The organism is Patescibacteria group bacterium (assembly GCA_041650895.1).
Classification (GTDB): Bacteria; Patescibacteriota; Patescibacteriia; order 2-01-FULL-39-33; family 2-01-FULL-39-33; genus CAISTG01.
Map to the genome: position 1 here is coordinate 57672 of JBAZKF010000002.1, position 57671 is coordinate 115342.

At 43.8% G+C, this 57671-nt stretch carries 56 protein-coding genes, 1 tRNA gene and 1 riboswitch (2 of these 58 cut by a window edge); of the genes, 40 read left to right on the plus strand and 17 right to left on the minus strand.

All coding sequences use genetic code 11. The features are described from left to right. Together murG and murC are read left to right on the plus strand one after the other, a co-directional pair. Window positions 1-554, plus strand: partial view of an undecaprenyldiphospho-muramoylpentapeptide beta-N-acetylglucosaminyltransferase gene (murG, locus tag WC473_05050; GenBank protein MFA5125155.1) — the 3' portion only. It extends 520 nt beyond the left edge of the window; the window shows 554 of its 1074 coding nt (coding positions 521-1074); its start codon lies beyond the left edge, outside the window; it ends in the stop codon at window positions 552-554. Next, on the plus strand, window positions 551-1912 hold the full coding sequence (gene murC, locus WC473_05055) for a UDP-N-acetylmuramate--L-alanine ligase (protein MFA5125156.1): 1362 nt from the start codon (window positions 551-553) through the stop codon (window positions 1910-1912). Before murG ends, murC begins: the two co-directional genes overlap by 4 nt. A 41-nt stretch (window positions 1913-1953) precedes the next feature. Here the strand turns inward: murC and WC473_05060 are convergent, their stop codons facing one another. Beyond that, complete coding sequence (locus WC473_05060) at window positions 1954-2340, minus strand: hypothetical protein (protein MFA5125157.1); 387 nt, start codon at window positions 2338-2340, stop codon at window positions 1954-1956. Continuing rightward, window positions 2316-2567 (minus strand): hypothetical protein, encoded by a 252-nt coding sequence (locus tag WC473_05065; protein ID MFA5125158.1) that lies wholly within the window; start codon window positions 2565-2567, stop codon window positions 2316-2318. The genes WC473_05060 and WC473_05065 overlap by 25 nt, the downstream gene beginning before the upstream one ends. A gap of 102 nt (window positions 2568-2669) precedes the next feature. On the opposite strand from WC473_05065, the gene WC473_05070 reads away from it, so the two are divergent. The 5 genes from WC473_05070 (at window position 2670) to WC473_05090 (ending at window position 7279) form a co-directional block, all read left to right on the plus strand. Further along, window positions 2670-2828: a hypothetical protein gene (locus WC473_05070; protein ID MFA5125159.1), complete on the plus strand. Its 159-nt coding sequence runs from the start codon at window positions 2670-2672 to the stop codon at window positions 2826-2828. Beyond that, window positions 2788-3756 carry a UDP-N-acetylmuramate dehydrogenase gene (gene murB, locus WC473_05075; protein MFA5125160.1) on the plus strand — a complete coding sequence of 323 codons (969 nt, stop codon included), beginning with the start codon at window positions 2788-2790 and terminating at the stop codon, window positions 3754-3756. Before WC473_05070 ends, murB begins: the two co-directional genes overlap by 41 nt. 29 nt (window positions 3757-3785) lie before the next feature. Next, window positions 3786-4088, plus strand: a complete 303-nt coding sequence (gene raiA, locus WC473_05080; GenBank protein ID MFA5125161.1) for a ribosome-associated translation inhibitor RaiA — start codon at window positions 3786-3788, stop codon at window positions 4086-4088. Between the two features lie 103 nt (window positions 4089-4191). Further along, window positions 4192-6933 carry a preprotein translocase subunit SecA gene (gene secA / locus WC473_05085; protein ID MFA5125162.1) on the plus strand — a complete coding sequence of 914 codons (2742 nt, stop codon included), beginning with the start codon at window positions 4192-4194 and terminating at the stop codon, window positions 6931-6933. 28 nt (window positions 6934-6961) lie between these two features. Continuing rightward, window positions 6962-7279 (plus strand): hypothetical protein, encoded by a 318-nt coding sequence (locus WC473_05090; GenBank protein MFA5125163.1) that lies wholly within the window; start codon window positions 6962-6964, stop codon window positions 7277-7279. A gap of 384 nt (window positions 7280-7663) precedes the next feature. Here WC473_05090 and WC473_05095 read toward each other — a convergent pair whose 3' ends face one another. After that, on the minus strand, window positions 7664-8158 hold the full coding sequence (locus WC473_05095) for a hypothetical protein (GenBank protein ID MFA5125164.1): 495 nt from the start codon (window positions 8156-8158) through the stop codon (window positions 7664-7666). Between the two features lie 208 nt (window positions 8159-8366). Here WC473_05095 and WC473_05100 point away from each other — a divergent pair, with 208 nt between their 5' ends. Then, entirely contained in the window at window positions 8367-8834 is a 468-nt protein-coding gene (locus WC473_05100) for an NUDIX hydrolase (GenBank protein MFA5125165.1), read from the plus strand. An 85-nt stretch (window positions 8835-8919) separates the two neighbouring features. Continuing rightward, window positions 8920-9780: a bifunctional DNA-formamidopyrimidine glycosylase/DNA-(apurinic or apyrimidinic site) lyase gene (gene mutM / locus WC473_05105; GenBank protein MFA5125166.1), complete on the plus strand. Its 861-nt coding sequence runs from the start codon at window positions 8920-8922 to the stop codon at window positions 9778-9780. Between the two features lie 42 nt (window positions 9781-9822). Here the strand turns inward: mutM and WC473_05110 are convergent, their stop codons facing one another. The 3 genes from WC473_05110 to WC473_05120 form a co-directional block, all read right to left on the minus strand. Then, window positions 9823-10464: a hypothetical protein gene (locus tag WC473_05110; protein MFA5125167.1), complete on the minus strand. Its 642-nt coding sequence runs from the start codon at window positions 10462-10464 to the stop codon at window positions 9823-9825. 32 nt (window positions 10465-10496) lie between these two features. Continuing rightward, window positions 10497-10784 carry a hypothetical protein gene (locus tag WC473_05115; GenBank protein ID MFA5125168.1) on the minus strand — a complete coding sequence of 96 codons (288 nt, stop codon included), beginning with the start codon at window positions 10782-10784 and terminating at the stop codon, window positions 10497-10499. A gap of 99 nt (window positions 10785-10883) precedes the next feature. Next, complete coding sequence (locus tag WC473_05120; GenBank protein ID MFA5125169.1) at window positions 10884-11315, minus strand: divergent PAP2 family protein; 432 nt, start codon at window positions 11313-11315, stop codon at window positions 10884-10886. A gap of 30 nt (window positions 11316-11345) precedes the next feature. On the opposite strand from WC473_05120, the gene uppP reads away from it, so the two are divergent. Further along, complete coding sequence (gene uppP, locus WC473_05125; GenBank protein MFA5125170.1) at window positions 11346-12164, plus strand: undecaprenyl-diphosphatase UppP; 819 nt, start codon at window positions 11346-11348, stop codon at window positions 12162-12164. Here uppP and WC473_05130 read toward each other — a convergent pair. Continuing rightward, entirely contained in the window at window positions 12064-12936 is an 873-nt protein-coding gene (locus WC473_05130) for a CAP domain-containing protein (GenBank protein MFA5125171.1), read from the minus strand. The two genes, uppP and WC473_05130, sit on opposite strands and share 101 nt — an antisense overlap. Before the next feature lie 100 nt (window positions 12937-13036). Between WC473_05130 and mltG the strand changes: the two genes are divergently transcribed. From mltG to WC473_05160, 6 genes are all read left to right on the plus strand, one after another. Continuing rightward, a complete protein-coding gene (gene mltG, locus WC473_05135; protein MFA5125172.1) occupies window positions 13037-14035 on the plus strand; it encodes an endolytic transglycosylase MltG in 999 nt (332 codons plus the stop codon). 244 nt (window positions 14036-14279) lie between these two features. After that, the gene (locus WC473_05140; protein MFA5125173.1) at window positions 14280-15524 is read left to right on the plus strand and encodes a sigma factor-like helix-turn-helix DNA-binding protein; all 1245 of its coding nucleotides are present in this window, start codon (window positions 14280-14282) and stop codon (window positions 15522-15524) included. 245 nt (window positions 15525-15769) lie between these two features. After that, on the plus strand, window positions 15770-17563 hold the full coding sequence (locus tag WC473_05145; protein ID MFA5125174.1) for a hypothetical protein: 1794 nt from the start codon (window positions 15770-15772) through the stop codon (window positions 17561-17563). Between the two features lie 5 nt (window positions 17564-17568). Continuing rightward, window positions 17569-19650: a CxxC-x17-CxxC domain-containing protein gene (locus WC473_05150; GenBank protein MFA5125175.1), complete on the plus strand. Its 2082-nt coding sequence runs from the start codon at window positions 17569-17571 to the stop codon at window positions 19648-19650. 61 nt (window positions 19651-19711) lie between these two features. After that, complete coding sequence (locus tag WC473_05155) at window positions 19712-20296, plus strand: rubrerythrin family protein (protein MFA5125176.1); 585 nt, start codon at window positions 19712-19714, stop codon at window positions 20294-20296. 135 nt (window positions 20297-20431) lie between these two features. Further along, the gene (locus tag WC473_05160; protein ID MFA5125177.1) at window positions 20432-20812 is read left to right on the plus strand and encodes a desulfoferrodoxin; all 381 of its coding nucleotides are present in this window, start codon (window positions 20432-20434) and stop codon (window positions 20810-20812) included. A gap of 76 nt (window positions 20813-20888) precedes the next feature. On the opposite strand, the gene WC473_05165 is transcribed toward WC473_05160, so the two are convergent. From WC473_05165 to WC473_05175, 3 genes are all read right to left on the minus strand, one after another. Beyond that, a complete protein-coding gene (locus tag WC473_05165) occupies window positions 20889-21548 on the minus strand; it encodes a hypothetical protein (GenBank protein MFA5125178.1) in 660 nt (219 codons plus the stop codon). A gap of 15 nt (window positions 21549-21563) precedes the next feature. After that, on the minus strand, window positions 21564-21983 hold the full coding sequence (locus WC473_05170) for a hypothetical protein (protein MFA5125179.1): 420 nt from the start codon (window positions 21981-21983) through the stop codon (window positions 21564-21566). 65 nt (window positions 21984-22048) lie between these two features. Beyond that, the gene (locus tag WC473_05175) at window positions 22049-22483 is read right to left on the minus strand and encodes a hypothetical protein (protein ID MFA5125180.1); all 435 of its coding nucleotides are present in this window, start codon (window positions 22481-22483) and stop codon (window positions 22049-22051) included. Between the two features lie 202 nt (window positions 22484-22685). Between WC473_05175 and dnaG the strand changes: the two genes are divergently transcribed. Both dnaG and WC473_05185 read left to right on the plus strand, forming a co-directional pair. Further along, complete coding sequence (dnaG, locus tag WC473_05180; protein ID MFA5125181.1) at window positions 22686-24608, plus strand: DNA primase; 1923 nt, start codon at window positions 22686-22688, stop codon at window positions 24606-24608. A gap of 81 nt (window positions 24609-24689) precedes the next feature. Continuing rightward, window positions 24690-25949 carry a sigma-70 family RNA polymerase sigma factor gene (locus WC473_05185; GenBank protein ID MFA5125182.1) on the plus strand — a complete coding sequence of 420 codons (1260 nt, stop codon included), beginning with the start codon at window positions 24690-24692 and terminating at the stop codon, window positions 25947-25949. 46 nt (window positions 25950-25995) lie between these two features. Here the strand turns inward: WC473_05185 and WC473_05190 are convergent, their stop codons facing one another. Beyond that, window positions 25996-26382: a hypothetical protein gene (locus WC473_05190; GenBank protein ID MFA5125183.1), complete on the minus strand. Its 387-nt coding sequence runs from the start codon at window positions 26380-26382 to the stop codon at window positions 25996-25998. Window positions 26383-26579: 197 nt separating this feature from the next. Here WC473_05190 and WC473_05195 point away from each other — a divergent pair. The 9 genes from WC473_05195 to WC473_05235 all read left to right on the plus strand — a co-directional run bounded on the left by WC473_05195 (window position 26580) and on the right by WC473_05235 (window position 34335). After that, window positions 26580-26651 (plus strand) — tRNA-Asn (locus WC473_05195). A 133-nt stretch (window positions 26652-26784) separates the two neighbouring features. Continuing rightward, a complete protein-coding gene (gene purD, locus WC473_05200) occupies window positions 26785-28041 on the plus strand; it encodes a phosphoribosylamine--glycine ligase (GenBank protein ID MFA5125184.1) in 1257 nt (418 codons plus the stop codon). Between the two features lie 24 nt (window positions 28042-28065). Then, the gene (locus WC473_05205; protein MFA5125185.1) at window positions 28066-28629 is read left to right on the plus strand and encodes an alpha/beta hydrolase; all 564 of its coding nucleotides are present in this window, start codon (window positions 28066-28068) and stop codon (window positions 28627-28629) included. Between the two features lies 1 nt (window position 28630). Beyond that, window positions 28631-29173, plus strand: coding sequence for an alpha/beta fold hydrolase (locus WC473_05210; GenBank protein ID MFA5125186.1), 543 nt, complete (start codon window positions 28631-28633; stop codon window positions 29171-29173). Window positions 29174-29536: 363 nt separating this feature from the next. Next, window positions 29537-30913, plus strand: a complete 1377-nt coding sequence (locus tag WC473_05215) for a hypothetical protein (protein ID MFA5125187.1) — start codon at window positions 29537-29539, stop codon at window positions 30911-30913. Further along, entirely contained in the window at window positions 30913-32346 is a 1434-nt protein-coding gene (locus WC473_05220; GenBank protein MFA5125188.1) for a radical SAM protein, read from the plus strand. The genes WC473_05215 and WC473_05220 overlap by 1 nt, the downstream gene beginning before the upstream one ends. Then, a complete protein-coding gene (locus WC473_05225) occupies window positions 32333-33397 on the plus strand; it encodes a tRNA-dihydrouridine synthase (protein ID MFA5125189.1) in 1065 nt (354 codons plus the stop codon). Before WC473_05220 ends, WC473_05225 begins: the two co-directional genes overlap by 14 nt. Window positions 33398-33634: 237 nt before the next feature. Beyond that, a complete protein-coding gene (locus tag WC473_05230) occupies window positions 33635-34126 on the plus strand; it encodes an NUDIX domain-containing protein (protein ID MFA5125190.1) in 492 nt (163 codons plus the stop codon). A 5-nt stretch (window positions 34127-34131) separates the two neighbouring features. Continuing rightward, window positions 34132-34335, plus strand: coding sequence for a hypothetical protein (locus WC473_05235; protein MFA5125191.1), 204 nt, complete (start codon window positions 34132-34134; stop codon window positions 34333-34335). 145 nt (window positions 34336-34480) lie between these two features. Here WC473_05235 and WC473_05240 read toward each other — a convergent pair whose 3' ends face one another. From WC473_05240 to WC473_05250, 3 genes are read right to left on the minus strand one after another with little or no spacing between them, the layout of a single operon-like run. Then, entirely contained in the window at window positions 34481-35455 is a 975-nt protein-coding gene (locus WC473_05240; GenBank protein ID MFA5125192.1) for a hypothetical protein, read from the minus strand. A 12-nt stretch (window positions 35456-35467) separates the two neighbouring features. Beyond that, entirely contained in the window at window positions 35468-36475 is a 1008-nt protein-coding gene (locus WC473_05245) for a hypothetical protein (GenBank protein MFA5125193.1), read from the minus strand. Window positions 36476-36508: 33 nt separating this feature from the next. After that, complete coding sequence (locus WC473_05250; protein ID MFA5125194.1) at window positions 36509-37552, minus strand: protein kinase; 1044 nt, start codon at window positions 37550-37552, stop codon at window positions 36509-36511. 377 nt (window positions 37553-37929) lie between these two features. Between WC473_05250 and WC473_05255 the strand changes: the two genes are divergently transcribed. Genes WC473_05255 through WC473_05265 form a run of 3 tightly spaced genes read left to right on the plus strand, consistent with a single transcriptional unit; the run spans window position 37930 to window position 42726 of the window. Continuing rightward, a complete protein-coding gene (locus tag WC473_05255) occupies window positions 37930-40548 on the plus strand; it encodes a LysM peptidoglycan-binding domain-containing protein (protein ID MFA5125195.1) in 2619 nt (872 codons plus the stop codon). Window positions 40549-40550: 2 nt separating this feature from the next. Beyond that, window positions 40551-41576, plus strand: a complete 1026-nt coding sequence (locus tag WC473_05260; protein MFA5125196.1) for a hypothetical protein — start codon at window positions 40551-40553, stop codon at window positions 41574-41576. Between the two features lie 55 nt (window positions 41577-41631). Beyond that, a complete protein-coding gene (locus WC473_05265; protein ID MFA5125197.1) occupies window positions 41632-42726 on the plus strand; it encodes a YibE/F family protein in 1095 nt (364 codons plus the stop codon). Between the two features lie 198 nt (window positions 42727-42924). Here WC473_05265 and WC473_05270 read toward each other — a convergent pair whose 3' ends face one another. Beyond that, window positions 42925-46050: a hypothetical protein gene (locus tag WC473_05270; GenBank protein ID MFA5125198.1), complete on the minus strand. Its 3126-nt coding sequence runs from the start codon at window positions 46048-46050 to the stop codon at window positions 42925-42927. A gap of 373 nt (window positions 46051-46423) precedes the next feature. Between WC473_05270 and WC473_05275 the strand changes: the two genes are divergently transcribed. The 6 genes from WC473_05275 (at window position 46424) to WC473_05300 (ending at window position 50203) form a co-directional block, all read left to right on the plus strand. Next, window positions 46424-46612 carry a hypothetical protein gene (locus tag WC473_05275; protein ID MFA5125199.1) on the plus strand — a complete coding sequence of 63 codons (189 nt, stop codon included), beginning with the start codon at window positions 46424-46426 and terminating at the stop codon, window positions 46610-46612. 3 nt (window positions 46613-46615) lie between these two features. Beyond that, a complete protein-coding gene (locus WC473_05280; GenBank protein ID MFA5125200.1) occupies window positions 46616-47011 on the plus strand; it encodes a TspO/MBR family protein in 396 nt (131 codons plus the stop codon). Between the two features lies 1 nt (window position 47012). Further along, on the plus strand, window positions 47013-47252 hold the full coding sequence (locus tag WC473_05285) for a hypothetical protein (protein ID MFA5125201.1): 240 nt from the start codon (window positions 47013-47015) through the stop codon (window positions 47250-47252). A gap of 181 nt (window positions 47253-47433) precedes the next feature. Further along, complete coding sequence (locus WC473_05290; GenBank protein ID MFA5125202.1) at window positions 47434-48627, plus strand: methionine adenosyltransferase; 1194 nt, start codon at window positions 47434-47436, stop codon at window positions 48625-48627. A 16-nt stretch (window positions 48628-48643) separates the two neighbouring features. Continuing rightward, window positions 48644-49594, plus strand: coding sequence for a hypothetical protein (locus tag WC473_05295; GenBank protein ID MFA5125203.1), 951 nt, complete (start codon window positions 48644-48646; stop codon window positions 49592-49594). Window positions 49595-49678: 84 nt separating this feature from the next. Beyond that, a complete protein-coding gene (locus tag WC473_05300; GenBank protein MFA5125204.1) occupies window positions 49679-50203 on the plus strand; it encodes an HD domain-containing protein in 525 nt (174 codons plus the stop codon). A 57-nt stretch (window positions 50204-50260) separates the two neighbouring features. On the opposite strand, the gene WC473_05305 is transcribed toward WC473_05300, so the two are convergent. After that, window positions 50261-51136, minus strand: a complete 876-nt coding sequence (locus WC473_05305; GenBank protein MFA5125205.1) for a shikimate dehydrogenase — start codon at window positions 51134-51136, stop codon at window positions 50261-50263. Window positions 51137-51151: 15 nt separating this feature from the next. Beyond that, window positions 51152-52288 (minus strand): glycosyltransferase, encoded by a 1137-nt coding sequence (locus WC473_05310; GenBank protein ID MFA5125206.1) that lies wholly within the window; start codon window positions 52286-52288, stop codon window positions 51152-51154. Window positions 52289-52425: 137 nt separating this feature from the next. Between WC473_05310 and WC473_05315 the strand changes: the two genes are divergently transcribed. From WC473_05315 to WC473_05330, 4 genes are all read left to right on the plus strand, one after another. Next, a complete protein-coding gene (locus WC473_05315; protein ID MFA5125207.1) occupies window positions 52426-55236 on the plus strand; it encodes a hypothetical protein in 2811 nt (936 codons plus the stop codon). Window positions 55237-55240: 4 nt separating this feature from the next. Beyond that, window positions 55241-55621 carry a hypothetical protein gene (locus WC473_05320; protein MFA5125208.1) on the plus strand — a complete coding sequence of 127 codons (381 nt, stop codon included), beginning with the start codon at window positions 55241-55243 and terminating at the stop codon, window positions 55619-55621. A 110-nt stretch (window positions 55622-55731) separates the two neighbouring features. Further along, window positions 55732-55835: riboswitch (SAM riboswitch) on the plus strand. A gap of 58 nt (window positions 55836-55893) precedes the next feature. Then, window positions 55894-57045, plus strand: coding sequence for a methionine adenosyltransferase (gene metK, locus WC473_05325; protein ID MFA5125209.1), 1152 nt, complete (start codon window positions 55894-55896; stop codon window positions 57043-57045). Window positions 57046-57109: 64 nt separating this feature from the next. Then, window positions 57110-57671: the 5' portion of a hypothetical protein gene (locus tag WC473_05330; protein ID MFA5125210.1), read on the plus strand. 110 nt of this gene lie beyond the right edge of the window; 562 of the gene's 672 nt are visible here — the first part of the coding sequence; it begins with the start codon at window positions 57110-57112; the stop codon falls past the right edge of the window.

Genomic DNA, 57671 nt, shown 5'->3' on the forward strand with positions numbered 1-57671 from the left:
ATAAGGATAAGAGCCGTGAGCTGTTCGGTTTAAGAAAAGATGTGCCGACGGTGTTTTTTACCGGTGGCGGTACGGGGGCGATAGCGATTAATGAAGTATTGGACCGAGCCCTGCCTGATCTAATGAAATTTATTCAAGTGATTCATGTTACCGGCAAGGGCAAGAAAATAGATTTTTCTGCTGACAATTATCATCAGTTTGAGTTTATGACGCACGAAATGACCGAAGCATTGTGCGTGGCTGATTTGGTGGTAACGCGCGCCGGCCTGTCTACTTTGTCGGAATTGTCTTATTGCGGCAAACCGGCAATCATCATCCCGATGTATCGGACGCACCAAGAAAACAATGCTAATTATTTCCAGCAACATAACGCCGCTGTGGTTTTATCCGAAGCTTCGCTTAATAAGAAAATGTTGACTGATATTATCAGTGAGCTGATTAAAAGCGACGATAAGTTGGACAACTTGTCAAAAAATATTAAGAAAATGATGCCGCAAACCGGCGCCGGAGCAGTGGCGGATATTTTGTTAAAATTAATCAAAAATAAAAAATGAACTTAGCTAAAATAAAAAAAATCCATTTTATCGGTATTGGTGGCATCGGCATTTCTGCCGCCGCGCGTTTGGCGCAAGCCAGGGGCATAAGGGTTACGGGCAGTGATGCGCAATTAAGTGAAGTGGTTAATGATTTGCGAGTTTCGGGCTTTGATGTAAAAACTCCTCAGCAAGCGGAGAATGTCCCGGCTGATGCCGATCTGATCGTTTATACCGTGGCCGCGCCGGAAGATAATCCGGAAAGAGCGCGCGCTCAAGAATTGGGGATAGAGCAGATGACTTATCCGCAGTTTTTGGGGCTGTTGATGGCTGGTAAATTCGGCATTGGCGTATCCGGCACTAATGGCAAGACCACCACTACCGCCATGGTCGCCAAAATTTTGATTGACGCGGGCAAGGATCCGAGCGTGGTTTTGGGAGCCAAAGCGGATTTCCTGTCCGGCAATGCTCGGGCGGGCCGGAGTGAATATTTCGTGTTTGAAAGCGATGAATATCGCCGAGCTTTTGATAATTATTCTCCGCGCCTGGCCGCTGTCACTTATATCGGCGAGGATCATCTTGATTATTATAAAGACCTGGCCGAAATCAAATCGGCGTTTAAGGATTATTTGTCGCATGTGCCGGCCGAAGGATATGTGGTGCTTAATGCCGATGATCTTAATTCTTTAGAACTGGCGCCGGCGCTTAAAGCGGCTAAAATAACTTTTGGCATAAACAATGAGGCTGATTATAAAGCCAGTCAAATAGAAACGGTTTCCGGCAAACAAGTTTTTTCGGTCGGTGAGTCAGGGCGGTTTTCATTGCTTTTGCCCGGCCATTATAATATCTATAATGCTTTATGCGCCATCACTGTTTGTTGCGCCATAGGGATTGATGTTGAAATTATTAGACAATCTTTGGCCGGCTTTACCGGTACTTGGCGGCGGTTTGAACGGCTGGGACGGTTGGGCCAAGCCGAGGTGATAGCTGATTACGCTCATACGCCCGATGCGATCCATCAAGTGATTGAGGCTACGCAAGAGTTTTATCCGGGCAAAAGGATTCTGACTGTGTTCCAGCCGCATCAGTACGCCCGAACAAAAAATTTGTTCAGTAAGTTCGCGACGGCTTTCGGCTCCGCGGAGCAAGTGATAATTCCCGATATATTCTATGTGGCCGGACGGGAGAAACCCGAGGATTTTGATGTTGATTCCAAAGCGTTGGTTGAAGCGATTGCGGCACAGGGCGTTAAAGCGGTTTATGGCGGTTCGCTTTCCGCAAGCGAAGAGCTGGTTAGAAAGATGGCAAAAGATTTTGATATAGTTTTGGTTTTGGGCGCCGGCGATGTTTATGAGCTGGCGAAAAATTTGGTTAAATGAAAACACCGACGAATTGTCGGTGTTAGCAAAGAACTTTAAAATCAGGAAGGTTTTCTGCCTATTGCGACGTTACATGCAAAAGCAAAACGTTCGGGATGTTCCAGGTAATCATAGAGGAATTGTATTTTATCCCTGATTTTGTCATTGTTCTCCGGGGGAGCGCTGTGGTCAATTTCTAACCAAAGCAAGGAACGGATTTCTGCGATGATTTCCGGCAGTCGGGGAGCGGAGAGGGTTTTACCTTTTTCATATTCAGGGTTGTTGCCCCATAAGAGCGCCATGAGGACAACCATTAAGTCGCCCTCTTCCCTTAAGCTGGCGCGCAGATTAAATACCATAGTTGTTAACTTTAAAAGCAATTCATTGGGAAAGGGCTTCATGGCCGCTTCGCGTTGCTCGGCCGTTAAGGAACAGTGATATTCAGCCATTGTTTCTCCTTTTTGTTTTTTCGTGTCTTTTCTTCAATAAAGCAATCCTCGGATATTTCCTGAAAGGACAAAATAGCTATCCGTGTGTCGCAAAAACAAACATCACTGATTTTTTCTGCTGCCTGACTGATTGGAAAGTAGTCTTTATCAAATGCCAGAAGGATATTGGCGATGCTTGGGTTAAAATGTTCGTTGAACATAGCGTAAGAAACAAACCAGTATTTCATGATTCTTCTCCTTCTCGGTTGGTTAATCCAAAGATTGCCAAATTATTGTTAAAAGAACTCTATTGATTTATGATATTATCATAATAAATAATCAATGTCAATATGCCAGTAGATTTATATAAAATCCAACAAAAAGCCGAACAGCCGCGCAAGCGGAAAAAAGTCAAGAAAGTACCGGGGTTTGCCGCACAGCAACAAGCCTTAGAATTAAGCAAATATTATGTTAGAACAAGCCAGAAAAAATCTCGACAAAAGGTTTAAAGAAAATGAATCATTAGCCAATCACACCACTTTGCGGATCGGCGGACCGGCTAAATTTTTTGCACTTGCAAAAAATACTGAGGAAATTTTAGGGTTGATGCAAGAAGCGGAGATGGCAAGAATAAATTATGCTATTATGGGTGGCGGCAGTAATATTTTGGCCAGTGATGCCGGTTTTGATGGTCTGGTGATAAAAATAAACGGCGGTGAAATAAAAATCAGCGAAGATCAAATAATTATGGATGCCGGTGTGCCCTTGGCCTTGGCGCTTGCTGAATCACTCAAGGCCGGATTAACCGGTTTAGAGTGGGCGACAGGCATTCCCGGAACTGTCGGCGGAGCTATCTGCGGTAATGCCGGAGCCTATGGCGGAGAAATGGCGCAAAACGTGGCTACAGTAAAAGTTCTAAGAGAAAAAGCGATAATAGAATTGAGCAATGGTGATTGCGATTTTAGTTATCGCGCGAGCCGGTTTAAAAATGATGGCAACAAAGATATTATTTTGTCCGCCACTCTGAAATTGAAAGTTGCCGTAACTGATGAAATCGCCGTGGCTAAAGAAAAAATATCAAAGATAATGGCGGAGCGTAGCGTTAAATTCAGCGAAGGGCCGTCGGCCGGCAGTTTTTTCCATAACATCTCGTTGACTCCGGAAGAAACAATTGAACTTAAAAGCCGGCACCCGGAAATCCCCGAACAATTTATCGCTTGGCAAAAGATTCCCGTTGCCTGGCTGATCGATGAATGCGGTTTGCGCGGCCGGCAGATTGGCGGCGCCAAAGTCAGTGATCAACACGCCGGAATAATCATTAATGCCGGTGGCGCGACAGCCAGCGATGTGATAATGTTAGCATCAGTAATCAAGCAAAAAGTCAGAAGCAAGTTCAGTTTGCAATTAATGGAGGAAGTCCAATATTTGGGATTTTAATTTTTAATAATTAATTGTTAATATAATTTATGAACATCTCAATCAAAGGAACAAAAATTGAACTCACGCCGGGCATTGAAGCGGCGGTTAATGAGAAAATCGGCGGACTGTCTAAATATTTTGACAATATCATCGGTTGCGAGGTGGAAGTGGGCAAAACTACCGAACATCACCATAAGGGCGATATTTTTCGGGCCGAGGTTAATTTGGAAGTGCCGAAGAAAGTCATTCGCGCTGAAGCCGAGTCTGACGATTTATACAAATCAATCAATGAAGTCAAAGATAAGATGAAGGTAGAGATTATGAAATATAAGGAAACCCTGCGCGATTAGTTGATTCAGTCGACGCAATCAGCTTTGCCGGCTAGCAACTGGCGCATTGCCAAAAAGAATGAAATGTTGTAAACTAATCCAATCTTGATTTAAACCATAATTTATGTCTTTTTTTACCAGAATATTCGGCGATCCTAATAAAAAAGTATTAGCCGATTTTCAACAAACAATTGATGCCATTAATGCCTTGGAGCCGAAGATCTCGGCTTTATCCGATGAGGATTTAAAGGCTCAGACTACTAAATTGAAAGCTGAACTGGCCAAGGATAAGGCCTTGGATGATATTTTGCCCGAGGCCTTCGCTACTATCCGCGAAGCGGCCAAGCGCGTTATCGGCCAGCGGCATTTTGACGTTCAATTAATGGGCGGTATCGCCTTGCATCAGGGACATATTGCGGAAATGCGGACTGGTGAAGGCAAGACTTTGACTGCCACTGCGCCGATGTATTTGAACGCTTTGGCCGGACGGGGCGCGCATCTGGTTACTGTCAATGATTATTTGGCGCGCATTCATGCTGATTGGATGGGGCAGATTTATGATTTTTTGGGGCTCTCGGTCAGTTGTATCCAACAGCAGAATACTTCTTATAAATTTGATAAACAGCATCAGCGCCAAGAAGGCGACCCGGTTTTGGATGTGCAGAATCTGGTTCCTTGCACCCGTCGTGAAGCTTATGCTTGCGATATCTTATACGGCACCAATAATGAGTTCGGTTTTGATTACTTGCGCGATAACATGGTAACGCGGGCGGAGGACATGGTTCAGCGTGATCTATTCTACGCCATTGTAGATGAGGTGGATTCGATCTTAATCGACGAAGCTCGAACGCCGTTGATTATTTCGGCGCCGGATATGGAATCAACAGACAAGTATTTTCAATTTTCGCAAATTGTTAAGACTCTGGCGGATAAGGATGATTATACTATTGATGAGAAACAGCGCGCCGCCACCTTGACTGAAGCGGGCATTGCTAAGGTAGAAAAATCTTTGGGCGTAGAAAATATTTATACTGATCGTGGCATTGCCGACGTGCATCACATTGAGCAAGCGTTAAAAGCCCAGGCCTTGTTTAAACGCGATAAGGATTATGTGGTTAAGGACGGCGAAATTATTATTATTGACGAGTTCACTGGCCGTATGATGTTTGGCCGCCGCTACAGCGAAGGCTTGCACCAGGCCATTGAAGCCAAGGAAGGCGTTAAAGTCCAAAAGGAAAGCGTCACTTTGGCTACTATTTCTTTTCAGAATTATTTCCGTTTATATACTAAATTGTCCGGTATGACCGGTACGGCCGCTACGGAAGCCGAGGAGTTTTCTAAGATTTATAATTTAGAAGTTACAACCATTCCGACTAACCGTCCGATGGTCAGGAAGGATTTGAATGATCGTATTTATAAAAATGAGCAAGGCAAATACAACGCTTTGATTGAAGAAGTCAGGGTCAGATACAAAAACGGCCAGCCGGTTTTAATCGGTACGGTTTCCATTGAGAAGAATGAGCTGTTGTCCGAGTTGTTTGATCGCGCCGACATTCCGTGCCAAATCCTAAACGCCAAACATCATGAAAAGGAGGCGCATATTATCGCACAAGCCGGTCGGGCCGGTGCTGTGACTATTGCCACTAACATGGCCGGCCGAGGCGTGGATATTATTTTGGGCGGTTATCCTTTTAACCAAGAAGAGTATGAAAAAGTAGTTGCCGCCGGTGGTTTGTGCGTGATCGGCACGGAGCGCCATGAATCCCGCCGCATTGACAACCAGTTACGCGGCCGCGCCGGACGCCAAGGCGACCCCGGTTCCTCGCTGTTTTTCATTTCTATGGACGATGATTTGATGCGCATCTTCGGTTCGGAGCGAATGAAAAAAATGATGACGACTTTGGGTGTGCCGGATGATATGCCGATTGAAAACGGCATGATCAGCAAATCCATTGAACAGGCACAGAAAAAAGTGGAAACGCATAATTTTGACATTCGCAAACATTTAGTGGAATATGACGATGTCATGAACAAACAACGCGAAACTATTTATCGCAAACGCCGGCAGATTTTGGCCGGGGAGGGTACCAAGGAGTCGGCTCTTAGTGCCATTGAGAGGGAAATTGATGCAATTGTGGCGTTGGCTACCCAGGATAATGACGAAAGCCAATGGAAGTTAGAAGAAATTTATGAAGCAGTCAGCTTGATCTTCCGCGTTAAATCGGAGGCGCGTAAAAATTTGGAAGAATTACGGCGGGAAGCGGGGGATAATCAAGAAGACCAGATGTCCCGCGAGATGATTTCCGGTTATTTGAAAAAGTTGGCCGTGGAAGAATATAACGAATTGGAAGCTAAGATCAATATGTTACCGGTGGATGAGGGGCAGTTGCCGGCCATGCGCCAAGTGGAGCGCGGCATGTTTTTGCGCGTTATTGATACTTTATGGATTGAGCATTTGGATACGATGCAATATCTGCGCACCGGCATTGGTTTGCGCGGCTACGGCCAGCGCGATCCCTTAGTGGAATACAAAAAGGAATCCCTGCGTATGTTTAAGGAGTTGATGGCGATGATTGACCACCAGTTGGCTTATAGTATTTATAAAATCGGTTTTGTGTCGCCGGAGGAGATGAATCAAACGGAGAGTCGGCCCAAGAGTGTCCAGCTTAAGGGCGCCAGTGATCAATCGTCCTTGAAGTCACCGATGGAAAATGATTCCGGATTAGCAGAACGTCAAGCTGATAAAATCTTAAAAGACAGCGCCCATTATAATGGCGAGAAAGTCGGCCGTAACGATTCCTGCCCTTGCGGGGCGACTTATCCGGATGGCAAGCCGAAAAAGTATAAGGACTGCCATGGGAAATAAATAATCGTTTATTATTAATCATAATAATATGCCAGAAATATATGGCATCAATTTTGATGGCGAGGTTACGCCGTTAATGGTTAGAGACGCGATGATTCGGTGTTTTTACGACGCCCATTGCGCTGATACGGGCTTAGAGGGGGACCAGGAAAGTAATCGGGTGTATTGTCGGGATACCGTAGTCAAAGCCTTTCATGATGCAGGTGAGGATTTTGATCATCCTACTAAAACCGGAATCATTAAAGCGATGTCTCAGCTTCGGGAGTTTTCCAAAAATTTCCGCGATCCGTCAATAATTGAAAAGCATGCGGCGCAGATTTCTCAATTAGTGGAGCGCATAAAGTAATAATCAAAATTGGCTGGTTAGTGGTTAGAAATTTAAATTATTATGGAAAATGAAAACCGCCACGGTGTAAAACCGGGCGGTTGTTTGTTTGTACGTTTATATTACCATGTTCACGAGTCTCGCCAACCAAACACCGCCAGTCCCGATAATAGCAGTGGTAACACAGGAAATAGCACCATCCAGATTGAATTATGCTGGATATAAAGTGCTGTTAACCCATGGTGTGAAGTAATAAAATTATACCACTTCCATTGGCCTACTATGTCATAGAGCCAAGGATTACACCAGATGTCCAATTTCATGACAGTAAACAATAAGGCCATTAACGCGATCCACGCACCCATCCAAATCTTAATCCGGTTTTTCATTGTTATTCTCCTTCGCTCAATCGTTTTCAGATTTAGAGGTAGCGGGAACTGTGGCTATCTCGGTGTCGCAGGACACAAGGTAGATGAAAATCCATAAAGAACCCAGGTATAGCCAACAATTGTAGATTAGTATTGGGTTACCTAAGTAGCTAATTGACAGCATTTCTAATAGAGCCAATGATGGCACCAACAGTAAAAACAGCCCGGCCATTATTCTCAGATAAAACCAGTCGTCGGCTCTTTTCGGAGGATTAGTGTCATCCGATGAAATTTTGTTCAAAGCTATCCGCTCCATCCAATAAATTTCGGCTATTAGCAGAGAAAAAACCACAATAAAAAATGAAGAGTATAGCTTGTAATCACTGGCATCGACAACCAAAAAAATCATCACAGTCGATAGGAACAGTACAACCCTCGCCCAGAAGTAATTATTTTTTCCTGTTAATCGGGTTAGGGCTTTACTGTTACGCTCAAATAATCCCAGTAACCATTGGTCGACTTTAAAGAACATCGCTTTCTCCCTTGTTTATTTTTCACCTAATTTCAGCAAATTCATATCCGTTATCAAATGATTCATATCATTATAGCACACTTTAATTTTTTTGTCAATCCAATATTTTAATATTATCCAATCGCGGTTATTGACATCGTTTAAAGATTTGTTTAAGATGTTATAATTAATAGAACTTTGGAAAAACAATCATGAGAGGAGATATGCCATGATACTTGAGGATTTGAATGGTTTTCTTAATTTTAGACCAATGTTTAATGTTGTGGGTTGTTATTTGGTGCGGCAAGGCCACATTTTGATGTTGAAAAGGCACCCCGATAAACCTCAAGGCGGATTGTGGTGCGTACCCGGCGGCAAAATAAAACATGCGGAAAGTGTCGGGGAAGCGGCAACTCGCGAATTTAAAGAAGAAACCGGTTGTGATTTGCCACAAGACCTGAACTGTCGGATTTTCTGCTCTTTACCCGAGGCTGTTCGCTATCCGGGTTATGACTTTCTTTATTTCATGCTTAAGGTGGAATTACCCTTAAATTACGATTTAAATCAAATCATCCTTAACCCGGCGGAGCATATTGAGTATAGTTGGGTACCGCTTTGGGATATTATGGGGCAACGGCAAGTTTTGCCGTTAGTGCCGGATGAAGAAGAGTGTTTGCGTCGGTTGTTTAAATGGTAACTCGGTTTTGACATTTATAGTCGCGATTCTCGCGACTTTTATTTTTAACTGAAAGATGCTAAACTGACGATATAAAAATAATTTTATGCCTGAACTGCCAGAGGTGCAAACCATTGTCAGCGAACTGAATGAGAAGATAAAATATAAGACGATTAAAAACGTCCAAGTGTTTAAATATAAATCAGTCCGGCCGATGAACAAAAAATTTGTTCAGTCAATTAAGGGCCGGAAAATTTTGGGCGTGGCTCGTCGCGCCAAAATGATTATAATCAATCTCAGCGGCGATAAGCATCTTTTGATTCATCTCAAGATGACCGGGCAGCTGGTTTTTCGCGATCGTCGCGGTAAGGGTTTGTCTGGCGGCCACCCCATTGCTTTCCAGGGTGAATTGCCGACCAAGTTTACCAGAGCGGCGTTTGAATTCGCTGATAAAAGCCATTTATTTTTTAATGATATCCGCCGTTTTGGCTGGATCAAGTTCGCTGATCGGAAATTATACGAAAATGAAACAGCTAAGTATGGTTTAGAACCGCTGTCTAAGGATTTCACTTTCTCAGCCTTTAAGGAAAAATTAAAACGTTATCCCAACCGCAAAATTAAACAGGTATTAATGGATCAGACGCTGATTGCCGGCGTAGGCAATATTTATGCCGATGAAATTTGTTTTGCAGCTCGCGTCTTACCGGCTCGGCCGACTAATAAGCTGACAGAACAAGAAATTAAGGATTTGTTTAAGGCCATACCTCGCATCCTTAAATTATCCATCAGTAAAAAAGGCACTTCCGCCGATACTTATGTCACCACTTCGGGCGCCGAGGGCGGAATGATGAAATACCTGAAAGTTTATGGACGAGCCGGGGAAAAATGCCGGCGTTGCGGCGGAGCGGTACATAAGATCAAGTTAGGCGGCCGTGGCACTCATTTCTGTCCTATTTGCCAAAAATAAAACACACCCGATAAGGATGTGTTGAGATGTGTGCGATGAGTTTTATTCGTGGCGGTGTTCCAGGTAATACATGATATTTTTTAGTATCAATAGAATCTCATCATAGTTTAAATCCATTATTTTCTCTTTGCTTTTTTCTCCGTTTGTGGCAGTAAAGATTCTTTCAGTCTCTTGATCTAGCAGCGCCAGTGGACAGCCGGCAGATTTAAGTCCGCCGTCTATGCGGGCTCTTAGCAATTCCGTTTCTACAGCCTCAATGAAACCTAGTAATTCCTCGCATTGAATGAGTCGCTTTTGATCCGAATAAAATTTTTCTTTGGTTTGCTCGTGTTCTTTTATGCGGCGCTCTTTAGCCTGTCGCCTTCTTTTTTCTTCTGCCGCAACTTTTTCCGGATTAGCCCCTTCATCCGACGAACCGTCAGTGAATATATTCCCGATCAATCCAGCTTCAATATAGGTAGGCAGTAAATCTGTTTTGTGATTAGAGATGAGAGAATGCAGTAATAGTTTGATCGCCCGATAGATCATGGTGCTTAGCGTGGCGTTTCTATTGATATACGTGGTTAGGCCCATAGCATCATTATCAAGAGTGATCATTAACCTATGTTCAGGCAACTCCGGAGGTGTTGGCACAACCTTGTTGTCCGGCGATTGTTTCGGCTCAGTGCAATGTTCCCGGCTCATTTTCAGGGCTCCTTCCTGTTTTAGGCGAATTCTTAGCAGGTGAATCTTAGCCTGCCTTTTTTTTCGTCTTTTGCTACTCGGCGCAACATCTTTTTTCGGTTTTTTCTGATTTTTTTGGCGCAGGCCTTGCAAACGGCGAAATGTTTGTCTTTCTCGGTAATGGATTTTTTACAAAGCCGGCAATAGCAGAATAGATGTACTGCCAACCTGCCTTTCTTTTTTTTGCTTATTAATTCACAGCAAGTGCCGCAAAGGCCCAATTCGCGATCAGTAATCACTTGGTGCATGCCGCATAAAGCACATTCTCTGACTAAGGCCATGACTTGTCCTCCTTATGGTTTTTCGGTTTTAAAGTCCTATTGATTTGCTTAGCTTATATTAATATGATACCTTAATAATGTCAAGACCGCGGGGTAGAATTAAACTGTAGCGAGCAGGGCATAAAGAATTAGCGCCAAAACAACGCCGAAGATCAAACCGACAGCCGCTTCCAGTACAGTATGTCCGATACGTTCGCGTATTAGTACTTCCGGATTTTCCGGAAAAACTTCTTTGGCCAAGATATTAGTTAGAGTGGCGTTTTTGCCGATTTCCCGTCTGAAGCCGACAGCATCGCGCAACACTACGGCCACTAAGATCAGAGCCACGGCAAAGACAGCGGAATCCAATCCCTCACGGAGCGCTACGACTGTGGCCAGAGCGGAAACAAAGGCCGTGTGGGAAGACGGCATACCGCCGTAATCGGCAAACATATGGCGCCAATTGAGATTATGGTTGATGCCGTCAATGCTTAATTTGACGACTTGCGCGATAAGCGCGGCCAGAACCGGAATGATGATTAGTAAGTACATAGAATTGATAATTATTAAATTTTTTATCTTATGAATTATTTATGGGCGATCTTGGCCGGCTTAGTCCAGGGCGTGGCGGAATTTCTGCCTATCTCCAGCTCCGGCCACTTGGTTATTTTGCATGATATTTTGAGGTTTAATCTGCCGGATAATCTTACTTTTGATATCGTGCTCCATCTGGGGACATTCCTGTCGCTTTTGGTATTTTTTTGGCGTGATATCCTCCGTTTGATCCGGGGATTTTTTTCCAGCTTGGCCAAATGGAATTTTCGCGGCGACAGTAACCAGCGTTTAGCCTGGCTGATTATCATCGGTACGATTCCTGCCGTGCTGGTCGGTTATTTTTTTGATGATTTTATTGAACAAGTATTTCATGAAGGCAGATTCGCCGCCCTGATCGTAGCCATTATGCTGATAGTTGTCGCTATCTTGTTTTGGCTGTTGGAGAAATACGCCAAGCGCTTGCGGACAGCCGAATCGCTTAAGTGGTGGGAGTCGTTGGTTATCGGCGCGGGTCAGGCTATCGCTTTGATTCCCGGCACTTCTCGATCCGGCATTACCATCTGCGCCGGTCTGATGCTGAAACTGACTCGGGAACAGGCGGCTAGGTTTTCTTTTTTATTATCTATGCCTGTTGTTCTGGGCGCCGGGGTTAAATCATTATTACAGATTGAATCGCTAACTGTTGCTGAATGGCCTTTGTTGGCTGTCGGTTTTTTGGCCGCCGCCATCAGCGGTTATTTTGCCATTAAGTTTTTGTTGAAATATTTGATTGATCATTCGCTCGGCGTTTTCGCTTGGTATCGAGTGATTTTGGCCGTCTTGATTTTGCTTTGGTTGTTTTTATAATCGTAACCTTTTTTGCTTTGCTTACCTTTACCTTCGGCTGATTTAATTTGGCTGAAGGTTTTTGGATATTTTTTTTGTTGTTCGACGGCGGTTGTAAAAAAGTTAAAAGCAACAGTACGACAATAATGATAATCAGGCAATTGAGCCACCAGCGACAGAAATTTATCGCGACTAAAACTTGTTCAATAGGCCAACCGCGCGATACGGGAAAATAATTGTCCACGCCTGCGGTATCGGGCAGAGCCAGTTCGTTGGCTCCCATTACGCGCGAGCCGAATAATTGGACAACCACGGAAGTGGGTCGGTCTTTGAATTCGCCCTGCAGGCTGGCTACGCCGATTTCCTGGTATTCCCGGCGTTCCAAGTTTTGGCGATGGCCAGCGCTTTTGAGCCAGGCCTCGAACACGTCTTGGCTGTTATTGAAATCAATCGCTAAGTTTTCACCGACGTAGAAGTATTTGTAGTCAACATCCTTAACCCAGTCGGAGAACTTTCTGCCATCCGGCGAGACATGGCCAAAATATTGCTTGGCCAAAATGTCTTTAGCGCGATCAATGGCCGCCTGGGTTAGGCGAGGATTGACGCTCAGGTCATTAAGCCCTAGACTTTGGCGGTAAGTGTTGGTTAATTGGATTATTTCTTCGGTCGCCGCCGGATTCTCCTCGGCTTGGACGGTTTTGCCCAGCTGTATTATTCCGTTCAAAGCCAAACAGCTAACGCCGATGGTAATCGCCGCTCCAAGCAGGATTAATTGTTTTTTGTTCGCCTTCATTTAAGATAATTATACCATAATCGCCGGTTCAAGACGAAGTCCTTGGACTTGGCTGATTATTTCTGCTACAATATCAGATATTATTAATCAGCTATTTACTATGTTAAAGAGAGTAGTTATCGCTTTTTTAATTGTCAGCGCTTTAGCGGTTTTGTGGTTTTTTTATTCTCTTAATCGCCAGAACGGTTTTACCCAAGTTACAACCGTTAATATTGAATCAGGCATTACCGCCGATAAGATTGCTCAAGCGCTTCGGAGCCGGGGATTGATAACTAATGTTTTTATCTTTAAGCTGTATGCCAAACTGACTAAGGCGGATAGTCGCTTGGTGGCCGGTACGCATCAGATTGAAGCGCGCTCCTCAATTAAATCAATTATTCGCCAACTAACCATCAACACCAACATTGACCGCGAGTTAACCATCACTATTATTGAAGGTTGGAAAATTAAAGATATCGCCGTTTATCTTCAAGAGCGGGGGATTGTTGATGAACAGGAATTTGTTTCTGCCGGCACCATAGATAATTGGCGAGATCAATACGCTTTTTTGCAAGATAAGCGTATTAAATCGCTGGAAGGTTTTTTGTTTCCCGATACTTATCGGATTTTCAGCGATGCCCAGGCGGAGGATATCATTAAGAAGCTGTTGGACAATTTTGATCGCAAAGTTACGGCGCAGATGCGTTTTGATGCGCCCAAAGACAATTCCAGTTTTTATGACGCTTTGATTCTGGCATCTATCGTGGAACGCGAAGCGTTGTATGATGATGATCGCCGAGTTATTGCCGCGATTTTTCTTAATCGTTTAAAACAGGGGATTGGTTTGCAATCCGATGCCACTATTAATTATGTCACTGGCAAAAAATCACCCCGTCCGACTTATGCTGACTTGCAAGTCAATAGTCCTTATAATACTTACAAGTATCGCGGTTTGCCGCCCGGCCCGATTTGTAATCCCGGCTTGACTTCCATTAACGCCGTGATTTATTCTCAGCCCAACCAGTATTATTATTTCCTGACCGACAGCGAAGGCCGCGCTCATTTTGGTCGGACTTATGCTGAACATCAGCAGAATATTATTAAGTATTTAGAGAATTAAATAAAGAAGAGTAGGAATTGTCTAAATATAAATCCCGGAGCCAATTACCGGGGTTTATTTTTTATCTATTGACAATTACCATTTTTTTTGATATAATTAAGGCATAAGAATCAGTTATAGTCAAATTTTAGCTAATTTTAGGTAAAAATAAACGATAAAATTTTTGCTAAAATGGAGTAATTAATCAAATTACCCCCATTGACAATAATTGGCGATTAGTTTAATATTCAATATTAATTATCATATGTCCATCTTGGATCAAGTCAGAAAAAACAAGTTTAAAGACGGTTTATCCGCCTTTAACCCGGTCGATGTGATCAACACCTTATTCAATAACCTGTCCGAAAAGGAACGGGACGTTGTTAGAAAGCGTTTTGGCTTAGGTATTGATAAAAAGCATACTCTGGAAGAAATCGGCCAGGTTTACGGCATTACCCGCGAGCGCGTTAGACAGATTGAAAACCTGTCCATCAAAAAGCTCAAGGATTTGCGCGACCTCAAAGATGAGATTCGCGAAGCCGAAGGTGTGATTTCTCAGCTTTTGGAGCAATACGGTGGTGTCATGGAAGAGGCCTTTTTCTTGGAAAACGTCCTTAACTATTTGGACACCCATCAGGAGAGCGAGAATTCCTTGCTGTTTTTGGCCGAACATATTTTTTCCGATCGCATCAATAAAGTCGGTCAAGATAAGGAATTCAATCACTTATGGCGTTTGGGTTCTTCCGATACCGATTTTTTAAAGCGCGTTATCAGCGAAATGGTCGGCATCATTGAAAAGAATGGCGAACCGGTCAGCTTGGTTGAGCTTTTGAAGCATTTCAAGAATTCCAGCTTTTATAACGAAAACAAAGATCAGATTTTGTCTTTGACCACCATGTTGGAGGCCACTGACGAAGACATTGATAAGATTTTGGAAAGCTATTTGCGCGCCTCTCGTAAGATCCAACAGGACATTTTTGATAATTGGGGTTTGATTTCTTGGGGCATTGTTAAGCCTAAGAAAATAAATGATAAGATTTATTTGACTTTAAAGAAAGCCGGTCGTCCCATGCATTTTACTGAAATCGCTTCGGAAATCAATAAGAATGCTTTTGATGGCAAAATTGCTTATGCTCCGACTGTCCATAATGAATTGATCCTTGACCCGAAATATGTTTTAGTCGGCCGCGGCATTTATGCTTTATCCGAATGGGGCTATCGCCCGGGCAATGTGGCTGATGTCATTATTGATATTTTAAAAGAAGACGGTCCTTTGACCAAAGATCAGATTATTGATAAGGTTTTGGAGCGTCGCAATGTCAAGCGTTCCACCGTTTATCTGGCTTTGATGAACCATGATAAGATTAAGCGCAACGACAAAGGCAGATATTTCTTGGTTGATGAAGGCACGGCCGAAGTCATGGCCGATGAAGCTTTGGAAGAGGTAGTTAAAGAAGTAGTCAAAGAAGCAGTCGAAGAAGTGATTAAAGAAGTAGCCGAACAGGAATAAAGATTGCAGTTTCGGAATAATATAATACAATTAAGGCGTGATGGAAAATCCCTTGGATTCCTGATAAGTTATAGCTTGCGAAAGCTTGCTGTGAATTTTCGAGGATGACAAGAGTCGATAAATTCCTAAATAAAAATAAATACCTGCTTAGGGCGGGTATTTATTTTTTATTTTGATTTGGTGCCGCCGGCTGAATTATGTTATAATTAATTTATATCCGATTGCCATAATCGGACAAACAACACATGCAACCGAATATTTACGACAACATCCTATATTCTTTGGCCAACAACAATCTGTGGGAGAGTTTTTTAATTTGGTTTTTGCAGTTTAGTCAAATGGATCCGATGCAAATTGCCTGGTATTTTTTCTGGCACGGCGGCTGGGTGTTTTTTGTTTTGATGTTCATGTGGCGTTCTTATAAGGATATTTTCTTGGAGAATCAGTCCGGCCGGTTCCAGAGCAAGTGGAAATGGCGTTTATTGGCGGTGGATATCCCCAAAAACAATGAACAGACGCCTAAGGCTGTGGAGAACATCTTTTCTGCCTTGGCCGGCGTTTTTGGCTCTTCTAATTTGATTGACAAATATTGGAATGGCAAGGTGACTGAGAGCTTTTCTTTTGAACTCGTGTCTATTGAGGGTCATACCAGGTTTTTTATCCGTACCCCGGCGCATTTTATGGATTTTATTCAAGCCGCGCTTTATTCGCAATACCCGGATGCGGAAATCACTGAAGTTGACGATTACGTCAATTATGACTCAGAAGATATTGATCCTAAAACCGGTCAGGCCGTCCCGTTTTCTAAGTTGCATTTTCCCAATAAATTATACAACATGTGGGGCGCAGAATTCGTTTTAACCAGAAAATATCCTTTTCCCATCAAGACTTATGAGGAGTTTGAGCATCGCTTGAGCCAAGCCTTCTTGGATCCGATGTCTAATTTATTGGAGAATATGAGCCGGATTGGACCGGGCGAACAGACTTGGATCCAGGTTATTGTTCAACCGCAAGGCGCGCCTTATTGGAAAGCGGAAACAGTAAAGAAAGTTTTGACCGAATTGAAAAAAGAAATTTATAAACCGCCGGAGTCTTTTAATCCCGCCGATATCATTAATAAGCCGTTAGGCGGTGCTCTTGATTGGGGTATGGGGCTAGTCGGGCACGCCGTCGGCATGGAAATTGGCGCGTCCGCCGATAAGAAAAAAGAAGAAGATCAATGGAAGATGTTCAAGATGTCGCCCGGCGAGCGTACGGTTTTGGAAATGGTGGAAAAGAAACTCGCTAAGCATCAGTTTAAAGTCAAATACCGCATGGTTTATTTGGCCAAGAAAGAGGTTTTTGCCAAGGGGCGTGGCGTTACTGGTATTACCGGCGCCATCAATCAGTTCAATACCACTAATGCCAACGGTTTTAAGCCCGGTTCCTATACTAAGACCGCCGCTGACTATTTTTTTGTCAATCATCGTATCGCTCAAAAACAAAATCGCATCTTGCGTTGGTTTTGCAAGCGTCATGCCTGGTACGGCGAAAGCAATGTGGATGAAAAAATCACTTACCTTAATCCTGAAGAGTTGGCCACTATTTGGCACTTTCCGGTAATGACGGTCAAAGCGGCGGAAGTTGGCATGATCCAGAGCAAGAAAGCGGCTCCGCCTACGCGTTTGCCGTATGAACAGCGTGTTGGTCCGGCCAAGAAAGAAGAACGGCCGACTTATACCCAGCCTATCATTCCCTCGGCTCCCACCTCTCCGGGTCAAATGTTTACTGCCCCAGTCGCAGCGCCCGCTTATCAGCCTCCGCCGTCTGAAGATCCCAATTATGAGTCGGCGCCGGGCGTGCCTCCGCTTGCTCCGCCTTTACCTGATCTGGCCGTGCCTTATCCGCCGGCCACAGCACCCGCTTATCCGCCGCAACCGCAGTATCCGCCGCAACCGCAGTATCCGCAGCCGGCTTACGCGCCGCCGCCCGATAATCTGGGCCTAGGGACTGTGCCTTCAAGAAAAGGCGCTCCACCCCCTAACTTACCCTTTGTTTAATTCGTATGCCTGGACTAAATGATAATGTAACAATTTTCGGCGAAACCAACTACCGCAATGCGCGCAGGTCGTTTGGCATTAAACGTGATGATCGTCGCCGTCATATGTATGTCATCGGTAAAACCGGCATGGGAAAAACCACCCTGCTGGAGAATCTTATTATTTCCGATATTCTAAACGGCGAGGGTTGTTGCTATATTGACCCGCATGGTGATACGGCAGAGAAGCTGTTGGATTTTATTCCGCCACATCGCATTAATGACGTGATTTATCTTAATCCGGCCGATGCCGAGTTTCCTATCGCCTTTAATGTGCTGGAAGCGGTGGATGAAATCAATAAGAACTTCGTCGCTTCCGGCCTTATATCCGTTTTCAAGAAACTCTGGGCCGACTCTTGGGGCCCGCGTTTGGAATATATTCTGCGCAATACGATTTTGTCATTGTTGGACTACCCCGGTTCTACGCTTTTGGGTATCATGCGCATTCTGGTGGAAAAAGATTATCGCGAAAAAGTCGTAGTCAAAATCAAGGATCCAGTGGTGCGCAGTTTTTGGGTTAATGAGTATTCCAAATGGAATGAAAAAACTTTACAAGAGGTTATTTCGCCTATCCAGAATAAAGTCGGGCAATTTTTGTCTAATTTTTTGATTCGTAACATCGTCGGCCAGGTGACTTCCACCATTGATTTGCGCGAGATCATGGATAACAAGAAAATTTTGATTTTGAATCTGGCCAAAGGCAAGATCGGCGAAGATACCATGAAGCTTTTGGGTTCCATGATCGTGACCAAGTTATACTTGGCGGCCATGAGCCGAGTGGACATATTAGAGAAGGATCGCCCTGATTTTTATCTTTATGTGGACGAATTTCAGAACTTCGCTACGGAAAGTTTTGCTAATATTTTATCCGAAGCCAGAAAATACCGTCTTAATTTGATTGTAGCGCACCAATATATTGAGCAGTTGCCTGAAGAAGTGGCGGCGGCCGTATTCGGCAACGTGGGCACGTTGATTTGTTTTCGCGTCGGCGCGTCTGATGCCGAGAAGCTGGTATTGGAGTTTGCGCCGTTTTTTACTGAAGAGGACTTGGTCAACTTGCCGGCTTTCGCCGTTTATCTTAAATTGATGATTGACGGCGTCTCTTCCGATCCGTTTTCTGCTGCCACTCTGCCACCGCTATTTGAAGAATACCGCACTAACAATAGTGAGAAAGTGACTTATGTTTCCCGCGAGAGATATGCTAACCCGCGTTCTGTGGTGGAAGACAAGATTAATCGTTGGAGCTCCACTGATTTGAGCACCCGCATGGGCGACATTGCCGCTCATGCCGAAAAGGGCGATTTAAGAATGGGTGAAGTTGTGCCGATGAAGGAGCCGGTTGCCGGCCCGACAATTTCCTTGTCGGCTTTGGGCACCGGCACTTTGCCACCAACTCCGCCTCGGCCGATGGTGTGGCCAAGACGTGATGACCGTCCAATCAGACGTGATGACCGTTCTTTTAGCCGTGATGATAGGCAAGATAGTCGTCCGCCGCGACGTGATGATCGTTCTTTTAGCAGGCGCGACGATAGCTCGCCCAGGCGCGACGATCGCAGTGATCGCAGCTTGAGTGACGATGTCAAAACGGCAAGGTCGGAGAGTCGGCAGGAACAGTCTAATGATCGGCGTGTCAGTGAGTCACGAAACGTTTCTGATCGGCCGGAAAGAAGAGATCAGGGAGAGCGCCGTGAATTCGGCAAGTTTGATGCTAAATGCTCTATGTGTGGCAGTATGTTCAAGTTGAATTTCCAACCGGAGAAGGGCCGGCCGGTATATTGCAATGATTGTTTTAAGAAAGTCAAAGATGAACGGCGCAAGCCGGAGCCGGCGCGCGAACCGGCGATTAAGATGTTGGAGCAATTAGTACGCCATAAGGACGATGATGTTCCGCCTTTGAGCCTGTCTTCGTTGGAACCTCGCAAACCTTTGATTCCCCCGCCGGATTTAAGTGGGGGAGCGGATTCGCTTACTGTCGGCGCCGGTTTGCCGGATAATCCGCCGGCCGATGAAGAGGTGGAAGAAATTTACCAAACCAGACAGCAACGTTAACTAATTTTAATCAGTTATGGATTTTAAGTTGTGAATAAATTAATCATCTAATAATAATTGTATGTCAGAGACCATAAAAAACCTGGCCAAGGCGTTCATCGGCGAGTCGCAGGCTAGAAACCGCTATACCATGTATAGCAAAGTCGCCAAAAAGGAAGGGTTTGAGCAGATCGCTGAAATATTTTTGATTACCGCGGATAATGAACGAGAGCATGCCGCCAAACTGTTTGAGGAAATCCAAAATTTGAAAAAGCATTCCCAAGAGGACTTGGAAGCGATTAAAGTTGAGGCCGAGGCGCCGACAACCTATGGTACGACCGCGGAAAACTTGAAAGCCGCCATTGCCGGCGAGAATTGGGAATATGTTACTATGTATCCGGAGTTTGCCGCCAAGGCTGAGGAGGAAGGTTATGATAAAATCGCGACTCGGTTAAAGGCTATCGCCATCGCTGAAGAACATCATGAGGAAAGATACATTAAACTATTGAAACAAGTGGAGGACGGCACTATATTCAAAAAAGGAGAAGAAGTTTGGTGGGTTTGTCGCGAGTGCGGTTATGTGTATTTCGGCAAAGAAGCGCCCAAGGAATGTCCGTCTTGTAACCATGCTCAGGCATTTTATCAATTAAAATGCGAAGAATACTAGAATAAAAATTAATAATTAAGTATCATCATTAATGATTTGCGATTAAAAGAAATAATTGTCAGGTCGACCGAAGCCGACATAATTGCCGGCGGAGTGGAGAAATCGCTTTAATCGGTTGAGAACTAATTAAAATTTATGGCAGTCAAAAATTTAAACGAAGTTTATAAATGTTCGATTTGCGGCAATATTGTAGAAGTCGTTCATGTCGGCGGGGGAGTGTTGGTTTGTTGCGGTCAAGACATGATTCTGCAGGCGGAAAATTCCGTTGATGCCGCCCAGGAGAAACACGTGCCGGTGGTTGAGAAGACTGAAACAGGAGCAAAAGTCAAAATCGGCGTCGTGCCTCATCCCATGGAGGAGACGCATTATATTGAGTGGATTGAGATTATTATTGACGGTCGGATTGATCGCCAGTATTTGAAGCCGGGCGATGCTCCCGAGGCCGAGTTTAATCGTACCGGAACTAATATCACGGCCCGCGCTTATTGCAATTTGCACGGCTTGTGGAAAAATTAATACAAAGCCAATTAAAATGATAAAAAACAGCCGCCTCCCATGTTGGGTGGCGGCTTTATTGCAAACCGATAAAGTGCTATTTAAGAATGACCCCTCGGCCTTGTTCGGCGGCAGGTTCCGATCCGGAAACCGGTTCAGTTTTTTTGCCGATGCGGATATGAAAGATTTGATAAATCAGGCCTTCATTGGTTAGCGGTTCATTCATTAATTCAATCTCCAACAGGCAACCGATGCTCTGGCAAAGTGCCTCCAGTTTCTGATATTGGGGTAATGCCATGACTTGCTCCCAATTAACCGGAAAAACGTTGGCCAACGTCGTTTTTATGTAGCGAGAGATCATCATGATGTTATTTTGTCGTTTGGGAGTGTAGCCTTCTATTTCTTCTCTCACTTGATACAGGAGAAAAGCGAATCGTTCAAGCGTCTGCGTCTGCAGTCTCGCCTTCTCATCTGCTCCACGGTATTCTTCCAAACGATCAATAATGACTTTTTCGATTTCCGTTGGTTGTCCGGGTGATTCTTCTTCGGCCTTGTCAGCTACAATGATTTGGTCAAAAGTTTTGTCATAAACCCGCTCCAACCAAAAGCCCGCACTGTTGCCGGGGAGGTTGATTTCGTAGCCATGATCTAACATGGTTTTAGTGGCTGTTTCTAAGTCAGTTGCTACAACCGCCACCACTTGGCTCAGAGAGCGGAATTCATAGAGTTTGTATTTGCCCGGTGTTTTTTCGGCCATGATTTTTCCTCCTTTTCAATTCCAAGCAATAATGACATTAATGCAACCGTCACTATCCAATCTTGAATCGAAAGTCAGACCATTGTCTTCGCAGAAAGTCTGGAGCATTCGGCCGGCAGTGGGGTTGAATCTTAAACCATAAGCTTCTCTGAGTAAGTTTGAAATTTGCTCATCAACCCTAAGATTGTTGATTTCATCATTTAGAGGTCCATTCAAACTAAGATATACTATGTATTCAGTTCCACCCTCATCAGCTATTGCTTTTAGTATTCTCGGCAATTCTTTGATCAGGGACTTGGCCCAGTCAACAAACGGTTTCTCTCTTAATCGTTGTTTTTCTTTTGCTTCTTTTTCCAGTCGCGAACGACTGGTTGCGGTTTTTTCTCGCAGTAAATCGCCGAGAGGAATCCTTTTCTTATCTTTGGGAGTCTTCATTTCTTTCTCCTTCTTGCCTGTAGGTTTAATATAACGGCGGCAATTATGATTTGTTATATTTTAACTTAGGCTGATTTTTCTTCCCAATGAATGGTAATTGTAATAAGATCGTTTAGTTTCCAATTTGATCTGAAAACTAGATCATTCTGCTCGCAGAAGTTCTCAAGCATCCTGCCGGCGATTGGCCAAAACCATAACGTATAAGCTTCTTCTAAAAAATCAGCGAGTTGTTTGTTTGTCGGCGGTTGTCGCCACTGCTTTTCATGGCCAAACTTTGCGATCTCAATAGATTCGCTGTATTCAGTTCCACCCTCATCAGCTATTGCTTTTAGTATTCTCGGCAATTCTTTGATCAGGGACTTGGCCCAGTCAACAAACGGTTTCTCTCTTAATCGTTGTTTTTCTTTTGCTTCTTTTTCCAGTCGCGAACGACTGGTTGCGGTTTTTTCTCGCAGTAAATCGCCGAGAGGAATCCTTTTCTTATCTTTGGGAGTCTTCATTTCTTTCTCCTTCTTGCCCGTAGGCGGGTTTCGTTTATACTTTCCTGTTCAGTTGTAAGGAACTTCAATGTCGAATATTATCATTTTTGGCTATCCTTGTCAATATTGCTTAAATAGGCGTATTTATTGTATGATTCATAGCGTATATACGGCAAATAACCTGCCGTACATTATTAATCAGCTATTCATTTAAACCCTTCTCATGCCTTCACCCGAGATAGAACAAATTAAAGCCAAAATAGACGTCGCTGAACTTCTTGGTGAATATTTGAAGTTGGTGCCGGCCGGAGCGGGAGCCTACAAGGCGCTCTGCCCGTTTCATAATGAGAAGACGCCGTCGCTAATGGTCTCGCCGGCTCGCGGCAGCTGGCATTGTTTCGGTTGCGGTGCGGGCGGTGATGTTTTTGAGTTTTTGATGAAGATGGAAAATATTGATTTTCCTGAGGCGTTAAGAATTTTGGCGCAGAAAGCCGGCGTTACTTTGTCGCGCCATCGGCCGGAAGTCGCCAGCAGGAAGAATAATCTGTATGACGTATGCGAGCTGGCCACTCGGTATTGGCAAAAAGTCCTGCAAGAATCTCCGCGGGCGCAAGTGGCGCGAGACTATTTGGCCGGCCGGGGCGTTAGCGAAGAGGCACAGGAAGATTTTAAGATCGGCTACGCTATTGACGACTGGAGCAACCTGTTTGATTTTTTGAGAAAAAAAGGCTTCGCTGAGCAGGAAATATTTTCTGCCGGCTTTACCGTCAGGAAGGATCGGGGGAGCGGGTATTATGATCGTTTTCGGAATCGCGTCATGTTTCCCATTATTGACCATAACGGCCGAGTCTGTGGATTTACCGGCCGGACATTATCCAAAGACGAACCGGCCAAATACGTTAATACGCCTCAGACCGATATCTACAACAAAAGTGCTATCGTCTTTGCTTTGTATCAGGCTAAAAACGAAATCAGAAAACAAGATTACGCCGTAGTGGTGGAGGGCCAAATGGATGCGGTCAGCTGTCATCAGTATGGTTTCAAAAACACCGTCGCTTCTTCGGGCACAGCCTTGACCAAAGAGCAATTGCAATTGCTTAAGCGCTATACCAATAATATTTATTTTGCTTTGGACGCCGATTCGGCCGGCCAGAAAGCCACTGGTCGCGGCGAAGAGTTGATTAGGGATATGGAAAAAGAAGACAGAGTGATTAATTCTTTTGATCGTTTTGGCCGGCTGTCGCAGTTTATTGATCCGGCGCTGAATTATAATTCAAAAGTCATTACCATTCCCTATGGCAAAGATCCTGACGAGTGCTTGAAGAGCAATCCGGCCGATTGGGCTGAAGCGATCAAAGAGGCACAATCGGCAATGGAATATTTTTGGCAATCAGTTATTAAGAACAAAGACTTGAACGACTTGGCAGTAAAAAAACATATAGCTTCTTTTCTTGGTGAAAAGATAGCCAAGATTGATGATCCGGTTGAAAACGGCTATTGGACCCACGAGATCGGCAGTCGCCTTAATATCCGAGAGGATGATTTCAGGGATCGCGTTTCCCAGATCAAAGCCGCTCAAAAAGCCCCGTCCAAGGCCATCGTCAGGCCCCAGGATGCCGCCAGACAGACCGCGCCTCAGAATACGACAAATGACCGGGATTTATTGATATTCATGAGGGTTTTGGCGTTAATTTGGATGTTTCCTGATTTTTTGGCTAAATTAGGTGATTATCTTGATCCGGAGGTTTGGATTGATCCCGTAGCCGAAGATCTTTACAAAAAAATTATTTTATTTTATACTGTAAATAACGAACTGTTTTCCATCAGCGCCGCTCAGCGGGAGGAACAAACCATATTTGACCTGTTTTATGACTGGGTCAAAACCCAAGCCGTTAGCGAGTCCGCGCTTAAAACACTCGAACAATCGTATCTTTTGGCGCAGAAGGACTTTGCCAGCCTGGATGCCAAGGAAGCGAAAAATGAGCTTGATACCCTTATCAGGTTGCTTAAAAGCAACTATCTTAATGTCATGATCTCCCGCCTCAAATTGAAATTGGATGAGGCGGAGAAGACCGGCGACGCCGCGTCAGCCGAAAATGTTTATTTGGAGTTGTCCGAACTGATTAAAAGGAAATCAGCGGTTTAGCTTTTATTTCAGAATAATCAGCAGTCAGCGGAAAAGACTCACCAATTAGAATAAAGTCAAAAGTAAAGTCAAAACATTATCATGTCAAAAATGAAAAAGAAAAAGCCGGCCAAGAAGCCGGCCAAAATCAAAACCAAAAAGAAACCAGCGCATCATCCGGCTAAAGCGCATAAGCCGGCCAAGGCCAAGAAATCGCCCAAGACTAAAGCCCGAACCAGGGAGTCGGTGCATCAGATAGTCATGCCCAATCCTTTGGAGATTGAAGCGGTAATGAAGAAGGGCCGGATCCGCGGTTTTGTGACTGAACAGGAATTAGCCTTGCTTTACCCGGAGATCGAGGAATACGTTGACCAGTATGAAAACATACTGGATGATTTGGACTATACCAACATCACCGTTGTAGAAGCGACGGCGCTTCTGGGCAAACCGCCGACCGGCGTACCGCCTCCGCCACTGACCGTCAAAGAAAAGAAAGCCGCCAAGATTACCTTGGGGGAGAATATTGATTTGGGCGATATCTCCGCCGATTCCATTCAGATGTATCTGCGCGAAATCGGCAAAGTGCCTTTGTTGCACACCGAGGAAGAAATTTCTTTGGCTAAACGGATTGAGCGGGGCGAGGTGGAAGCCAAACAAAAATTAATCAAGGCCAACTTGCGCTTGGTTGTTTCCATCGCCAAAAAATTCACCGGCAAGAATCTGTCGCTATTGGATTTGATTCAGGAAGGCAATATCGGGTTATTCCGCGCCGTGGAAAAATTTGATTATCACAAGGGCTATAAATTCTCCACCTATGCCACTTGGTGGATTCGCCAGGCTATCACCCGTTCGCTCGCCGATCAGTCGCGCACTATCCGCATTCCCGTGCACATGGTAGAGAACATCAATCGCTTCCAACAAGTGGAACGGCGGTTGGTGCAGGATTTGGGACGCGAACCCATGCCCGAGGAGATTGCCGCGGAAATGGGCGAGGAGTTGGAAAAGGTTTTGCATATCCTGAAAATTTCGCAAGAGACGATTTCGCTGGGCACACCTGTGGGCGATGATAGCGAAGATTCGGTGCTGGAGGATTTTATTGAAGACCAGAAGACGCTGACGCCGGATCGCGCCGCCGCTTTGCGTATCTTGAGCGATTATGTCCGGCAGGTGATCAGCGAGTTGACGCCGCGCGAACAGAAAGTGTTGGAAATGCGTTTTGGGTTGCGCGACGGCGTGGCGCATACGCTGGAAGAGGTGGGCAAGGAGTTTGATGTTACCCGCGAACGCATCCGCCAGATTGAAGCCAAGGCGCTGGAGAAGATTGAAAAGATCCAAGGCATAGAAAAACTCAGGGATTACTAAAATAAAACGGCCGTCTGCGTAAGACGGTCGTTGTCGTTTAAGGTTCTTAGATTCCTTTGGTTTGTGCCCGGTTGTCGAACTGTATAGCCAGGCTCATCAACTCTTTCAGCTTTTCAATGAATCCGGCTGGTACTGAACCGGTGGTAAGTGCGCCGGACAAGTAGCCGATCTTGGTGCCGTCAAGAATCTTGGCAATACTCATTCCTCGGGTTTGCAGTCGGCCATGTTGGCTTAGCGGTTGTGACATGACATCGCTGACGAATTCTTGGGGCGGTTGCCAATGGTGATCGACGATATAGTGCAGGATCATGTCGGGCATGACCCAACGGCGGCCATTGGCGAAGGTCAGATTGACTTCGCCGGATGATAGGTAGGGGAAATGATTTTTTTGTTTATCACTGGTGCGGCAGTACTCGCAGATGTGGAAACCCATGGTCTTGCCTCCTTAGCTAAACGGTTTGTTTTACAGAACTACAAATCAATATTTAATTATAACGCATCTCTCAGGGTTTGTCAATAGTCGGCGTTAAACCACCCTAGACGGGTTTTTCCACAGGCTGAATAATCTTGACAGCCACCTGTTTTTTTGCTAATATTATTAACACTGTTACCTTAAAACGAGTTCTAAGCTCAGCGGTAGCTCAATGGTAGAGCAATTGACTGTTAATCAATAGGTTACTGGTTCGAATCCAGTCCGCTGAGCTTTGGACTTGTTTTCCAAGCGACCGACATTCGTCATGAATGCCGGTCGTTTTGGTTCTAGACCGATTGGGGGGTCAGATTTACTTTTAAGTTGGAAAATGCTAAAATAGTGGCATAATTTGATATATAATTCATGAATATTTTAATTATTGGATCTGGCGGACGCGAACATGCTCTCTGCTGGAAATTAAAGCAATCCCCAAGGATTAATAAAATATTTGTAACTCCCGGCAATGCGGGAACTTCTGTGATCGGTGAAAATGTTTTGCTAGATATTCATGATCATCAGCCAATTATAGATTTTTCAAAACAAAATAGCATTGGCTTGGTTGTGGTTGGGCCGGATGATGTCTTGGCATCAGGCATGGTTAATTCTCTTCAAGAAGCGAATATTAGGGTTTTCGGTCCGACTAAAGAGGCATCAGAGATTGAATGGTCAAAGTCATTTGCCAAAGATTTAATGAAACGTCTGAATATACCAACGGCCGACTCTGCTGAATTTACGGAGATAAATTCGGCAAAAGAATATGTTAAAAATCATGCCTATCCGCTGGTAGTAAAGGCAAGCGGACTTGCGCTCGGTAAGGGTGTAATAATTGTCCATGATCAAGAGCAGGCGATTACCGCCCTTGAAGACATAATGCTGAGGAAAGTTTTTGGCCAAGCCGGAGATACGGTTATTATTGAAGAGTATCTTCAAGGCGAGGAAATTTCAGTTCATGCTTTTTGCGACGGAGAAATATGTGCTATGTTTCCGGCGGCGCAGGATCATAAAAGGATATTTGATAATGACCAGGGTCCAAATACCGGTGGTATGGGCACTGTAACGCCAGTTCCCTCGGTATCAATGGATATTTTGAAAGAGATAGAACAGAAAGCGGTTCTACCCGTTCTTAGGGAATTAAAAGTCATAGGTCGGGAATTCAGGGGTGTTTTGTTTCCGGGTATAATGCTGACAAAAAACGGTTTTAAGGTATTGGAATTTAATGCTCGCTTTGGTGATCCAGAAACCCAATCGTATGTACGGATGCTAAAAACAGATTTACTTGAAATTTTATTGGCTTGCGCAGACGGAAAACTTAATGAACAAATAGTAGAATGGGAAGAGAATATGTCGGCATGCTGTGTGGTTCTGGCTTCAGGCGGTTATCCCGGTGAATATCAAAAAGGATTGCCAGTAACTGGAATTATAGAAGCGGAGAGCATGAAAGATATTGTGATTTTTCATGCCGGGACTAAATTTTTAGACGACAATCTGGTTACTAATGGTGGAAGGGTTTTGGGTATAACTGCAACCAGTAATACGCTGCCCGAAGCATTACAGAAAGCTTACATGGCTGTTGATAGGGTTAATTTTGATGGTAAACAGTATCGAAAAGATATTGCTTGATAGACTTAATATGAATTATAATATATGAATTGTATAATCATTCACGGCTGCCCGTCGGATGCGGAAAAAGCCATGAACCCGGAAACCAGAACTTACGACAAGCACTGGCAGCCTTGGGTTAAACAAAAACTGATAGAGCGCGGCATACCGACGGAAACGCCACTAATGCCCGAACCTTGGAAACCCGATTACGAAGAATTCAAAGAGGAGTTTGAAAAGAACCGCATAGACGAGAATACGATATTAATCGGCCATAGCTGTGGTTGTTCTTTTCTGGTACGTTGGCTTGGTGATACTAAAAGAAAAATCAGCCAACTAATTTTGGTAGCTCCTTGGAAAATCGCCGAAGGCGATGATGTTGCCCGGCATGATTTTTATGATTTTCCGATTGACGAGACGATAAAGGATCGGGTTAATAAAATAGTGATGTTCACGGCAGATGATGAGGAAGAGGATGGCAAGAAAGGCTTGGCTATGTTTCATGCCGTTTTAGGCGGGGAAGTGATTGAACTTCTGGGCCGAGGCCATTATACGTTTGGCGATATGAAAACTGTGGAGTTTCCTGAATTACTAAAGGTAATTGAATAATATGAAAAACGCAATAATTTTACATGGCACGGGAGACTCACCTGATTTGTATTGGTTCCCATGGCTAAAGGAAAATTTAGAGAAAAGGGGATATGAGGTTTGGTTGCCCGAACTTCCTAATGCTGGATTACCTAATCGTCAAGAATGGGTTCCGTTCATATTGGAAAATGGGAAAATATCTAATGAGACCATAATGATCGGGCACTCTGCTGGAGCTCAGATTATTTTGAGTGTTCTAGAGAAATTGGAAAAGCCAATTAAGCAAGCTATTTTGGTTTCAGGTTATGCAAAGGCTCTGAGGCAGACGGCAGGGAGCGAAAAAAATGTCGATGACTATGATTGGGAGAAGATAAACGGCAAAGCTGAAGAATTCATTTTTATCAATTCGGACAATGATCCATGGACTTGCGATGATAGACAGGGCAGGATTATGTTTGATAATCTCGGGGGCAAGCAAATAATTTTGCACGAGGGCCATATGGGGTCTGGTTATTTTAACCAGCCTTACAAAGAATTTCCGTTTTTGTTAAGGTTAATTGACTAAATCCATGTACGTAGCATGCTACGTAACAAATAATTTTAAGGCCGTCGCCATTGCGGCATTAGCCGCAACACGAAAAATCGGCGCCGGCCAGCAAAATTTTTGGTTTTGGCGGAAAAATAAAATCAGAGCCGGGGCGGGCGGGCAAAAATTCCTCCCCCCCCAAATCCTCCAGTCATTTTTTGCCCGCATCCGCCCCGGCTTCAAAATTCAGCGTTCGGAAATTTTTGGAAAAAATTTCGTATTTTTTTAAGGAGGGAGAGCTTATAACTCGTTTCAGGTATGGTAAACAAGCCCGAACCCTCCGTTCGGGTTTTGTTTTTAGATAAGTTGGCATTTTTAATTTATATCGAAAAATGGTAAAATATGAACAATATGCTTGATGGCCTACTAAAATTAATTTATTACCTTGGTAGAATGACTGGCCGGTATACTAATTTTATTGCTGACTACCCGGATAACAAACCGCCCACCTTTAGATACCCGCACTTAAAATCAGTCGGCAATTATTTTAATTACAATTCATCAATAGATTGCTTCACGCTTAAGGATAAAGCTGACTCCCGATTGGTCGCCAATAAGATAATGGCTAACGAAATAACCCTATACGAGCTGGTAAATACCAAGGCAAAAAGAATCCACCTCAATGATTTTTTGGGTTATAAGACATCGGGCATGGAAAAACTCTCGGCTTTATTGAGCGTGACTGGCGATTATTATAAGAATAAATGGCTGTTGTCATCGGGTAAAAACAGTTTTGGATTGGATTTTGACTTGGCGCCCATTAGTCGCAAGGATTTCATGATTAGTGACGATTTTCATTCATTAGAGGAATTTCTGGGTAATTTTTCTAAAACCGAGGTTATTTTTGTCAGATTAAAGGGCTTAAAAAGAATATTTCAAATCGGTGTTACTCTCAAAGGCACAAACTTTGTTTTTGTTGACTCTTATTTGTCCACGATGCTTCAGGAGTTATATCATGTTAATTTCCATTTTGCCGAAACAATTAGGGGGTTTAAAAAAGATAACAAAAACATCGTCGAAACTTGGGCTAATGTGCCCTGGCTTTATCTGATGCAGCAGGCCTTCGGTAGGATTGAAAGGCGACTGAGGAAGAATAAAAGCCCTCATGACATTAAGTTTATTGATTATGTTTTCTGGCGCGCTTATCTGGGTCAGGGTTTTCGACTTAAAAGCACCCCTAAACAAAAATTAGCCTATCATGGTATTTATGGTTTGATTGCTCCGACTGCTAATTTGCTTTTCAATTCTCTAAGCAGAGACACACGAGAGAAAAATGATTTGATTATTCGAGCTATTTTTACCGGCGCTGCTCCAACGATTAAGGAACAGCTGAACCGTAGCCTCAAAGGCGATTACTTTGAAAAAATTTACCATAATTTTAATCTATTCAATCGTTTAGGGGTTATAGATGAAATCATTGTTAAGGAAAAATTAGATAGGAATAAGATTTATAAGATTCTATTCAATCCTAAGGAATTGGTGCCTACCTTGCTGGATCATAAGTTAGTTGCCTTGATCTGGCTGAGCGGTAAGATCAATCAGAATAAGAAACTGATTATAAATCTGTTGGAGGATTTTTGCAATGAGCAGCTGATTAATCAGGGCGGCAAAATGACAATCAAGCTTTGGCTTAACTATTTGAATAAAATTAATAAACATTGGGCCGCTGAAGTTGCGACTGAGTACGATAAGAATAAAGAAATAATTAATTCTCTCTGATGAAATTATTACTTTGCTACCCGCCGGTTTCCGATCAATACGAAAAGATAAGGGATTCGGGCTTAGCGCCGCATCTTAGTTTATTGTGTTTGGCGAGCCAGGCCAGATTCAAGTTTAAGGGAATAAAAATAAAAATAATTGATGGGCATCATTTTGATTCGAAAAAAATCAAAGAGCTTATTGACGAGTTCAAGCCGGATTTGGCGGGTTTTAGCGTTGATTTTACCAATTATCAGAGCGCTATCGGCTTAAGCAAATATTGCAAAAGATTCAAAATCAAGGTGCTGCTAGGCAGTAATCATGCTTCGAATCTTTATGAACAGATATTGGCTAATCAGCCATCGGTTGATGCGATCGTCTGCAATGACGGTGAAGACGGGTTAGTTGGCTATATTAACCATCTATTAGGCAAGATGAGTTTGGGCCAAGTGCCTAATCTGGCCTATCGACAGGATGGCAAGGTAGTCAGAAATGCCTTGAAAACATTCGATCTGAAGTTGATGAAGGAGCCAGCCTACGATCTATGCGATATGGAGGAATATTTTAAAAGGCAGCAAAAGGTTTTTGGCAAAAATTTCAGGATGCTGCAGTTCACTAGTCAACGCGGTTGCGTAAATTTTCCGCTTTGTGTCTTTTGCGGCCGTTATCCCGATGGCTATCGCTTGCGGCCGGCCAGGATTGTTGCCCGGGAAGTCCTCAAATACATCAAGAGATATAATCTCAACGAAGTTTGGGATCGCAGCGATAGCTTTATCCAATCCTTGTCTTGGCTGAAAGAATTTCGCGATGAGATTTATTCGCAAAAATATAACCCTTTTAAGGATAAAACCGTAACTTTTAAGACTTATGCCCGAGGCGATCAACTGCTTAAACCGGAAGTAATTGAATTGCTCAAAGATTTAAATTTTCGTATTGTTTTTATCGGTTATGAGGCCGGGGACGATAGGATTTTAAAAAATATCGGCAAGAATAGCAAGGTGGAATCCTACTATCAGGCGACTAAAAATGTTTTGGATGCCGGCATGCAGATTGATGCCAGTTTTATTGTCGGCCTGCCGGGAGAAAATAAAGCAAGCTTGGCCAATCATATCAAATTTGTCAAAAAATTGGTTAAAATGGGACTGCGGAAGATTAGGGTCAATAGATTATTGGTTTTGCCGGGCACGCCGTTATATCGAAAGGTGCTGGAAAAATATCCACAGCTTCGTGATAAAGATATTTATGATATGCAGGAAATCCAGGAAAAGCTTTTCACAACGGATTATTATAATTTGAAAGATTTTGGCGGGAGCGTTAAGAAATTCAAACTGGCTCTTAATGATACAGCCGAAGAAATGACGCATTTGGTCACTGTTGCCGGCGGCGGTGCCGAAGGTTATGGCCATGGGAAAAGCAAGATGATTTTAAGCGGTTCGGAATATGAAAAAAAATGAAGCTGACATCAGCGTCAATCTGAATAATAAGATTGTCCTAAAAAACCCTTTTATCTTGGGTGCTTTTGAGTTGACCGGAGATTTGACTGGACTCGAGATGGCCCATCGGTCTTCAGCTGGAAAGTTCGGCGCGATAGTTATTAAAACAACAACGATTAAAAAACGTAGCGGTTACTCGGAGCCGAAGGTAGCTAATTTCGGTGATGGTTATCTGGTAGCTTCCGGCATGAAAAATCCGGGAATAAAAGCCGTCTGCGGTAATATCAGAATATTCAAAAAATTGCATCCTGAGCAAGTGTTATTTTTAAGTATTGCCCCGATCAATCCCAAGAGCGTCATAAAAGATTTAGTTTATTTAGCGCGAGCCGCCGCCAAGGCGGGAGTGGATGCAGTGGAGCTGAATTTATCCTGCCCGCATAGCGATCAAAAAGAAAAATTTGATACTTGCATTATTGCGCAGAATCCGGCCTTGGTAAGAAGGATTGTTTCCCAATTAAAAGCTCAGCTGGCTGATTTTCCTCGTTTAGCTTTGATACCGAAATTGAGCGGTTGGAATTGTGATTTAACTGCCGTGGCATTAGCGGCTGAGCAGGGCGGAGCTGATGCTGTCGTCATTTCTAATATTTTTCCCGGTACTGGTTTTTTTACTGGGATAAATAAAATCAACAACAATCACCATTATCAGATCGGTCAGCATTTAGTGGGTAATGAAAAGGGCGGATTTACCGGTAAGGCGTTGCATTCTGCGGTGCTACTGATGGTTGAAGATGTCAAAAGGCAAATTAAAATTCCCATTATTGCTACCGGCGGATGCGCTACCGACAGTGATTCAATAATACAAACTTTCTTCGCTGGAGCTTCCGCCATTGAAACAGTTACGCCCTTCTATTTTGAATCAGATCATTACAAAAGTTTTGATAAAAAGATCTCGGGCTATTTGAAAGATTTGTCGGTTTATATGAAAAAAAACGGGCTTAACGATCTTGATAGTTTTTATCATTTGGCGCATAGGAGTTTTTGGCAGGGTTTTAGAATTTGGCGAAAAAAATAAATCAGGGCCGGGGCGAAGGGCAAAAATTCCTCCCCCCCCCAAATCCTCCAGTCATTTTTGCCCTGATTTCCGCCCCGGCTTCAAAAATCGGCATTGGGAAATTTTTGGAAAAAATTTCGTGTTTTCTTAAGGAGGGAGAGCTTTGGACTTGTTTCGCAAGTTTGTTCGCCACCCTCACGGGTGGCGATTTGCGTTTAATAAATAAAAATAATAATATAAAGATATTAATATTTTTATATGCAAATAATTAATAAAGCCGTTATAGGAAGTCGTTCCTGCATAATAGAATACAATGATACTGATGATTTTTCGTCATTACCATATGATTTGTGTACTCAGGTTTATGGTGTTTGTTTTTATGAAGATAAAATTATAGTTGTACATGAAGGTAAAAGAGATATTTGGATGCTGGCGGGTGGAAGTATTGAATCAGGGGAAACATACGAACAGACATTAAGGCGTGAGGTTCAAGAAGAATCAAATATGGAGATTATAACTTGGACTCCTTTGGGTTGGCAAAAAATAGTCTATAATGATAATGGCGAGGCCGTTATTCAATTACGGGCAGTTTGTAGAGTCAAGCCATTAGGTGAATTTATTAAAGACCCGGCCGGTACTGTAGATAAAATGGAATTAATTAACCCTGATGATTACAGGAAATATTTTGATTGGGGTGATATAGGGGAATGGATAATTAATTCAGCTAAACAAAAAGTTAATTTAATATAAAAAATATGCAAAAAATAGCCACCCAAGTATTTATTTATGCGTCAATCGTTTTTGGAATTATTGGAATATTAGTAGTCATAACGGCTTCCGGTCCGGATACGCCGGATTCAAGAATCAGTGAAATTCTTATCAGGCTTATGTTTGCTACGGTTTTTATAATATTGCCTTCATTTGCTTTAAGTGTTGCTGGCAGATATCTAAAAGATTAAGAGTTATTTTTGTTCTGAATTGTTTTTATCTGATTTCATGTAGATCCGGATTGATGCTTTCAAGCCGAATAAGGATAATTATTAATAATAAAAGAGCAGTCGCGATGGCTGCTCTTTAAATAAATACATAAAGTGCGAATTAGAATTACTTATATGCTGATCGGAAGCAATCAAAGGCGTTGACTGCGGCCGTAAGCAAATCCCGCTTCAGGCAAAGCTCGTCACAGAGCATCATTTCGCGATAGCCGATATCATACAGCCAAGCCAGCTCCAAAAAATCGGAGCAAGATGGGACTGGTTCGGCGACTACCGAAAGCATAATGCGGGAACCGACGCAGGCGCCGGGGTCCTTGGCGATGATCAGTTTTAGCGCCGCCATAATTTCATGGGGCCGATCGATTTCAACATACAAATCGCCTCGAGCCGCTATGAGTGACGTCTTGTCGCTTCTTTTGAATTCAGTGGCAACGTATTCCAATCCTTTCTTATCCTCAATTTTCAGCTTGACTTCAGCATCTGGTCCGACTAGTTCTCGGAACTCATCGATATAGCGCTGATTGCTGACATACGAAAGATAATACCTGGTAAAACCCGCCGCTCTGACTTTTTCGATCTTCAGCTTCTCTTCATCCGTGAACATCTCACCCAGAATCCGTAATTGCGGATGTCTGACATGGAGCGATTCTCCGGCTTTGACTAAATACTCTGGACCGCCATTAAAAATTAATCTCCGGCCACCGTCTTCCAGACGGATCAGTTCTGCGCCGTCTGCTCCAGCCTTGAATAGCACTGGTATCGGCGTAGGAACACTGATCGGATGATTGATGACAATATCCAGAAAATGGGGATTGAAGTTGACCTCAGTAATTCTTAACTGACGGCCCTTGATGTCATACCACAGCGGGACGCCAAATAGCGATGATTTGATTTTTTCCAGCTCATGATCCAATTCCGGACAGCTCATCATCGCGCTATTAAGGCGGATGCCGGCAATTCGGTTGTCATTGGCGAACTGATCAAAATGAGGCATGCTCGGCCAAAGCGTTACATGTAAAAATAAATCATCAAGAATTTTCGGGACCACTAGCTGAGGCCTACCTTTCTTAATCCATTTGAACATGGCAAGCCTCCCTTAAAGCAGTTTGCTTCCGGGTTTGACGGCAGTTTTCGAACGACGGCGAGTAACAGATCGTCCGGGAGCAGGCAGCATTTCCTGTGGGTCAGCCGGTTGCGGATCATGGATTGTTTCCAGGGACTTGAAAACAATAGCGATTTTTTTTGGTCCATCATGGTCTTTCAGTTGCCGTTGGGTCACTTCCTCGCGGAAGTAATCAAACTTGCCGGTTTCTTCGCCCAGGATGCCAAAAATGATATCCACAACGCGGTCGGCATTCGGCAGGGTGGTAATATGATCTTCTCCGAGCAAATCAGCCCAGGTCTTGTAGATTTTCTTGTTAGTCGAATCCATTGCATTAGCGTTTCCGCAGTCGCCATAGGGACGCCGGATAAGATAGACTGCCCAATTGTTTTTCAAACTCTCAAAAACGTCTTTGGTCGAAAGCCGGCCTTGGATTTTGATGCCCAACAGATCTTTCGCCTGTTCAGCATTAATGAAAGGGTAGGGCGCTTCATCGCCGATAAAGATCAGAATGCCTTTGCGGATCGTATTCGGCATTTCGGCCAGTCGATCAAAATAGAGGGCGATCAGTTCATATGTTTCCATTACTCCGCTACCGCCATTGCCTTCGATAATCAATTCTTTAAGCGCCTTTTTCATATCCAAGCCCTTGGCCGGCGGTCGGATCTGTACCGGGTAGCTATCGCCATGGGCGTCGCCAGTCGCTCCGAAGCAGATCTCCATATCTTTGCCGAGGTACTCCTGGCCTTCAAGATCCAAGTATCCCAGTTTGGAAAAGAATACTTTCGGATCTTTTCCCATTGAACCGGTAACATCGGAAATGATGGCGAGAGGAATCCGTGACTTAAAAACAACTTTGGGAGCAATCAGATCTTTTTTGCCTTTTCCGGCAGTAACCGCATCCGCATAACTTCTGCCCGCATGGGCATCGTAGGCTTTGCGTGCGCTTTTGAAATCATGGCCTTTCCACGGACCTGGATCGAAATCACTGGATTCTGACATGATTATTCTCCTTTTCGGTTGTAATTTATTAAATTAATCTAAGCCGGGAATTGGTGCAAGATTTGTTGAACTCTTTCCAAAGCATTTCAATCTCACTTCTTTAATCTCATCACATAGATCATTACCGCCCGTGCCCCATTTCGGTCGACTATTTACGTCACGCACAATCAGCCGGCGGATAAAATTACAGAGTTCATCCGGCACATAATTGGGCACTGATCGATGCTTGACGGCTTGGATGTCTCCGCTCAAGGCGTAAATCATGGTCACGCCAAGGCTGTAAAGATCTGATTCCGGAACCAAGACTAACCCCTTCAATTGTTCCGGGGGAGACATAAGCGCAGTATATCCTTTGTTATCAGATCGAGCACCTGGCTTAACCATCGACAGGCCGAAATCAACAATCGAAATCATATGGGTCGGATTTTGGATAATGATATTTTGTGGCTTAATGTCTCCATGGATGACTCCATGGTAATGGATGTATTTGAGAGCGTTAAGAACGCGCTCGGCAATCCAGGCGACATGTTCGGCCGGAATTGGACCGATTTTATTGACGACTTGTTCTAACGTCAGGCCGGGGATATAGCTCATGATAAGTATATATCGTCCGTCATCAAGTTTAATAATGTTTCTGACGGCGGGAATTGAGAAATGGCGTAAATCCCACATAGCGATGGTTTCTTGAAGCAATATCTCATTAAATTCCGGATCGACATTATGACAGTGTTTAAGGCAGACTGGTTGTTTGGTTAAGATGTGCTCGCCCAAATAGGTGGTGCCGAAGCCGCCCTCAGCGATTTCCCTAAGCAATCGATAATCGCCAATAATTTTTCCGGTCAGATTATTCCGCCCCGCATCGTAGGAACGACGCTTAGCGGTATCAGACAGGATTTCATGCGCTTCATTTAGTTGTCTGGCCATTCGTCCGGCGGTGTCTTTCATATCTGGATGATGTTTTTTCATTAGTGCCAGATAAGCGGCGTGAATTACCTCTGGCGAAGCCATTGGGTTCACCTGAAGCAAACTGTAATAATCGGGGATTGGTCCGCTGGGATCTCGCGGCTTTTTAAACATGGCGCGTCTCCTTATCTTGTTGTATCTCACAAAACTTATTGTAGAATGATTAATTTTTCCGTTTTTTCTCGCCTTTTTTAACAATATTGTGTCTAAATTGTCAATGTTCATTTGATAGAATAGCATATCATATTATACAAGTATTGTCGAATTTTATGATTTTTCGAATTTTTATATAGGGAAATGGGTCAATTGATAAACGGGTGTATTTTGGTAATTTATCTCTGTGCTAACTTAGGGGATATTTATTGGTATTGATTTGTTCTGAAATATACTTTTAAAAACTGTCTATAATTATAAATAGGCAGTTTTTTTATTTTTGACAAAAAGTTGTTTAAAATTGTATAATTTAAGCATTATTTTATTTAAAAGTAGTTATGAATTCAAAAGCACTTGTTAGTTCTAAGTTATTTTTGGGCGTAGTGGCAATAGTAGTTATTGCCGGCGCCTATTTTTTTGTGAGCGCTAAATTTAATAATAAGCCAACTTCAACTCTGGGTCAGGTTAGTATTATCTCCTTAAAACAAGGTGGCGTTTATCCGGTTAATACCGCCATTCCAGTTAAGGCAACCTTTCCTAAAATTGGGGATTATAGCAGTTTTCGTTTGTTAGTTGACGGCAAGAAGGTGGAGGAGAAAAAGATTGGCGATGTGGGTGTAAAAGCCAGTACCATAGAATTTTTTTGGCAACCAGACAGTAAGGGCAATCATTCGGTAGAGATTCAGGCGTTAGATAAAAATAATCATAAAATCAGTTCACCAAAAATAAAAATAAAAACGGAATTGGAAACTTCCGCTTCAATCTTTTATTCAACTGATCAGGGAGACACGATTGAATCTATTGCTACCAAACTTAGAATAAACCCCGAAGAAATTATTAGGCTTAATCCAGTCATGGAAAAGAACGGAACTCTTAAGGCTGGGCAAAACTTACAGATGCCAATTAATTTACCTAAGTTTTCCCAAGATAATAAAGAATCAGTTAGTGGTTTGACTGAAACGCAAGCGGGAATAAAAGTTGTGGCTGATAAGATTATTTTCCCCAGAAAAGTTTCGGTGGCTTATTTTTACTATACTTTAGATAAGCAGAACTGGCTGCGTGCTCCGGCTGATAAAAATGTTTTTATTCAAGTTCCTAATGGCGAGATTGATGTTAAGTCACTAGTGGCAATTGCTAATGTGCCGCAAGGCAATAAAATTAGACAAGTTGAGGGCTGGGGTTGGAATAAGGGCGAGTTAGTTAATTTGGGCAAGTTTGATTTTGATGCCGAGCCGATACTGGCCCAGCTATTTGCCTGCAGTCCAGCTGGCGGTTGTAGCGGTGATTTTGGCTGGCAGAGAAAGGAAGTAGATGTCGCCAAAGGTGGTAATAACGAAAAAGTAAAATTCAGTTGGAACGCTTCCAAAGAGACTGATGGGGGACTAGTGCAAATTTCGCAGTTTCCGTTTAGCAGTTCCTCAGTAGCTAATTACAAAAGCCGGGCTGTGCCGAATTATAATTTTTATATTGATTTTCAAAATCCTTTGGCTCAAAGTTATCAGCTGACTTCTATGCAAGTGGAGAGCTCTTTGAAACTAATTGCCCAGAAAAGATACAAGTCAGTCAATACTTTAAAGGATATTTATAATAACTCAGCCCAAGCCAATCCTAATTTATCTTTGGATCATTTGTCTGACCTGCAGTTAGCCACTAGTTCGAACAATAATTTTGTTCAGGCTAATTTAAGTAATATTCCACTGAGTTCCAACACTTATTACACTCGTCTGTTTCCAATAAAGTATGGAGAGATTGCTGGTCCAGCTTCAGAAAGCGTCAAGATAAATCGGATAGAATCACAAGGGACAATTAATCCAGAATTTCATTCTCCAGAGGCGATTTATGATGTGAAAATAAAGAATTTCAAACCTTTGCGTGGTCCGATGCCTGGTATTTGCAATCACGCTATGATTTTGGATACTGATTGGCCGATTTATGATGCTTTTCATCATTTAATACAAACCATTCCGGCCGGTAGTCGGCTTTGTCCCGAGTCATATCAGGGTATAGGCGAACAATCTTGGTATGAATCGTTGTGGAATTTTGTCTCAAGTGGTATCAGTTGGGCGGCCGAATTATATAATTCAATTAAAAGCGCTATTGTTAATGCGGTCGGCGGATTTTTATGTGCCGGTGATGCCGACTGTATGGCTTTTGTGGCGACTGGAATTGATATTGGATTAGTGGCCTTAGGTATTCCGCCGGAGTTGCCGAATTTTGATCAATTAATGAATCAAGGTTTTGATTACTTAGCTTCAGAGATTGCTAGACAAGCCGGTTGTCCTGATGTAGCTTGCAAAGAATTAATTAAAGCGGGACTGCACGAGGCGATTGATTCTTTTAAAAATACTAACCCGTCTTGCGGTGATGAAGAGGCGATGCATAATTTAGGTATTGAACCACTGTGTTTGCCAGCTGGCGTGACTGCTCATCTTGATCCATTAGGGACTTATCGCAATGCTGAAGTGACTATTGAGGTGACCAGAAATAACAAACCGATTACCGATCCGATTGCTTATGGTATGTATAAAAATAAGTACGCTATGCAACTCCATGCTTTGGCTTATAATGATAAAGTTATTGGGCATAAGATTATTAATATTGAACCTTATGGCAAAAGCTTGACCATTACCGAGCCGTTAGAAGGTTTATTGTTTAACTCAGCTTTTGTTTCTATTCCGCCATTGGAAAATCCTGGTGATAAGTATGAGTTACCGATTCAGTTTGTGGCTCAGGAATATTGGGTACCGGGGCATAAGGATTTGATGGGTGGTTGGACGACAGTTGTTTATAAAGATGGTTGGCCACAATACCAATATGACGATTGGTGGTTGCTTTATTATGGAGCAGATTTAACATTAAACGCTTCTATTGTCGCTTGTGATCCATATACTAATTCTGCTTGTGTTTCTAGCCAGCAAACCCAATATCATCAAATACCAAATACCTTAAATCCTTAATTATGAAAATAGCCTTAATTTCAAAAATTATCATTCCTATTGTAGTGGTCGCGACAGTCAGTGGCGTATTTGTTTATGATTTTATTAATTCTAATGATACGCCGGATGCTTGGATTGACGCTCCACTTAACAATAGCACTCTGCCCATGAGTGAACAGACGATTATTTATCATGTCGGTAATCCTAAAGCACTTAAAGAAGTGCAATTAAAAGTTGATGATCAACTGCTAGTTTCTCATAAAGGCTTTAAGACTAGCTTGGATAGTTTTTCTGATATTTGGTTACCCGAGACAGAGGGTGAACATGTCTTAGCTGTTTATGGTAAAAGGGGAAGTAATTGGATTGAATATGCTAGCGCGACCGTAAATATTTTGCTTTTAAAAGATCAAACGATACCTAATGTTCCATCAACTACTCAATCAGAAAAGACTGCGGAAAAATTAATAACCGATAATCAACTTACAGAAGCACCAGCTAATAATGTTGCACCAGGCAATTCTTCTCAACCAGCAGGATCAACATCTCAACCGGGATCAAGCCAAGAGACTCCGCCTGTTGTGGATCAGCCACTAGTCGATACATCAACAATTCGACTGACTCCGCCAGTCTTTAGTAATGTCAGTGCCGACCCCTCAACTTTTTATTATCGCGGAGACGGTTGTGGTAGTAAGCAAATAAAACTTAGCGCTAATATTTTTAGTTCCAGTGTTATTACCGGCGCCAAAGTTTATTTTAGATTAAAGAATAAAGAAACTGGTGCGACAACTGCTTGGAGTTCACTAGCATTATTACATGATGGAAATTGGTTTAAAACACTTAATTCCGAAACGGATATTCCTGGCTTTACTAGTTATCCTAGAGCTTGGTTGGAGTTTTATTTTACAGCGCAGAATGCTGATAAATTGAGTGCTACTAGCCAGCAATACACAACTCTAGCGACATTGTCTATTTGTAATGAGTCTGCAACGACAATTCCTATTAAAACAATTACTCCAATTACTGTTCCGACTTTGAATTTATTAAGGTAGTTTTAAAAAGTTTACTAAGTTATTAAAATAATTTTTATGTTTTTATTAAACGCTTATGTTTAAAAAAATAATTTTTTTATTTTTAATTTTATCTTTTTTTAATTTATTTACTCCAATTGTCAAAGCAGCAACTGAGGCGTCTTATTTTAAAGCTCGGGTAATCAAGATTTTACAAGAGAACAAAAAAGTCAGTGATAATCGGGAGTTTACCCAGCAGAATCTTTTATTGGAAGCCTTAACTGGTGAATTAAAGGGCCAACAAATTGAATATCGGGGAATCTCAGATATTGAGGTGGTGGATGTGGTAGCTTACAAAGCGGGGGAATTAGTCTGGGTCAGCGAAAGTACAGGAGCTAATGATGAAAAAATATTTACCATTACCGATTCAGTCAGAAGCGGAAAATTGTTATGGCTGACCTTGTTTTTCTGTTTGTTAGTGGTAATAATCGGCGGTTTCAAGGGATTCAAATCGCTGTTAAGTTTGCTTTTGAGTTTTATTGTGATTATTAAATTATTGATTCCTAATATTTTGGCTGGCGGCAATCCGGTGTTTTGGGGTGTCGTGGGGGCCTTCCTAATAATGCTTGCCATTATTTATTTGACTGACGGCTTTAACCGCCGATCTCATTTGGCAGTTTTAAGCATCACGATTGTTTTGGTAATTATTTATAGTCTGTCTTTTGTTTTTTCTGATTGGTTAAGGCTGTCCGGCTTGGCCGAGGAAGCTTCTTTTTTAATCGCTTTAGGATTAGGCAATATTGATTTTCGGGGCTTGTTACTGGCCGGTTTTGTAATTGGTGCAGTCGGAGTTCTGGATGATATAGTGGTTGGACAGATTGAATCAGTCCGGCAATTAAAGCTGACCGATAAGACTACGCCCAAATATCAATTATTTACTTCCGCTTATCAAGTCGGCAAAGCTCATTTGGGCGCTATCATTAATACTTTATTTTTGACTTATGCCGGATCTTCTCTTTTACTGCTGATACTTTTTAGCGTGGGGCAGGAGCCTTTCCTAAGTTTTTCCCGAGTTATTGATAACGAGATGATCGCTACTGAAATCGCTCGAACCTTAGTGGGCAGTATCGGTGTGGTATTATCCTTGCCAATTGCCACTGGCCTAGCCGTATTTCTACTGAAAGAAAAATAATCTTTAATTAAGAAACCCCTGTCGAAAACTTTCGACAGGGGTTTGTTTTATAAGTTTCAATTACATTCAAGTCTTCCGAGAGAGTAAGGGGCAGTGAAATATGTTAAATATCTTCTTAAAATAAAAAAACGGTTAAGGGCATCCTTGTCCTTAACCGTTTTGGTACTAATTAATGAGCTATATTACTTTTGACGGTACTTATTTTTGGGATGTGGGCACTTCGCCCTCTCCCGGTTTGCGAGGCGAAAGAGCATCCATAATACTTTCCAACCGCGTGCCTTCGACGAGTTTCTTGACGGCTTCAATGCCACCAAGACCAGTCAGAAGACCGAGCGAACCTCCGGCTTCGGGCAGGTGTTCGGCCAAAGCGGTCGCTAGTTGTTTGTCGCCGAGGGCCTGAAGGGCTTCGACGAGTTTGGGCTGGATAGCTTCGAGTCGAGTCTTATCGGCGTCGGCGGTTTCCTTGGTGATCAGGTTGTCGATTCCAGCCAGCGCCTTTCGGAATTCAACCAGTAAGATGTTCTTTTCTTTGGTACGATCCAACTCGGCTTGCGCCTTAGTATTGGCCTGATTCAGAATCAGCATGGCAACTTTATTGTCGCCATCTTGCCTGGCTTCCTTGCAGGCTTGTTCGTTAATAATCGATGCCAACTTGAGTTCTTGCTCGACGCGCTGGACTTCATTGTCCTGTTGCAATCTGGCCGCAGCCCTTTCCAAGGCCAGCATCAAATTGCGTTTCATTTCGGTTCTACTGATTTCAACTTGTTGTGCGGCCGCTTCATCGGCAATCTTGGCAAGTTCTAATTCTTGTTTAGCCCCGCGTTCCTTTCTGGTTTTGTCTATTTCGGCCTGCTGACGTGCGGCTTCCTCGTTTATCCTAATAATCTCGAGTTCTTTTGCCGCTTCGCGTTGTGCCCTGGCTTTGTCAATCTCATCCTGTTTTACGGCTGCTTCGTCGGCAATCCCGGCGAGTTCCAGCCTTAGATTGGCTTCGAGTCTGTTTTTTTCCGTATTTAAACCCGCTTCCTCTTCGGCGATCAGCGCTTGTTTCCGTTTGGACTGAAGCGCCACGCCTGCTGCCATGTCGTCAAGTTGTTGGCTGACTATGGAGGTGTTGATTTTTAAGAGCTTAGCGGCTACTTCCTTGTCGGGAATATTAATCGCCAGAACTTCAACTTCCAACACCCTCATGTCATTTTCTTTGAACGTCATACCTGGTCGATGTTGGCCTTCGCCCTCGGGTTTCTTGCCGAGAACCGTATCGCGTACGAACTCCGCCACGTCTTTATAGAGATCGTCCAGAGTCACTTGGCGCGCGGCCGCACGTAAACGGCTACGAAGGTGTTCACAGAAGAAGAGTACGTAATCCTGGTGATTGAACCATTTGAGACGTTCTTCCTCGTTGTCACTAACAAATTCCACGCCATAGCAGACCTCTACATTCACGCTGACGAAATCTTCGGTTACAAGCTCTATCGCATCTGTGACGCGGTTGCCACGGATACGCAGAAAGCAGGTTGCTAAAGATTTTTCATCGTTTTTCGGCCGACCCGTAGATAGTTTCAGGACTTCCGGCACTTCTTCAAATTCAAAGAGTTCGGTTTTGGGTCCTACGACGACGCGACGGCTGTTCTTACCCGTAACGAGAATAGCGGTATTGTTGGGAATAGGCACAGACATCGCCCAAGGCGTCTCCACCATCTGGAGGGGATCAACCTTTTTATGTGGTTCGCCTTCGCCGATCACAAGGTTCCACAGCCAGCCGGGAATGCGGCGTTTGATGTGGCGTTGTTTGCGCGGGTCGGGGAGAACCTTCTTTTCACCGCGGATTAACTCCACGTTGCCGGTTTCCACATTGGCAACATAGATTCCGCTTTTTTGGTCTACGCCGATTGATAGTACGTAGACTTCGGAATGATCATTACCCGTGTGCGGTTGACGCGTGACCGGATGGATTACTTGGAATGCCCGTGTGGGCACTACGTAGGCGTCCATTCCGCCCACAAAGACTTCGTCGCCCTTGCGATATGTTTCTTTCTCCAGGCTACAGTCAATCGGCAACATCGCCGCCAGTTCAGTTTTGGAGATCGAAGTTGCGGTCGTGCGGATAAGGATTCCACGGTCGGGTCGAATGTGATAAGCGTCGTAAATGCCGTTTCGCGATTCAGTGGTCATGAATCTGTCGTAAGGACCGGGGAAGGCGCGCCCTGGACCCGGACGGGTGTCGGGGTTGCCTTCTTTGTCGATGATTACACAGAATTCAGTGGGACCAGGTACCAACGCTTCACATACGGCGGTATCTCGCTCTGCCGGAGTGATTGGGCAAAAATCATTTTGTTTCATGCCACACAATTCCATGGCTAAAGATGACATTTCCGACCCATTCAAAATTTGTGTGAGCACCGCGTAGAAGTTTCGTGGCGATGCGCTACGATTTTTGAGTTCTTGGTAGGTGCTGCGGATGCTTTGGTGATGGTCTTGCCAGCCAAGCCCCGAGATTGTCCGCATGACTTGGTCGGGGCGAATATCACCACTTTCTATTTTTTCCTGCAGGATTTGTTCCGCGGATTCGCTCGAGTCGATATCTGTCGCAGTCTGAGGTTTGGGATTGTTGCGCACGACATCAATGCCAGTAGGCGGAATATAGGTCGGAGTCTCGCTACCACGGATGACGATGCGTTGGCCGACAATCAGTTTAGGTAGTTCGGTACTTTCTTTGGTCGCTTCGGGAGTAACCTGTTTCTGTGGTTTTTCCGTCAAATCGTCACCATTCAGTACCGCGTTGCTGTCTTCCGGTTCAGTTTCAGCTGTTTCAAAAACAGCTTTTTTAAGCCCGGCCGATTGTACGGTCAAACCGTAGTACGGGGCTTGTTCATCAACGTCAGGGTTCTCTACTACGGCCACTAAGTATTGGCTGGCCGATAGGGTGTGGACCTTACGCACTTCCACCCGCTGACCCGGCCATACGGGGAAATATCCGGAAGTGACGATGCGCTTGCTTCCGCGTCTGAGGGTCTTCATTTCATTTTTGCCCTTTTGGTAACCACCATTGGGCTTATCAACATCGGCTGAATCCACCGGGTTGTAAATTACGGCGTATTCGTCTTGGTTAATCGTCACAAATTCCTGAATCGCGGAACTCGCTTGGTCAACCGGCATCCATTTGGTGGGGTTGTTTTGGTCCGGAATCAAGAAGATGTCGTCTTCGCTGACATCCAGCGGATCGGGGCCGATCAACATGCGTAGTTGACCGTCTTTTTTACTTGCAAGCCAGAGGTACTGCCCTGCCATTAATGGCATTTTTCGATCGACTTGTGGGGGCATGAATCTGTCTCCTTTCTGTTGAGGTTTCCTTTGTTTTGCTTCAGATATCAACAATGAGTATTCCCGCTATCCGTGTTTTATTTTGCCCTTTTTCTTTATCCCTCCTTTTTTCCTCCTATTCCTTCGTTTTGCCGATTAATTATTTGTAGACTATAGCTGATTGTTAAAGAACGCCAAGCTAAAACTTGGATATCCAATCATATAATAAATTATGAAAAAAGTCAAGGCTTTATTAATTGGCCAGAATCGGCCAGGATAACAGTGTTGAGCAGAAGTCCTTACAAGCGAGATGCCGTCTCTCCCAAAGGAGGTCATTGGTTTTTTATCCTTAAAAGTTGTATAATAATAGTATTACTAACCTTAATCAAAAACTATGAAAATTTTTAAAACTTGGACGTTTAAGTGGTGGGAGGTAAGTTTAATAAAAATTTGCCTTATTTCACTCGGTATTTTATTGGGTTTATACTTCTATGCTTATCTCATCGGCCTGTTGTGGCTTTGGTGGGTATTGTTTGTGATGTTGGCGATTTATTTTATTGCTCGATTCTTTACCGATAAATAAAATATGAACGCCTATAACTGGTATCAACAACTTATCAAGCCGTCATGGTCACCGCCGGCCTGGCTATTCGGTCCGGTTTGGACTTTCCTTTATACCTTAATCGCCGTTTCCTTTGGCTGGGTATTTATTCAATTTTGGCAGAAACGGCTACCATTGATCGTTGCCTTGCCCTTCATCTTGAATTTGGTTTTTAATTTTATTTTTACTCCCATCCAATTCAATTTGCGTAACAATCTTTTAGCCTCGGTTGATATTTTGTTGGTTCTTGGAACTTTGGTTTGGGCGATTATCGCCGTCTATCCCTATGCGCGCTGGGTATCTTATATTCAGATTCCGTATTTGCTCTGGGTGATGATTGCTACTATTCTGCAATTAACTATAACTTATTTAAATCGCTAATATGAAAAAAGTAATCATTTCTCAATTCGTGATTCTTTTAGTTGGTACGGTTTTCGCCTGGGGCAACTTTTCTTATGAGCTGTGGCTCTGGTTACAGAAACGCGCCTGCACGACCGGCTGTTACGCCGCCTCCGGCCCCCTGGTTAATCCTTTTTTTACCCCGTGCTTTTACGGCGCAATCTTTTTTGCCGTCGCCTTTGTCTTGAGTATCGTTTTATTGCGATCGCAACTGAAAAAATAATATTTTTGAATTAATAGGAAAACCCCCGGTTGAAAATTTTTAACCGGGGGTTTAATGTTCATTTTTTTGATTTTATGGGCCTATTGACAAAGATATATATTAGGTGTATAATTATCTGTTAAGTAAGAACTTTAAAATTTAATTAATCAAACTGCAACAACAAACATAGGAGGCATGAGTCATGATGAATTTTGTTAGGATCAGCAGGGATTGGCTTAATCCCGAAAATCGGGAAATTGAAATTGTGGAACGCAAAGGATTGGGTCATCCCGATACCTTGGCTGACGGACTGGCCGAAGCTGTGTCCGTGGCGTATTCCAAATATTGTTTGGATAATTTTGGAGTAGTTTTGCATCATAATGTTGATAAGTTATTTATCGGCGGCGGCTGGTTCAAAAGCGATTTCGGTCGTTGTGAATTTCTGAAGCCTGTCAGGGTGGTGGTTAACGGACGCATGAGCAATACCATGGACGGCCAAACGATTGATTTGGCGGCGATTCAGAGTCAGGCGATCACCGATTACCTTCGGGTGCATTTGCCTAATCTGCTACCGCAACATTTGGAGATCATAAACAGTACGACCCAGCACACCACCAGGCCGTTTTGGTTTTCACCGCGCAATATCGGCGACCTGCCGGAAGCGGCCCAATTAATGGCTGGCGACACGTCGGTTTCTGTGGCTCATTGGCCGATGACGATTTGCGAAAATTTGGCCTACGGATTGGAGCAGTATTTCTGGATGTATTCGCCTGACCGATATTTTGGTTTTCCTGGCATCGGCCAGGACATCAAAGTGATGGTCTGCCGCGATGGCGATGCCATCGATATCACCGTTTGTATGCCTGTCTTAGCCACTGGAGTGTCCAATCGTAGCGAGTATGACGCCATGGTTATGATTATGGAAAAACTGTTAAGCGAACAGGCGCAGTTAATTGCGGCAAATTCTTCGTACAAGATTAATTTGCGCGTTAATCCCGGTCCCGATGGTTATCGTTTGTATATGTTGGGTATCGGCAGTTGTGTGGAATGCGGTGAAGAGGGTTTGGTCGGCCGGGGTAATTCGCCCTTGGGCGTCATTTCCACTTTCCGTCCCTACTCCATGGAAGCGCCGGCAGGCAAGAATCCGGTTTATCATACCGGACGGGTGATGGGTTTTTTGACCCAGCGCCTAGCCAAGGCTGTTTACGACGAACTTGGCATCGGCTGTTCAATCATCTCGTTGGCGAAAAACGGCCAGTCATTAATTCCTCCGGCCCAGTTGATGATTTATGTTGACCGGGATGTGGCGCGTGAAATTATTGAAGATGTCGTCGCCAGAAATTTTCTGCAGGTGGATTACCTGAAAGAGATTCTGGAGACACGAGTCATTATCTGACTCAAGGAGACAAATTATGGATGAATTCTTTCTGGAGTCTTGTTATCATGGAGTTAACTTCCAGAGTAGCAGGCCATTGCAACAGTTATTTCTTAGAGAAAGCTACAACTGCTTTGTGCCACGATTGTTGCTTAAGCAGACTCAACTGATTGATCAGCCGATCCTGCACTACCAGGATGTTGAGACGACTGATTTGGATATTGCTCCTCAGCAATGCCGGATTAATCTGCCTTGGCGTTTGACCCGTAACGGCGAGACCTTGATGTATCTGGCTTATGCGATGATTGAACGACAGCATCAAATCAATCACATGTTGACTGCTCATGCCGCCAGCGTCTGTGGCCCCACTGATCAATCCGGTATCCTATTGTTGGGTAAGGAGGGTAGTGGCAAGTCGCTGACAGCGTTGAAATTGTGCCGCGATTACAGTTATCGGCTTGGCGCCAATGATCTGGCTATTTTATGTTGGCACCGCAGTCAAGTATTTGTCGAAGCGGGTACGGAATTTTTCTTTCTGCGCCAAGAGTCGGTTAGAAGGAATTTACCCGATCTTGCCGCTCAGATACCCTGGCGGGAAACGGCCGATCCTTGGTTGAGTAAGACCAAGATTAAGCCGGAAGACCTGGGTATTGAACGGTTTTTTAAGAGTAATAACCGACCCTATCGGATTACCAAGGTTTATTCGATGCATGTTGATGAAACTAAAACCGAAGTCATGGTCAGTCCGGCGCCGTCTTTGACGACGATGTTATATCTGAATGAGAATTTCTCGCGTTACATCCGCAATACCTGCACGACGTTGCTGGGCGGAAGCAACTATGAGATGCTCGGCTACATCCCGTCGTTTGATCAGCCGGAATTCTATGATTTCCGTCGGCGATTAATCGCTTATTTGGTCAATAGCTTGGAGATCAGGCATATTTCCGGACCGCTTCAGGGCGTAGCCGAGTATATCGCCACTCATTGAACAATGTATCAGCGCTCCGATTTGTTTCGGGGCGCTTTTCTTGTCTTTATTTATCTTTTGTATTACAATGTCAGTAATAATCATATGATTAAAATTGAACCGGAAATATCTTTTAAACTGGAAAAAGCCGTCAAATTCTTAGTTGAAGAATATGGCCGTACCGGCAATAACCCCAAGCCGGTGGTTTTGCATTCTTTGCGAGTGGCGGTTTATTTATTGGAAGCCGGCTGTTCTTATGAGGCAGTGGCCGCGGCGATCCTGCATGACTTGTTGGAGGATGCCAGTGTCAGCTTAGAGCGGATCAAAGGCGAGTTTGGTGAAAAAATTGCTGAAATTGTTGGTGCCGTGTCCTTTGACCCGAAGATTAATGACCCGCAAAAAAGTTATCAAGAGATGTTTGATCGTGCCAAGACCTGTGGCCGGGAGGCGTTACTAGTCAAAGCCGCTGACCTGTTAAATAATAGTTGTTACTACGGTTTAGCTTCGGCGGATAAGCAATCATCGCTCTGGGGCAAAGTGGAATATTTTCTAACCTTAACCAAAGAGGAAATCGGCAATGAGCCAGTCTGGCTGGATTTAAAAAAACAACTGGAGATATCAAACAACTAAATAAATATTATAAAAGACCGTCCGGCATGGTGCTGAGGCGGTCTTTTTGATTAAGGTTCAGAGCAGTTTGACTGCTTGTATCATACGGGTATTGAGATAGTCAATACTTAGATTGGCGGGTGGCTTAAAGCCGGTCCATAATTCAAAAGCGGCGAGGGCTTGGAAGATCATCATATAGGTTCCCGAGCATACCTTAGCGCCGAAACTCTCAGCATCCATCAAGAAACGGGTCTTATAGGGATTGAAAATCGCATCCAGAAAGCACTTCCGAGGGAAGTCGCTATTTTGGGCTGCTTGCGCCATATTGTGCAGTGGCACAATACGTCTTTCCATATCCGGATACATACCCACTGGCGTAGCATTGACAATGATATCGCACTGTTGCAGAAACCATTGCAGTCGCAAGGGCGTCAAGGTTTTGGCCTTGGCCCTTGGCTCCAGCGATAATTCCTGAATCATTGTTTCTGCTTGCCGTTTGTCCTGATTGATGACGTACATCTCGCCGCAACGGTCGGCCAAAGCATAAGCTATGGCTCGAGCCACTCCGCCGGCGCCGATGATCAGGACTTTGTCTGTCTGGCTGGTTGCTTTGAGTTGCGTTTTAATCGCCATTTCCGCTCCGCGTATATCCGTATTGAAACCGGAAACTTTATCCCCGTTAAATACCAGAGAATTCACGGCGCCAACTTTTCTGGCTAACGGGTCAACTTCCGAACAGTGAGGTATGATCGCCAGCTTGTAAGGCAGAGTGACGTTAGCCCCGCTGAAACCCAGCTGTGACATGGCTTTCAGGCAGCCAGCCAAATCCTCGGTTCTGGATACGTCGATTTTGAGGTGAGAGTATTCCAGCCCAACGCTATTAGCTATGGCCTGAAACAGAATCGGTGAGACGCTGTGGTCCACCGGATGTCCTAGTAAGGCGGTATAAAGCATAAGTCATCTCCTTGACTATAGTCGTAGCCCCATTGTCTGTGACACGATAAGCTCCTCCACTTGTTCTACGGGCAGTTCTTTGATTAACTGCCAGAAAGAACGGACATGGCAGATGAACAGTTGTGCCAGCAACCAGCCGGCCTTCTGTTCATTTTCGGCTTGATTGTTTTGTGGGTCGTGCTGTTGGTAGAACGATTGCAAGATACCCAGCCAATCGGTGATAGATATCTCGGGTTTGTCGTTAGACATTAAATCGTTGATTCGTGGTGTTAGTGGGCCGAGAAATCTTGCCAAAGACTCCTGATTATTCCAGTAGTTGTTTTTGGCTTGGCCGACTAGGCGATTAATGTGGTCATCACCCGGATAAATGGCTTGAGAGTCAATACCGCAACGCCGGGCTTCTCCCAGATTAACATAGTTCGCTCGATCGCCATGCTTGTAACTTTTAGCCACGGTCAAAGCCGTCTGCGCTACCTGTTCAAACATTGGCATGATTTTAGGGAAGCTCGGCTTATGGAATTTTCGTCCCAAATAAGTTTCGCCGACGCGGAAACCGCCACCCAAGGCGTGCATAGTCATGAAAATATCAATGCCATAACGATAGGCATCAAGCGGGAATTGTTGTTTCAGCAAATATTCAGCAACTTTACGGCTCAAGGCGAATTCGCCGCCGATCGGTTGCCTGACTAGTGCTTGAAATTTCGCCCAAACCAGAGGAACGACTAAATGGGTAGTGGTACTGCCCTCGAAACGATTACGGCTGTATAACGGACAAACGTAATCGCAGCGATCCTCCAGAATGGGGCCGATAAGTTTTTTTACCCAGATCGGCTCAATAGTTTTGAGATCGGCATCAACGGTAACGATGGCCTCGGCTTCGGTTGTTAGCGCCAGTTCCCAGAGTAAGCATAAATTAGAACCCTTGCCCCGCGGAATCTTTTTGTTGACCAGTTGTATTTTGGGACAGCGGGTTGCCGTTTGATTGAACACTTCTTGTGTTCTATCAGTGCTGTCACTGTCAATATTGGCTATCAAACAGATTTGCGGGTTGTAGATGGATGCTAAGCCCTGGTCTACTAAATCAGTAACTTTGGCAATTGAATCCTCCTCATTTAAGGAGGGGATGCCTACTATGACTTTGGTTTTAGTCATTTTCTCTCTCCTTATTATTAAGTTGTAAAGTCCCGTTAAACATTTCATTGTAGCACTATGGTTAAAATTTGTCAATAGGTGATAAAAAAGATATAATTATTTTAAGAATCATAATTTATAAATACATGGAGGGGAATATGTTAAGGAGGGGAGAAATTCTACTGCCACGGGTGGTGGGATTTTTTATTTGTTTTATTTTTGCCGGTCTTTGGTTGGCGATTCCGGCACGAGCGGCTACGATTATTAATCATCCGGACAACTCGGCTATCGCTACCGACACCACTTGGTATGACGGCGAGGTCCATGTTATTGCCGATTATGCCACCTTCTGGGTCAACCCTAATGCCAAATTGACCATTGAAGCGGGGACGGTGGTAAAAGTCGGTTATAATTCAATTATCAGGGTTAACGGTGATTTGGCCGTCAATGGTTCGGCTGACAAATTAGTGGAAATTGTCTCCTTGCGCGATGACAGTGTTGCCGGCGATACCAACGGCGACGGCTTAGCGACCATTGCCAATTTGAATGACTGGCGAGGGATTATGCTGGAAGGCAACCGTTACAATTCCATAGTTAATGCGGAATTCAATTATGCGGTCATTAAGCACGGCGGCCGGGGCTGGCCCAGGGGCATGATTATTAACGCAAGCAAAGTTACTTCTTTGAAGATTGATCATTGCAATATTATTGATAACAGCGGTGTTATATTTGTCGATGGCTCCTCTAGAAATGTCAGCATTCATAACTCTAATTTTTATACTCCAAGTTTTTGCGATTATGGCGATAGCACCAATTTGTGCCATTGGGATAATGGTGTTACTACTTTTTTGTCTCAGACTATTGATTTGACTAATAATTATTGGGGTTCTTCGGCTGGTCCGACTTATACTACCGGCGCTGATCCGACAGTCTTTACTGGCGTGGTTTTGGGCAATCCGGTTAATGGCAATGTGATTTACCAGCCGTTTGTTACTCAGCCGTTTGAATTTGGCGTTAAAAAGTTAAACCCGGTCATATTGATCCCCGGCATTATGGGCAGTTGGAATATTTCCGGCCAGTGGCAGTTGGATCCAATCTTGCATACTTATGACGATTTATGGGCCGCGCTTCAGGCCGCCGGATATGAAGAGGGTGAGACTTTATTTGCCCTGCCTTACGAGTGGCGTCATTCCAATTTGGATACTATGACGCATTTGCGTGACAAGATTAATGAGGTAAAAGAGATTTGTCAATGCGACAAGGTGGATTTGATCGGCCATTCCATGGGCGGATTGGTGGCCCGCGCGTATATTGAGGGGCCGTTTTATGGTAATGACGTGGATAAAGTGGTATTTTTGGCTACGCCACACCGCGGTGCCACTAAATCATACTTGATGTGGGAAGGGGGGAGCGTTGGTGAGGGTGTAAAGGAAAAGATAACGGGCTTACTATTTAAACAGGAGGCTGAATATAGCGGTTATGGTTATATTTCACAGTATCTAAAGAATTATCCCATTCTGTCAATTAAAGAACTCCTGCCGGTTTATGATTATTTGCGCGACAAGGCAACCGGATTATTAAGGAATTATCCTGACAATTATCCGCGCAATGAGTTTTTGGAGTTTTTGAACTCAGCGGACGCCTTGGCAAGATTAAGTACCGTCAAAATTTTTAACTTTATCGGCAATAGCGGAGATAACAGCACTATTGATTCTTTACGCGTAGTTTCCAGCTCCAATGCTTTTAATGAATGGGATTATGGCTACCCGGAAAACTATGGCTGGCCGTTAGTTGATCAAGGATTAGAATATAATGCCGGTGATACTACCGTACCGCAGAGAAGCAACATTGATTTTGCTGGCACTGAAAATGTTTTTATAAATAGTGATCATGGGCATATCGTAACTGATACGCAAAAAGCCGTAATCAAGGATTTGACTGGTATTGAGCCGGTGCAGGAAATAAGGCAGAATTTAATACGGAAGGTTTTTATGGTTAGGATTTTTTCTCCGGCTGATTTTTTGATTGTTGCGCCGGACGGCAAGCGTTTAGGCTATGATGTTCAAGCCAATCAGGATGTTTTGGAAATTCCCGGCGCTTATTACTCAGGCACTATGAGCGGTCCCGAATATGCTATTATCCCGGAGCCGTTGGCTGGCGATTATCAAGTCAAATTGTTCGGTACGGGCAATGGCGAGTACCGCTTAAGCGCCAGCTTTATCAGTGACGATCTGTCTGCGGATAATGATTTCAGCGGTCAAATCATGGCGGGCCAAAATAGGGACTTTATTGTTAATTATTCAGACGCGGAGGGGGTTAGCGAATTCAAGCCCCAAGATAGCGTTCCACCAGTCATAACCATTATAAATCCCGATGTTGTCTCCGCTTATCTTCGCCGTAACGAACTTAAGCTTGATTATGCGATTACCGATGACTTTTCCGGCGTTGGCACAACTACCGTTGCCGTTGACGGTCAATTGGTTACTACTACCACTGTCGATTTGTCGGCCTACATTGCCGGCCCGCATTTGTTAAGTATTACGGCGCAGGATATGGCAGGCAATGAGTCAAGCGCTACAACGACTTTTTTTATCTCCGCCTCCCTATCTTCAACTTTAGCTGATGTTAGTGACTTTTATGGCCAGGGTCTGATCAATAGGAAAAGTCAAAATTTGCTTACCAACCCCTTAGAATTGTTGCAATTAAAATTGAAAGTCAATAATCTGGCTTTATTTTTGGCGCAAAAAGCCAGAGATCTGCTGGTTGCCAATGATAAAATGAAGCTAGCGGTTAAGGAAAAATTATTAGCCGAAGCTGATAAAGCCATAGAAAAGATTAAGATAAATAGACGGGAAGTAATTGCCAAGCAGTTGGATATTTTTGATAAGCGATTAGACGGAGAAGTGATTGTCGGTCAAGTTTATGATATACTTAAGGCAAGCAGTGTTTATTTAAGAAATAATTTATAAAAGTATGAGCAATAAAGGTAAAAGTTGGTTGTTGGTTTCATTTATTATTGTTTTGGTACTTTTATTAACACCATTTGCTGGTAATATTTATGAGAACATTATAAAACATAAAATATCTAGTGGCGTCTTGGGTGGTATATCAGCAAGTTATTATGAAGGTTTTTTTCTCTCATCTTTTTTTATAATACCTCTGTTACTTGTATTATTTGGAACTAGAAAAAAATATAAAGCAATTTTGGTTAGTTTATTAATTTTTATAGTAGTTTTATTAGTTATTGGTGCTTGGGAGCAATTAATTATTAGCTTAATTACCGCTCTCCTTGGTTGGTTAATCGGTGAAGGTATCTTACTTTTATACAAAACATTAAAATCTAATAAAAAATAGCATCATATATTGCGTCTGCCGTTGGTAGCCAGGTCAACGGCAGACGGGTGTGATTAAAATATAGTTTGACGCAAAAACTAGGCAGTGCTATAATGGAGTTGACAACTGAATAATTATCAAGAGTGCGGTGAGGGATCCAGCCCGATGAACCGCCGACAACCGCCGAATCATCGGAAAGGTGCCAATTCTGGCCCAGTAATGGGGGAGATAAATTTTTCGATTTTATTCTTCCTCAAAAAGGAAGATTTTTTTATAAAAATAATATAAAACCTATGACCAAGACCACCCTCAAAACGTGCGAATCAGTGTGCGCCGGCCACCCGGACAAAATTTGCGATCAGATCAGCGATGCCGTTTTAGATGCTTGTTTGGCCCAGGATCCCAGCTCCCGCGTTGCCTGCGAATGTCTAATCAAGGATGATAACTTGATTATGGCTGGAGAGATTACCAGCAATGCGCAAGTTGATTATATTGGAATTGCCAGGCAGACGCTTAGAGAAATCGGTTATACGCCGGAGGAAGCGGATGGTTTCAAGATTCAGTCGCTTATTAGCAAACAATCACCGGATATCGCGCAAGGTGTGGATACTGGCGGGGCGGGGGATCAGGGTATGATGTACGGCTATGCTTCAGCGGAAACTGAAGAACTATTGCCCTTGCCGTTAGTCTTGGCTCATAATCTTTGCCGTAAGTTGGGCGAATTGCGCCAATCAGATCAAGGTAGTCCGCTTAAGCCGGACGGCAAGGCACAAGTAACCGTCAGATACGAAAACGGTCGGCCCGTGTCCGCCGATTCTATTGTCGTGTCCACTCAGCATTCAGCGGAAATTAGCCAAGCCGATTTGGAGCAGTATGTCTTAAAAAATGTAATTATCCCTGTGGCCGGGGATTGGTTGGTGGCCGGTCTAACCATTAATCCGCATCTGAAAAAGTCATTAGCTGAACCGACTAAAATTTATATTAATCCGACCGGACGATTTGAGGTGGGCGGATCGTTCGGCGATTGTGGCGTTACCGGCAGAAAAATCGTTGTGGATACTTATGGCGGTATCGGCCGAGTCGGTGGCGGAGCTTTTTCCGGCAAGGATCCGTCCAAGGTTGATCGCAGTGCCGCTTATATGGCGCGCTACCTGGCTAAAAATTTAGTATCGTTGGGTTATGGCGATGAAATTGAGGTTCGTTTGGCCTACGCTATCGGCGTGGCTCAGCCTGTTGATGTTTCGGTTGATATTATCACACCTATCGCCGATGATTCTCTCGGCTTGAAAGAAAAGCCGGTGCTTGATCCCGTGTCTTATATCCTAGCTAACTTTGATTTGTCTCCTGCCGGTATTATTAAATTATTGGATTTGAGGCAACCGGTCTATCGTCAGGCCGCTGTTTATGGTCATTTTGGCCGGACGGAATTCAGCTGGGAAAAGTAAGGATATCGGACTGGATTTATCACGTTGATTTTTTATGGTATAATTACAATATAATTGTAATCATATGAAAAAGAATCTAATTTTCATTTTAGTGGCGGCCGGGTTGCTTATAGCCGTTTCGGTTAGCGCTCATCAGCCACGTTTAGCTTACCAGATGACGGCGACTAAGGATGTGCCGATTCTGATCGCGAATGCCGACGTCTCACAGGCATTTTACGGCCAGCTTAGGGGAGGAATTGATTATTATGATTTGAATCTCACAGCGCCGTTGGATTTTTATTTTCAGATTTTGGTACCCGACATTACTGACGCTCGCACCGGTTTAATAGCGCAATTGAATGACGGCGGCGACGGTAAGCCGTTGGTGGTTTTAAACGGCCTAGGTTACCCTTGGCAGAAATTCCATGAGGATTTTGCCGGCGATGATTATTTGCAAGGCCCGGAAAGGAAAATCAATTTGCCGGCCGGCAATTATCGCATTATGGTTTCCAGCCCCAATAATCTCGGCAAGTATGTGTTGGTGGTGGGGGAGAAAGAATCATTTCCGCTCGGTGAATCATTAAAAACCTTATGGCTTTTACCCGGATTGAAAGGATATTTTAATAAACCGTTTTGGTCGGTCTATG

Bases quoted from the DNA above. Each gene is read 5' to 3' on its own strand.
- WC473_05235 (MFA5125191.1), top strand. From the start codon at position 34,132: ATGCAAAAAATAGCCACCCAAGTATTTATTTATGCGTCAATCGTTTTT.
- WC473_05255 (MFA5125195.1), top strand. From the start codon at position 37,930: ATGAATTCAAAAGCACTTGTTAGTTCTAAGTTATTTTTGGGCGTAGTG.
- WC473_05070 (MFA5125159.1), top strand. From the start codon at position 2,670: ATGCCAGTAGATTTATATAAAATCCAACAAAAAGCCGAACAGCCGCGC.
- WC473_05260 (MFA5125196.1), top strand. From the start codon at position 40,551: ATGAAAATAGCCTTAATTTCAAAAATTATCATTCCTATTGTAGTGGTC.
- WC473_05060 (MFA5125157.1), bottom strand. From the start codon at position 2,340: ATGGCTGAATATCACTGTTCCTTAACGGCCGAGCAACGCGAAGCGGCC.
- mutM (MFA5125166.1), top strand. From the start codon at position 8,920: ATGCCTGAACTGCCAGAGGTGCAAACCATTGTCAGCGAACTGAATGAG.
- WC473_05265 (MFA5125197.1), top strand. From the start codon at position 41,632: ATGTTTAAAAAAATAATTTTTTTATTTTTAATTTTATCTTTTTTTAAT.
- WC473_05095 (MFA5125164.1), bottom strand. From the start codon at position 8,158: ATGTTCTTTAAAGTCGACCAATGGTTACTGGGATTATTTGAGCGTAAC.
- WC473_05185 (MFA5125182.1), top strand. From the start codon at position 24,690: ATGTCAAAAATGAAAAAGAAAAAGCCGGCCAAGAAGCCGGCCAAAATC.
- WC473_05310 (MFA5125206.1), bottom strand. From the start codon at position 52,288: ATGACTAAAACCAAAGTCATAGTAGGCATCCCCTCCTTAAATGAGGAG.
- WC473_05305 (MFA5125205.1), bottom strand. From the start codon at position 51,136: ATGCTTTATACCGCCTTACTAGGACATCCGGTGGACCACAGCGTCTCA.
- WC473_05270 (MFA5125198.1), bottom strand. From the start codon at position 46,050: ATGCCCCCACAAGTCGATCGAAAAATGCCATTAATGGCAGGGCAGTAC.
- WC473_05275 (MFA5125199.1), top strand. From the start codon at position 46,424: ATGAAAATTTTTAAAACTTGGACGTTTAAGTGGTGGGAGGTAAGTTTA.
- WC473_05140 (MFA5125173.1), top strand. From the start codon at position 14,280: ATGTCCATCTTGGATCAAGTCAGAAAAAACAAGTTTAAAGACGGTTTA.
- WC473_05205 (MFA5125185.1), top strand. From the start codon at position 28,066: ATGAATTGTATAATCATTCACGGCTGCCCGTCGGATGCGGAAAAAGCC.
- WC473_05165 (MFA5125178.1), bottom strand. From the start codon at position 21,548: ATGGCCGAAAAAACACCGGGCAAATACAAACTCTATGAATTCCGCTCT.
- WC473_05225 (MFA5125189.1), top strand. From the start codon at position 32,333: ATGAAAAAAAATGAAGCTGACATCAGCGTCAATCTGAATAATAAGATT.
- mltG (MFA5125172.1), top strand. From the start codon at position 13,037: ATGTTAAAGAGAGTAGTTATCGCTTTTTTAATTGTCAGCGCTTTAGCG.
- metK (MFA5125209.1), top strand. From the start codon at position 55,894: ATGACCAAGACCACCCTCAAAACGTGCGAATCAGTGTGCGCCGGCCAC.
- dnaG (MFA5125181.1), top strand. From the start codon at position 22,686: ATGCCTTCACCCGAGATAGAACAAATTAAAGCCAAAATAGACGTCGCT.
- WC473_05065 (MFA5125158.1), bottom strand. From the start codon at position 2,567: ATGAAATACTGGTTTGTTTCTTACGCTATGTTCAACGAACATTTTAAC.
- murC (MFA5125156.1), top strand. From the start codon at position 551: ATGAACTTAGCTAAAATAAAAAAAATCCATTTTATCGGTATTGGTGGC.
- WC473_05250 (MFA5125194.1), bottom strand. From the start codon at position 37,552: ATGTTTAAAAAGCCGCGAGATCCCAGCGGACCAATCCCCGATTATTAC.
- uppP (MFA5125170.1), top strand. From the start codon at position 11,346: ATGAATTATTTATGGGCGATCTTGGCCGGCTTAGTCCAGGGCGTGGCG.
- WC473_05230 (MFA5125190.1), top strand. From the start codon at position 33,635: ATGCAAATAATTAATAAAGCCGTTATAGGAAGTCGTTCCTGCATAATA.
- WC473_05295 (MFA5125203.1), top strand. From the start codon at position 48,644: ATGGATGAATTCTTTCTGGAGTCTTGTTATCATGGAGTTAACTTCCAG.
- murB (MFA5125160.1), top strand. From the start codon at position 2,788: ATGTTAGAACAAGCCAGAAAAAATCTCGACAAAAGGTTTAAAGAAAAT.
- WC473_05110 (MFA5125167.1), bottom strand. From the start codon at position 10,464: ATGAGCCGGGAACATTGCACTGAGCCGAAACAATCGCCGGACAACAAG.
- WC473_05300 (MFA5125204.1), top strand. From the start codon at position 49,679: ATGATTAAAATTGAACCGGAAATATCTTTTAAACTGGAAAAAGCCGTC.
- secA (MFA5125162.1), top strand. From the start codon at position 4,192: ATGTCTTTTTTTACCAGAATATTCGGCGATCCTAATAAAAAAGTATTA.
- WC473_05320 (MFA5125208.1), top strand. From the start codon at position 55,241: ATGAGCAATAAAGGTAAAAGTTGGTTGTTGGTTTCATTTATTATTGTT.
- WC473_05175 (MFA5125180.1), bottom strand. From the start codon at position 22,483: ATGAAGACTCCCAAAGATAAGAAAAGGATTCCTCTCGGCGATTTACTG.
- raiA (MFA5125161.1), top strand. From the start codon at position 3,786: ATGAACATCTCAATCAAAGGAACAAAAATTGAACTCACGCCGGGCATT.
- WC473_05120 (MFA5125169.1), bottom strand. From the start codon at position 11,315: ATGTACTTACTAATCATCATTCCGGTTCTGGCCGCGCTTATCGCGCAA.
- WC473_05220 (MFA5125188.1), top strand. From the start codon at position 30,913: ATGAAATTATTACTTTGCTACCCGCCGGTTTCCGATCAATACGAAAAG.
- WC473_05210 (MFA5125186.1), top strand. From the start codon at position 28,631: ATGAAAAACGCAATAATTTTACATGGCACGGGAGACTCACCTGATTTG.
- purD (MFA5125184.1), top strand. From the start codon at position 26,785: ATGAATATTTTAATTATTGGATCTGGCGGACGCGAACATGCTCTCTGC.
- WC473_05155 (MFA5125176.1), top strand. From the start codon at position 19,712: ATGTCAGAGACCATAAAAAACCTGGCCAAGGCGTTCATCGGCGAGTCG.
- WC473_05240 (MFA5125192.1), bottom strand. From the start codon at position 35,455: ATGTTCAAATGGATTAAGAAAGGTAGGCCTCAGCTAGTGGTCCCGAAA.
- WC473_05160 (MFA5125177.1), top strand. From the start codon at position 20,432: ATGGCAGTCAAAAATTTAAACGAAGTTTATAAATGTTCGATTTGCGGC.
- WC473_05090 (MFA5125163.1), top strand. From the start codon at position 6,962: ATGCCAGAAATATATGGCATCAATTTTGATGGCGAGGTTACGCCGTTA.
- WC473_05130 (MFA5125171.1), bottom strand. From the start codon at position 12,936: ATGAAGGCGAACAAAAAACAATTAATCCTGCTTGGAGCGGCGATTACC.
- WC473_05290 (MFA5125202.1), top strand. From the start codon at position 47,434: ATGATGAATTTTGTTAGGATCAGCAGGGATTGGCTTAATCCCGAAAAT.
- WC473_05115 (MFA5125168.1), bottom strand. From the start codon at position 10,784: ATGGCCTTAGTCAGAGAATGTGCTTTATGCGGCATGCACCAAGTGATT.
- WC473_05145 (MFA5125174.1), top strand. From the start codon at position 15,770: ATGCAACCGAATATTTACGACAACATCCTATATTCTTTGGCCAACAAC.
- WC473_05315 (MFA5125207.1), top strand. From the start codon at position 52,426: ATGTTAAGGAGGGGAGAAATTCTACTGCCACGGGTGGTGGGATTTTTT.
- WC473_05215 (MFA5125187.1), top strand. From the start codon at position 29,537: ATGAACAATATGCTTGATGGCCTACTAAAATTAATTTATTACCTTGGT.
- WC473_05100 (MFA5125165.1), top strand. From the start codon at position 8,367: ATGATACTTGAGGATTTGAATGGTTTTCTTAATTTTAGACCAATGTTT.
- WC473_05190 (MFA5125183.1), bottom strand. From the start codon at position 26,382: ATGGGTTTCCACATCTGCGAGTACTGCCGCACCAGTGATAAACAAAAA.
- WC473_05285 (MFA5125201.1), top strand. From the start codon at position 47,013: ATGAAAAAAGTAATCATTTCTCAATTCGTGATTCTTTTAGTTGGTACG.
- WC473_05170 (MFA5125179.1), bottom strand. From the start codon at position 21,983: ATGAAGACTCCCAAAGATAAGAAAAGGATTCCTCTCGGCGATTTACTG.
- WC473_05280 (MFA5125200.1), top strand. From the start codon at position 46,616: ATGAACGCCTATAACTGGTATCAACAACTTATCAAGCCGTCATGGTCA.
- WC473_05150 (MFA5125175.1), top strand. From the start codon at position 17,569: ATGCCTGGACTAAATGATAATGTAACAATTTTCGGCGAAACCAACTAC.
- WC473_05245 (MFA5125193.1), bottom strand. From the start codon at position 36,475: ATGTCAGAATCCAGTGATTTCGATCCAGGTCCGTGGAAAGGCCATGAT.